This is a genomic window from Pseudomonas sp. B414 (genome assembly GCF_055408445.1).
The window spans coordinates 113,774-170,474 of record NZ_JBUZTQ010000001.1 but is presented as its reverse complement, the minus strand read 5'-3'; the positions used below and the strand labels follow the sequence as shown (position 1 = coordinate 170,474).

Below are 56,701 nucleotides of genomic sequence, written 5' to 3'. Positions count from 1 at the left end.
GGTGGCAAACGGACGCGAAGTACGAGGTCATTGACCACACAGTTGCACTGAGGTTGCATGGCGGGGCCTGGCAGTGATCGCAGGTTGATAACAACAAGGAGTCTGCGGTGCTGGCAACGGCGTTGGTGTTGGTCGCGGCTGTGTTGCACGCGATCTGGAATACCCTGATCAAGTTCAGCGGTGAGCGTTTGCTGGTCATCGCCTGCATGGACACGGTGGCGCTGGTGGTAGTGGCCGGGCTGGTGGGCTTTGTGTCGTGGCCACCGCCTGAAATCTGGCCGTGGATACTGGCTTCTGTGCTCTTCGAGCTGGTCTATCGGGTGCTATTGATCCGCGCTTATCGGGTGGGGGACCTGGGCCTGGTGTATCCGCTGATGCGCGGGCTCTCGCCGCTGGTGGTGCTGGCGCTGACCCTGACCTTTGCTGGCGAAGTGCTGACGGGCCAGCAGATCATCGGCATTTTGCTGATCCCCTGCGGCATGGCCTGCCTGCTGTGGCAGGGCGGCGGCGGTGATCGTCTGCCCTGGTCAATGCTGCCAGTGGTGGCGCTGATCGGCTTGTGTATCGGTTGCTATACCTTCATCGATGGTCAGGCTATCCGGCGCTGGTCACACCCGCTGGATTATCTGGTGTGGGTCACGTTGCTCAGTGCCTGGCCGTTCCCGTTGCTGGCGATTACCCGCAAGCGGGCCGCGTTTACGCTGTTCTGGCGTACGCAATGGCGGTTGGGGGTAGCGGTGGGGGTTTGCGTGCTGGCCAGTTATGCATTGGTGCTGTGGGCCATGCAGTTGGGCTCGATTGCCGAGGCGGCGGCGCTGCGCGAAGTCAGTGTGATCCTGGTGGTGCTGTTTGGTATGCGTTACCTCAAAGAACCTTTTGGCGGGCCGAGGCTCTTAGCCTGTGGGCTGGTGCTGATCGGCATGCTCGTGATGAAACTCTAAAAAGGAAATTCCAATGACGGTTGCCTTCTGGTGTGTACTGATTGCCTTCTGCCTGACCTACGTATGTACCGCCTTTGCCAAGTTCAGCGACGGCAAGTTCGGGCCTAAACAGAACCATGATCCGCGTACGTTTCTCGACGGCCTGCAAGGGTTTGCCAAGCGTGCCCACAGTGCCCAGCTCAACAGCTTTGAAGTGACGCCGATGTTTGCTGCGGCAGTGATTATTGCCGATATCGTGGGCAACGCCCAGTCGGTGACCATCGATGTGCTGGCGGTGCTGTTTGTTACCAGCCGCATGCTCTACATCATCTGCTACCTGGCCGACTGGGCGCTGCTGCGTTCCATCGTGTGGTTTATCGGCTTGGGATTGGTGGTGAGTTTCTTTTTTGTGTCGATGTAACGCACAAACCTTGTAGTCGCTGCCGAAGGCTGCGAAGGGAGTTGCAGAGGTTTCGAGAAAACGAGGGGCTCCGCCCCTCTTCGCAGCCTGCGGCAGCGACTACAGAGTGTTCTACTGCGGCAACGTCGCCCCTTTAGGCCACAGCAGCCAGATATTGCCCTTCTGTTTCATATCGCCCGCAATAGCCCCTGCTTCAGGGCCGGTGCCGACAAAGAAGTCTGCCCGCACTTCACCTGCAATGGCGCCGCCGGTGTCCTGGGCCGCTACCGGGCGCACGATGGGTTGGCCATCGGCCTGGGTGGTCGACAGCCACAACAGGCTGCCCAGCGGAATCACCTTGCGGTCCACCGCCACGCTGTAACCGGCCGTTAGCGGCACGTTCAGCGAGCCACGCGGGCCTTCGTTGCTGTCAGGGTTCTGGGTGAAGAACACGTAGCTCGGGTTGCTGGCCAGCATCTCGTGGACGCGCTGCGGGTTGGCCATCGCCCAGGCGTGAATGGTGCCCATGGTCACATCCTGTTTTTTCAGCTCGCCCTGCTCGACCAGCCAGCGGCCAATCGGTTTGTACGGGTGGCCGTTCTGGTCGGCGTAGCCAATGCGCAACTGGCGGCCATTGTCGAGCTGGACCCGGCCCGAGCCCTGGATTTGCAGGAATTGCAGGTCCATCGGATCGGTCAGCCACGCCAGTACCGGTGCATTCAGGCCTTTACTGTTGATGGTTTCTGCAGTGTCGTAAGGCTTGAGTACGCGGCCTTCAAGGCGTCCGCGCAGGCGCTTGCCCTTGAGCTCGGGGTAGATGCTGTCCAGGTTGACCACGATCAGATCGGACGGCACACCGTAGATCGGCACATTGGCGGCCTGGGTCGGCTTGAGACTGCCCGGGTACACCGGCTCGTAGTAACCGGTGATCAGGCCGTCACTGCTGCCTTCGGCCGAACGCAGGCTGTACACGTCGAGGTGGCTTTGCAGGAAGTTGCTGATCTCGGCCACGCTCGGGCCGGCAGGCAAGGCGGCGGCATCGCTGCAGACGCTGCCCCAGTTGGGGTCGGTCTTGAGCCGGGTGCAGGCGCTGCGCCATGAGGCAAAACCGCTTTGCAGGTCGTTGCCGGTGACCTCAGGCAACGCACTCCACTCGGCCTTGCTGTAGGTAGTGTGGGGCTCGGGCTTGGTGCTGTCCTTGTCGGTGCCGTTGCATCCGGCCAGCAACATGACAACGGGCAAGGCCCAGGCCAGAGGCTTGAAAAATGTACTCATCAGCGAGGTTCCTTCGAGGTTTGCCGAGGTCGGATGACCGCCAGGCAATCCTTATATTCAATAGGGGTATTGGTCTTTGCAGGTGACGCGAGGATACTGGCGACCGATTTCCGTGACCTGAAGCCACCATGACTCTTAAACGATTGACTGTTGTACTGCTGGCCTGCCTGACGCTGACGGCGTGTGGCGGGGTTGATCCCGATTCGCCGTTGGGCCAGCGTAAAGCGATTTTCAAACAAATGCTAAAGACCAGCGAAGACCTGGGCGGCATGCTGCGTGGCCGCATTCCTTTCGATGGCCCGCGTTTTACCGAGGGTGCAATCAAGCTTGATGCTTTGGCTCACGAGCCTTGGAAGCATTTCCCTCAAGTTAAAGAGAGCGATCAAACCAGCGCTACTGATGATGTCTGGCAGAAGCAGGCACGTTTTCAGGAGCTGGCGCGCCAGTTGGAAGCCGCTACCGGTGAGCTGGTTATCGCCAGCCAGGTGCAGCCCTACAAAGCCAGCAACCTGACGCCTGCGGTGCAGAAAGTCGAAGACACCTGCAGTGCTTGCCACAAGGAATTCAGGAATCACTGATTAAGGTGGGGCGGTGCCCGCCTTCTGTGGGAGCGTGCTTGCTCGCGATAAATACAACTCGGTACTTCTGAGTCACCGAGGTGCTGCCATCGCGAGCAAGCCCGCTCCCACACAGGGTGCTGTTACTTGTCCAGCTGATTCAGTGCTTCCTGCAGCTCTTTGCGCGATTCCGCCAGCTTGTTTTTGCGCTTGTCGATTTTTTCCGGGTCGCCTTTCTTCATCGCCTTGTCCAGATCTGCCTGGCGCTTGCTGACTTCGTGCTTGGCTTCCAGCACCTTGTTTTCGCGTTCCTTGCGCAAGCCGGCGTCGGTGCAGTGGGCTGTCACTTCGCTCAGGGCTTTTTCCAGGCCAGCAACCTGGTTGCTGTTGCCGTGGGCACGGGCCTGCTCAAGTTGCAGGGTGATGGCTTGCTTCTTGGCAGCGCAACCGGTCAGTTCCGGCGCGGCATCAGCGGCCATCAGCGGGGCAGCCAGCAGGCCGCAAACAGTAAACAGGGCGAGCGGTGAAAGTAATTTCATAAATGGCTCCATGACAAAAGATGACAATTAAATAAGGTTGAAAAAACGCTACGCAAGCGCGTTTCGGCGGATCGAAACCGTGGATGTTAGCAGCATCCGTACCCAAGCAATCCGCCGAGCGTTGCCCGCCAACAGCAAAAAGCCCCGAACAGTCGCCTGTCCGGGGCTTTTGGTGCAGCAGGTTTTACTTACAAACCGGCAGCAGCGCGCAGCTCTTCAGCGCGGTCGGTACGCTCCCACGTGAACGTGGTGAAGGTATCGTCGCCAACTGTCTTGGTCTGCGGCGTGCGGCCGAAGTGGCCGTAGGCTGCAGTTTCCTGGTACATCGGGTGCAGCAGGTCCAGCATGGTGGTGATGGCATATGGACGCAGGTCGAATATGTCACGTACCAGCTTGATGATTTTGTCGTCGGAGATCTTGCCGGTGCCGAAGGTGTTCAACGAAATCGAAGTCGGTTGAGCGACGCCGATAGCGTAGGAAACCTGGATCTCGCAACGATCAGCCAAACCAGCAGCCACGATATTCTTGGCTACATAACGGCCAGCGTAGGCCGCCGAACGGTCAACCTTGGATGGATCTTTACCCGAGAACGCGCCGCCGCCGTGACGGGCCATGCCGCCGTAGGTGTCAACGATGATCTTGCGACCGGTCAGGCCGCAGTCGCCCACCGGGCCACCGATGATGAACTGACCAGTAGGGTTGATGTGGAACTGGGTGTCTTTGTGCAGCAGCTCGGCTGGCAGCACGTGCTTGACGATCAGCTCCATCACGCCTTCGCGCAGGTCTTTGTACGAGACTTCAGGGTTGTGCTGGGTCGACAGCACGATGGCGTCGATGGCTACCACCTTGCCGCCTTCATAACGGCAAGTCACCTGGGACTTGGCGTCCGGGCGCAGCCAAGGCAACAGGCCGGATTTGCGGGCTTCGGCCTGGCGCTGTACCAACTGGTGCGAGAAGGTGATCGGTGCTGGCATCAGCACGTCGGTTTCGTTGCTGGCGTAGCCGAACATCAGGCCCTGGTCGCCGGCGCCCTGATCTTCAGGCTTGGCACGGTCTACACCCTGGTTGATGTCAGGGGACTGCTTGCCGATGATGTTCATCACGCCGCAGGTAGCGCCGTCGAAGCCAACGTCGGAGCTGGTGTAGCCGATGTCGGTGATCACGTCACGAACGATCTGCTCCAGGTCAACCCAGGCCGAAGTGGTGACTTCGCCTGCGATGATTGCTACGCCGGTTTTCACCAGAGTCTCGCACGCCACACGGGCGAACTTGTCTTCAGCAATGATGGCGTCCAGCACCGCGTCAGAAATCTGGTCGGCGATTTTGTCCGGATGCCCTTCAGACACGGACTCGGAGGTGAAAAGGGAGTATTCGCTCATCTCGACGGTTTCCTAATATTTACCGATGGTGAGTGTCGCCAGCTGGCCGCTGAAAGTGGCGGACCTGAAGCTGGAAACCATTACGTAAGCCTACATAGAGGCTTTCCCCGGGAACGAGTCCCGCAGCGGTGGCCCAATGGGCCAGATCATCTTGTTCAAAACCCAGCCACAAATCACCGCAGGCCTCACGGGCCCACGCCTGATTATGGCTGCACAACTCTGTTACCAGCAGGCTACCGCCTGGTTGCAGCAAGGTTGCCAATTGCTTTAGCGCTTCGGCCGGTGCAGCGAAATGGTGCAGGACCATGTTCACCACCACGCAATCGACCTGGATCGGTGTTTCGTGCAGCGCGTCGGCCAGGATCAGGCTGACGTTGTTCAGTGACTCGCGTTCACACAGCTGGCGGGCCAGCTCAAGCATTACCGGGCTGTTGTCCACGGCCGTGACCTGATGGAAGCGGCGGGCCAGGTCGGGCAAAAAGCTGCCATCGCCGGGGCCAACTTCCAGGGCCGTGGCCGCCGGATTGAAGCTCAGTTTGTCGAGCAGCGTTAAAACACTGTCCCGGTATTGCGGCAAGCCGGCGATCAAATCCTGTTGAGCGCGAAACTTCTCGGCTATGCGTGAGAAAAAGTCCTGACTGGCGGCTGCACGTTGGGCGTGTACGGCGCTGATCCGCGCTTGTACATCGGCGGGCAAGGTCAGGTTATCGACCTCTTCCAGCAACGCAGCATGCAATTTGCCGCCCAGTTGTTCGGTGTGGGGCAGGGCGCGGCGATAAAAGATCGCGTTGCCTTCGCGCCGTGTTGCGACCAGCCGCGCCTGGGACAGCACCTTGAGGTGGTGGCTCATCCCGGACTGGCCGGTGGCAAAGATCTGCGTCAGCTCCAGTACACCAAACGAATCGTTGGCCAACGCGCGCAGCACATTGAGTCGCAGCGGATCGCCTCCAGCCTTGCACAGGGCGGAGAGCTCGTCGCAATCGTCATGGCGGATTGAAGGCACACGTAAGTTCATGGGGCCGCAGTCTAGTTACACGCTCAAGCCCCCGCAAGTTCAATATCAAAACTTTTTGATATTGGTCGATAAATGGTTCGTTTGTCGGGTGAGATGTGCTTATTAACGAAATGAAATGTCCGATCCTTAACAGATTGGCGGCCTGAATAAAGGAAAAACGTTTCAGCTGACTATCTGTCATTGCCCCGAGGGCGGTGGGTGAGGGAAAATGCTCGCCTTTTTTCCGTTTCGATTTATCTATCAATACCCAGGAGAACAGCGATGCCCAGCCGTCGTGAGCGTGCCAACGCCATTCGTGCACTCAGCATGGATGCCGTGCAAAAAGCCAACAGCGGCCATCCAGGTGCCCCTATGGGTATGGCGGATATCGCCGAAGTACTGTGGCGCGATTATCTGAAGCACAACCCGAGCAACCCGTCGTTCGCTGACCGTGACCGCTTCGTGCTGTCCAACGGTCATGGTTCGATGCTGATCTACTCGTTGCTGCACCTGACCGGCTATGACCTGTCGATCGAAGACCTGAAAAACTTCCGCCAGCTGCACAGCCGCACTCCGGGCCACCCGGAGCTGGGCTACACGCCGGGCGTTGAAACCACCACTGGCCCGTTGGGTCAGGGCCTGGCCAATGCTGTGGGCTTTGCCCTGGCCGAAAAAGTCATGGGCGCGCAGTTCAACCGTCCTGGCCATAACGTTGTCGATCACCACACCTACGTGTTCCTGGGTGATGGCTGCATGATGGAAGGCATTTCCCACGAAGTTGGTTCGTTGGCCGGTACTCTGGGCCTGAGTAAACTGATCGCTTTCTATGATGACAACGGCATCTCCATCGATGGCGAAGTTGAAGGCTGGTTCACCGACGACACACCAAAGCGTTTCGAAGCCTACAACTGGCAAGTGATCCGCAACGTTGACGGTCACGACCCGGAAGAAATCAAGACCGCGATCGAAACCGCACGTAAAAGCGACCAGCCAACGCTGATCTGCTGCAAGACCACCATCGGTTTCGGTTCGCCGAACAAGCAGGGCAAGGAAGACTGCCACGGTGCTCCACTGGGCAACGACGAAATCGCCCTGACCCGCAAGGCGCTGAACTGGAACCACGGCCCATTTGAAATCCCGGCTGATATCTACGCCGAATGGGATGCCAAGGAAGTCGGTGCTGCGGTTGAGTCCGAGTGGGACAAGCGCTTCGCTGCCTACGCTGCCGAGTTCCCGGAACTGGCTGCTGAACTGTCCCGTCGCCTGAACGGCAAACTGCCAGCTGACTTCGATGCCAAGGCCAACGCCTACATCGCTGAAGTTGCAGCCAAAGGCGAAACCATCGCCAGCCGTAAAGCCAGCCAGAACACCCTGAACGCCTTTGGCCCGCTGTTGCCTGAACTGCTGGGCGGCTCCGCTGACCTGGCCGGTTCCAACCTGACCATCTGGAAAGGCTGCAAAGGTGTTTCGGCTGAGGACGCCAGCGGCAACTACATGTACTACGGCGTACGCGAGTTCGGCATGAGCGCCATTATGAACGGCGTCGCTGTGCATGGCGGCCTGGTGCCTTACGGCGCGACCTTCCTGATGTTTATGGAATACGCCCGCAACGCCATCCGCATGTCGGCCCTGATGAAGCAGCGTGTGATCTATGTGTTCACCCACGACTCCATCGGTCTGGGCGAAGACGGCCCGACGCACCAGCCAATCGAGCAATTGACCAGCCTGCGTACCACGCCGAACCTGGACACCTGGCGCCCGGCCGATGCGGTTGAATCCGCAGCTGCCTGGAAATTCGCCCTGGAGCGCAACGACGGCCCGTCCGCGTTGATCTTCTCGCGTCAGAACCTCAACCACCAGACCCGTGATGCCGGCCAGATTGCCGATATCAACCGTGGTGGCTACGTGCTCAAGGACTGCGCAGGCGAGCCTGAGCTGATCCTGATCTCGGCGGGTTCCGAAGTGGGTCTGGCGGTTCAGGCCTGGGAAAAGCTGACCGAGCAGGGCCGCAAGGTTCGTGTGGTGTCGATGCCATGCACCAGCGTGTACGAAGCTCAAGATGCAGGCTACAAGCAGTCGGTTCTGCCGCTGCAGGTTAGCGCCCGTATCGCGATCGAAGCGTCCCACGCTGACTACTGGTACAAGTACGTGGGCCTGGAAGGCCGCGTGATCGGCATGACCACCTACGGCGAGTCGGCGCCTGCGCCTGCCTTGTTCGAGGAGTTCGGCTTTACCCTGGAAAATATCCTGGGTCAGGCTGACGAGCTGCTGGAAGACTAAGTAACAAAGTGGCTGCCCTCTTCGCGAGCAGGCTCGCTCTCACAGGGATCTACATAGTCCCTGTGGGAGCGAGCCTGCTCGCGAAAGTGTGAAGGATTCACCTTGGTAATCGAGAACCCCATGCCTCAACCGCGTCCTTACAAAGTTGCACTCAACGGCTACGGCCGGATTGGTCGTTGTGTCTTGCGTGCGTTGTTTGAGCGAGGGGCAGAAGCCGGGTTTGAAATTGTTGCACTCAATGATTTGGCCGATATGGCCAGTCTCGAATATTTGACGCGCTTCGACTCCACTCATGGCCGGTTCCCCGGTGAGATACGGATCGAAGGCGACTGCCTGCATATCAATGGCGACTGCGTGAAAGTGTTCCGCAGTGCCACCCCCGAAGGGATTGACTGGGCTGCGTTGGGCGTTGACCTGGTGCTCGAATGCTCCGGCGTCTACAACACCCGCGCCGACGGCCAGCGTTTTCTGGATGCCGGGGCTCCCCGCGTGTTGTTTTCGCAACCGATGGCCAGCGACGCCGATGTCGACGCCACCATCGTCTACGGCGTCAACCAGCACAGCCTGACCGGCGCAGAACGCCTGGTGTCCAACGCGTCCTGCACCACCAACTGTGGCGTACCGCTGTTGCGTTTGCTGGATCAGGCGCTTGGCCTTGAGTATGTGTCGATCACTACCATTCACTCGGCAATGAATGATCAGCCGGTGATTGATGCCTACCATCACGAAGATCTGCGTCGTACACGCTCGGCATTCCAGTCAGTGATTCCGGTATCTACTGGTCTGGCCAAAGGTATTGAACGCCTGTTGCCGGAACTTGCCGGCCGGATTCAGGCCAAAGCGGTGCGGGTACCGACCCTGAACGTGTCGTGCCTGGACATCACTCTGACCACGGCGCGCGACACAGATGCCGCAGAAGTGAACCGCATACTGCGCGGGGCTGCCACAAGCGGCCCGCTCAAAGGCTTGCTGGCCTATACCGAGTTGCCGCACGCCAGCTGTGATTTCAACCATGACCCGCATTCGGCCATTGTCGATGCCAGCCAGACCCGCGTTTCCGGCCCCCGGCTGGTGAACCTGCTGGCCTGGTTCGACAACGAATGGGGTTTTGCCAATCGAATGATCGATGTGGCAGAGCACTACTTGCACGTTACCCACCCAAAACCCGCTCTCTAACATTAGAAACTCAGGAATTGCGACCCATGACCGTGTTGAAGATGACCGACCTCGATCTGCAAGGTAAACGCGTACTGATCCGCGAAGACCTCAACGTCCCAGTCAAGGACGGTGTAGTCACCAGCGATGCGCGCATCCTCGCTTCGCTGCCGACCATCAAGCTGGCTCTGGAAAAAGGCGCGGCGGTTATGGTCTGCTCGCACCTGGGGCGTCCGACGGAAGGCGAGTTCTCGGCAGAGAACAGCCTCAAGCCTGTAGCCGACTACCTGAGCAAGGCCCTGGGCCGTGAAGTGCCACTGGTCAGCGACTACCTCAATGGCGTCGACGTCAAAGCTGGTGACATCGTGCTGTTCGAAAACGTGCGCTTCAACAAGGGCGAAAAGAAAAACGCCGACGAATTGGCCCAGCAATATGCCGCCCTGTGCGACGTGTTTGTGATGGACGCTTTTGGTACCGCTCACCGCGCTGAAGGCTCGACCCACGGCGTGGCCAAGTTTGCCAAGGTTGCGGCTGCTGGTCCGTTGCTGGCTGCCGAGCTGGACGCGCTGGGCAAGGCGCTGGGCGCTCCGGCCAAGCCGATGGCAGCGATTGTTGCCGGCTCCAAGGTATCGACCAAACTGGAAGTGCTTAACAGCCTGAGCCAGATCTGCGACCTGCTGATCGTGGGTGGCGGTATCGCCAACACCTTCCTGGCCGCTGCCGGTCACCCGGTAGGTAAATCGCTGTACGAACCTGATCTGCTGGAAACTGCCCGCGCTATCGCCGCCAAGGTCAACGTGCCTTTGCCGACTGATGTGGTAGTGGCCAAGGAATTCGCTGAAAGCGCTGCTGCCACCGTCAAGCTGATTGCTGATGTGGCTGCCGACGACATGATTCTGGATATTGGTCCGCAAACCGCTGCGCATTTCGCCGAGCTGCTGAAGTCTTCAAAGACTATTCTGTGGAATGGTCCGGTGGGTGTATTCGAGTTCGACCAGTTCGGCAACGGCACCAAGGTGCTGGCCCAGGCAATTGCTGACAGCTCGGCGTTCTCGATTGCTGGCGGTGGCGACACCCTGGCTGCGATCGACAAGTACGGCATTGCTGATCAAATTTCGTACATCTCCACCGGTGGTGGCGCATTCCTTGAGTTCGTTGAAGGCAAGGTACTGCCTGCCGTTGAAATCCTGGAAAGCCGCGCCAAAGCCTGAAGGTGTTTCAGGCCCTGAAAGGAAGCATGGACATGGTCAAGTTGTTACCGCTGTTGATGATCGCGGGCTTTTTGGCCGGTTGCGCCAGCTCGAACAAGCCGACGCCCGAGTCAGCAACCCCTGAAGAAAGTGGTTGCTACCAGGCGGACTGGCAGGCGCAAAGCGTACCGCTGGTCAATAAACGCTCAGGGCCTGAGGCGCTGGAGAAATACGAGTCGCCCAAGGCTTCACAGGAGCGTGGGTGCCCGTAGGTCTTTTGTGGGAGCTGGCTTGCCAGCGATGCAGGCAACAAATTTCCCAAGATACACCGCATTGATGCCATCGCTGGCAAGCCAGCTCCCACAGGAGTGTGGGCTGCCAGCGCTGAGGCTGTAACGTTTCAGCTAAATCGAATTGGCAGAATGGGGCACAACCCCCGATCTGCAATAACTTGAATAGCAGCCGCCGCTACGGCAGGCTTGCACGATTAACGACCCTTGTCCGGGAGAGACACTCACAATGGCACTTATCAGCATGCGCCAGATGTTGGACCACGCCGCCGAATTCGGCTACGGCGTTCCAGCCTTCAACGTAAACAACCTTGAGCAGATGCGCGCCATTATGGAAGCCGCTGACAAGACCGACTCCCCGGTGATCGTTCAGGCTTCGGCCGGTGCGCGCAAGTACGCAGGTGCTCCATTCCTGCGTCACCTGATCCTGGCTGCAATCGAAGAATTCCCGCATATCCCGGTGTGCATGCACCAGGACCACGGCACCAGCCCTGACGTGTGCCAACGCTCCATCCAGCTGGGCTTCAGCTCGGTAATGATGGACGGCTCGCTGGGTGAAGACGGCAAGACTCCGACCGACTACGACTACAACGTTCGCGTGACTCAGCAAACTGTTGCCCTGGCGCACGCTTGCGGTGTTTCGGTTGAAGGCGAGCTGGGTTGCCTGGGTTCGCTGGAAACCGGCATGGCTGGTGAAGAAGACGGCATCGGCGCAGAAGGCGTTCTGGACCACAGCCAGATGCTGACCGACCCGGAAGAAGCTGCTGACTTCGTCAAGCGCACGCAAGTGGATGCCCTGGCCATTGCCATCGGTACTTCCCACGGTGCTTACAAGTTCACCAAGCCACCTACCGGTGACGTGCTGGCTATCGACCGGATCAAAGAGATCCACAAGCGCATTCCTAACACTCACCTGGTGATGCACGGCTCGTCGTCTGTTCCACAAGAGTGGCTGGCGATCATCAACGAGTACGGCGGCGACATCAAAGAAACCTACGGTGTGCCGGTAGAAGAAATCGTTGAAGGCATCAAGCACGGCGTGCGCAAGGTCAATATCGACACCGACCTGCGTCTGGCATCGACTGGCGCCATGCGTCGCCTGATGGCTACCAACCCGAGCGAGTTCGACCCGCGCAAGTTCTTCGGCGCAACCGTAACGGCCATGCGTGACGTGTGTATCGCTCGTTACGAAGCCTTCGGTACTGCCGGTAATGCTTCGAAGATCAAGCCGATCTCTCTGGAAGCCATGTACCAGCGTTACCTCAAAGGTGAGCTGAACGCCAAGGTCAACTAAGACCGGGTGGGAGCGGGCTTGCTCGCGATGGTCGTTAACGATGACGCGTATTTACTGAGTAAATGCGGCGCTCTGAAGGCCATCGCGAGCAAGCCCGCTCCCACAGAGGCAGAAATCGCTTAGGTGGGCAACATTGCGCAGCGATGCGGGCTTTTTTGTGCGCGTCAGGTTGAGGGCTGTGCCTTTATGTGTTCCGGGTCTACGCCATTGGCCCTGAGCAGCACCTCTACCAGCGAGCGGGACATCTCGACCGGATGCACCAGCGACCACACCAGCCCGCGCTCTATGCCACTGGCAAGGACGGTGATTTCATCCGACACCTCTTCTGCGCTCTTGAGCATCAGCCAGGCATGGGACAAAGCCTCTATTGCGCGAATATCGGGCAACACGGCAAAAGGTGATTTGGCACTTATCTTGTGTGCCTGGGTGGGCTTGAGGCTGTCGAGGGAAACCGGCGGAGCCTGGAGCAGGGTGTCGAGAATACGGCGGGTGGCCTCATCGTGCTGATGATCATCACGGGGCGTGCGGCTTGCTTTTGGATCGTCGGGCGTCGTCTTTTTCATGTCTCTTCCACGGGGATCATCGGCGACTGGTGAAGATAGCCTTGAGACTTTCCAGCCTGCAAGCAACGCTTGTGGGCATCGCGCTTTCTCAGAAACGTCTGCCTTTTGACGGCGTAAAAGTCTGACATGGGCGCCTGAGGATCGAATTCGCTACACTGGCGCACTTTTACGCTGTGCGTTGGCACCCCATGACTGTTCTCAAATACCTCCAGGCTTACCCCCAGACCTTGCAAGAGCAGGTGCGCCAATTGATTGAGCGCGACCAACTGGGCAGTTACCTGAGCGAGCGTTATCCACAGCGTCACGCAGTGCAAAGCGACAAGGCCCTGTATGCCTATGCTCAGGAGCTCAAACAGGAATACCTGCGCAATGCCCCGTCTTTTGACAAGGTGCTGTTTGATAACAAGCTCGACCTGACCCACCGTGCGCTGGGTTTGCACACCGCCATTTCGCGGGTCCAGGGTGGCAAGCTCAAAGCCAAGAAGGAACTGCGTGTGGCCTCGTTGTTCAAGGAGGCGGCGCCCGAGTTTCTGAAGATGATCGTGGTCCATGAACTGGCTCATCTGAAGGAGTCAGACCACAACAAGGCGTTCTACAAACTGTGCGAGCATATGTTGCCGGGTTATCACCAGCTGGAATTTGACCTGCGGGTGTACCTCACCTTGCGTGACTTGTAGTCGCTGTCGAGGTACGAGGCTGCGATGGGGTGCGTAGCGCCCCTCGTGTTTTGGAATAACAATCGAAGGTCCTGCGGCCCTTATCGCAGCCTGCGGCAGCGACTACAGGTTTCTCGCAGCACCTGAATGGAGTTCTGTATGGAAGTCAGCAAAACCAAAAGCAGCTTTTACCGGCGTTTGTATGTGGCCTGGTTGATTGATAGCCAGACCGCCAGCAGCGTGCCTGCCTTGACCGAAGTCACCGGCATGCCGCGTCGTACCGCTCAGGACACCATCGCGGCCTTGGCCGATCTGGATATCGTCTGTGAGTTCGAACAGCAGGATGGCGCCCGTAACCATGCCGGGCGCTATCTGATTCGCAGCTGGGGCCCGGTCGACCAGAACTGGGTCAGTGAGCATCTGGTGCAGATCAAGCAGGTGCTGGGTTACCCCTGAGACGCCAGGCGCATGCCGATATGCGGGATATTGTCTTCAAGGTAGATCTCGCCCTGGGCGCTGAACCCGTGCTGCTCATAGAAGGGTTGCAGGTGCGCCTGGGCTGAGAGAAATACGGGCTGCCCCGACCAGTACTCTTCGATGTTTTCCAGGGCTTTTTCCAGCAGGGTATGCCCAAGCTTTTGTCCGCGGCCCTCGACGGCAACGATCACGCGGCCAATCACTACATCACCGCCCTGGGATTCAGGATCGAGGATGCGGGCGTAGGCTACCAATTGGTCGTCCTGCCAGCCCATCACGTGCAGGGTGTCGCCCGTCAGGTCTTGCCCGTCGACGTCCTGATAGGCGCATTTCTGCTCGGCGACGAAGACCTTTGAACGCAGTTCGAGAATGGCGTAGAGCTGTTCCTTGCCCAGGTCGTTGTGGTGTTTGCACAGCCAGTCGGTGGTCACGGTCTTGTCCTTGTGGGGGAGTCTATGACCCGATAGTAGGCGTGATAGGCGCCGTAGCCAAGGCCTAAGGTGCCTTGACCAAATGCGCGGCGAGGGTGCGCAACGGCCCGAGCTGACGGCAAATCAGTGCCAGCTGGGTTTGTACCAGACGCTGGTTTTCATCGATCTCGTCCGGCATTTGCTCAAGCTCGTTGGCCAGGGTTTCTTCCTCGTCACTCTGCACCGCTACCGCCTGCTTGGCAGCCAGGCCTTGGGCGATCTGGTCGATGCTGTCGGCAATCCTGCTCCCGGCCCCTTCAATCAACTGCTCGCGCACTTGCGCAGGCAATTCGGTATCACGGTGCGCGCCCAGGCCTGACAGATAGCTGAGCAAGGTGTGGGACATCACCAGAAAGCGGAAGCCCATGTCGGCATCCTTACGGAAGTGCCCCGGCTCCATCAGCATATTGGCCAGTGTGGTCGACAGCGCCGCATCGGCGTTGTGGGCGTTACGCCGTGCCAGCCGATAAGCCAGGCTGTCGCTTTTGCCTTGGGCGTATTGCTGCATGATCTGGCGCAAGTACTGGCTGTTGCAGCTCAGGGTATTGGCCAACACCTGATTGAGGCGACGGCCCTGCCAGTCCGGCAAGAACAGGAATACCGCCGCAGCGGCAATCACGCTGCCCACCAGGGTATCGAACAGGCGCGGCAGGAACAGCCCGTAACCGTCGCCCACCTGGTTGAAGCAAAACAGGATCATCAGAGTGATGGCTGCGGTGCTCAAGGTGTAGCGGGTGGTGCGGTTGATAAAGAACACCACTCCGGCGACCACGGCAAACATCGACTGCACCAGCGGATTGGGGAACAGGTCGAACAGCGCCCAGCCCACGGCCAGGCCGAAGGCTGTGCCGATAATGCGCTGGCTGAATTTGCGCCGCGTGGCGCCGTAGCTCGGCTGGCACACGAACAGCGTGGTGAGGATGATCCAGTAGCCCTGGCTTGGGTGAATCCAGTGCACCATCGCAAAACCGATGCTCAGGGCCAGCGGCAGACGCAGGGCGTGGCGAAAGATCAGCGAGGTTGGCGTGAGGTGCTGACGCAGGCGTGACCAGACATCCTTGAGATTGCGCGGCGAACGGTCCAGCAAGCTGCTGTCGGTGGCATCGGCCAGAGTGTCGGGGTTGCTCGCGTCGCTGAGCAAGCGGTCGAGGGTACCGAGGTTGGCAGCCAGTGCCCGCAATGAGCGCAACAGCCCGCGCCAGGCCGGGTTGCTCTGGATGCGCAGGTGTTCAAGTGAGGCGTGCAGGTCGCCCAGTGCTTCGGCAAAGCTGTCGTCGTAGACAAACGGCTGGCGCAGCTTGATCGACTCCGACAGGCGTTGGCAGGCCACGCCTTGCTGGCGCAGCAGGCGTTGGCAGCGGAACATTACGTCACTGTGAAAAAAGGCATCGGCCAGGGCGTTGTACGGGTAGTGTGATGAGCTGGCGCGTTCGTGAATATCTTGGGCGAGAAAGTACAGCTTCAGGTAGCGGCTGAGCTTGGAGCCCGGTCGGGTATTGCCGACCCGGTGCAGGATGATCTCTTTGGCAGTGTTCAGTGCAGCCACCACCCGGCCGTTTTGCCGCGCCAGTTCCAGTCGGCCTGCTTCCACATCCAGCTTGCGCACGGGTTCAAACAGCGCCGATTTGATTTTCAGGTACAGGCCCAGTTCCCAGAACAACCGCGCCAGGCTTTGTTGCACCGGTTGGTTGGAGAACAGCGCCTGCCACAGTACCGACAGTATTCCGTACCAGGCTGCGCCAGCCACCAGCAGCAAGGGTTCATGCCAGAAATTGGTCACTTCGCCGCCGCGCTGGTCGACGCCGATCATGGTGTACACGGCCAGAATCAGTGTGGCGGAAGCAATAGCCCCGTAGCGTTCGCCGAGTGCACCGAGCATGGTCAGGCCGAAGCTGGCCAGCGCCAGTGCGCAGACCATCAACCAGGGGTAGGGGAAGAGCAACTCGACACTCAATGCCGAGGCGGTAAAACACACCAGGGTCACCAGCAAGGCGTTCAGGCGGCCTTGCCAGCTGTCATCGGTCTCGGACAGTGCGCTGGCGATAATCCCCAGGAACAGCGGGATCAGCAGTGACATCTCATCCTGATACCAGCAAAAAGCCATGCTGCCGGTCAGGGCGACAAACACCCGGACGCTGTAACTGAACTTGTCCAGCGCCCACAAGCGGCGCAGGGAATGCTGAAAGCTTTTCGATGACATGGAGTGGCGGTGCCTGGCTCGTGATTCGCTAACTTGAGCCAGTTAAGACGACAGCGCAATGGCACTGTCACATCGAATACAAAATATTTTTACGATCCCTATCGCGAGCAAGCCCGCTCCCACAGGTAGTGCACTGTTCTTGTGGGAGCGGGCTTGCTCGCGATTGCAGCGACGCGGTTCTGGACTAGACGTACTGCGCCGCCGCATACCCCGAAGCCCAGGCCCACTGGAAGTTGAAGCCGCCCAGATGGCCGCTCACATCCAGCACTTCGCCGACAAAGTACAGGCCGGGGCTTTTCAGCGATTCCATGGTCTTGGATGACACTTCACGGGTATCGACCCCACCCAGTGTCACTTCAGCGGTGCGATAGCCTTCAGTACCGGCCGGGACCACTTTCCAGCTCGCCAGTTTGTCTGCCACTTGAGCCAGTTCCGCCGGGGTGTATTGCTTCATTGGCTTGGACTCGAACCAGTGCTCGGCCAGCAGATTGGCCATCTTCTTGGTGAAAATCTCACCAAGCAGTGTTTTCAACTCGCTGTTGGGGCGTTCGGCCTGCTGGGTTTGCAGCCACTGCAGCGCGTCCAGGTCGGGCAACAGGTTGATTTCCACCGTGTCACCGCTGTTCCAGAACGATGAAATCTGCAGGATCGCCGGGCCGCTCAAACCGCGGTGGGTGAACAGGATGTTCTCGCGGAAGCTTTGATCGTTGCAGCTCACCAGGCAATCCACCGAGGTGCCCGAGAGTTCGCTGCAGATCTCTTTAAGCTGGTCGGTGATGGTAAACGGCACCAGCCCTGCGCGTGTGGGCAGCAGGGTGTGGCCGAATTGTTTGGCTATCTGATAACCAAAGCCGGTAGCCCCCAGCGTCGGAATCGACAGCCCGCCGGTGGCGACCACCAGCGACTGGCAGTCAATTGGCCCCAGAGTGGTATTGAGGCTGTAGCCGTTGTCGGTCTTTTCGATCTGCTCGACCGAGGTGTCCAGGTGCAGGCTCACGCCCGCTTTGTGGCACTCATCGAGGAGCATTTCGAGGATGTCGCTGGATTTGTTATCGCAGAACAGTTGGCCGAGTTTCTTCTCGTGGTAGGGCACGCCGTGCTTGCTCACCAGTTCGATGAAATCCCACTGGGTGTAGCGGGCCAGGGCCGACTTGCAGAAGTGCGGGTTCTGCGAGAGGAAATTGTTGGGTTCGGTGTACATGTTGGTGAAGTTGCAGCGGCCACCGCCCGACATCAGGATCTTTTTACCTGCCTTGTTGGCGTGGTCGATCAGCATGACCTTGCGCCCACGGCCGGCAGCGGTCAGCGCGCACATCAAACCTGCGGCGCCAGCGCCAATAATCACAACGTCGGTAGAGCGCAAAGCGGTGTCCTCACAAAAAAATGTCGGGTTTAAAACCACTGTGGGAGCTGGCTTGCCAGCGATGCAGACAGCTCGATAAATCTGAATCATCGAGGTGCTGCTATCGCTGGCGAGCCAGCTCCCACAGGTGTTGCTGTGCCTGGGCTATTACAAAACCCGCACGCGCAATACGCGGCCTTTGATTTTGCCTTCGCTCAAGCGCTGTGCAGCTTGCTTGGCGATGGTGCGATCAACAGCAACATAGGCCTGGAAGTCAAAGATCGCGATCTTGCCAACCTGAGCGCCGGGGATGCCGGCGTCGCCCGTCAGTGCGCCAAGGATGTCGCCCGGGCGAACCTTGTCTTTACGACCGGCACCGATCACCAGCGTGCTCATGGCCGGGAGCAAAGGTGCGCCGCCTTGAGAGGTGAGGGTGTCCAGGGTTTCCCAGTTCAGCGGGGCTTTTTGCAGCTGCTCGATGGCCTGGGCGCGGTGCGCTTCGGACGGTGCAACCAGGCTGATCGCCACGCCTTTTTCGCCAGCGCGACCGGTACGGCCTACACGGTGAATATGGATTTCCGAATCACGGGCCAGCTCAACGTTAAGCACCATGTCCAGGGCGTCGATGTCCAGACCACGGGCAGCAACGTCGGTGGCAACCAGAACCGAAGTCGAACGGTTGGCAAACATCGCCAGTACCTGGTCACGGTCGCGCTGTTCCAGATCGCCATGCAGGCCGACAGCCGAAATGCCTTTGGAGGTCAGGTGATCAACGGTTTCCTGAACCTGCTGCTTGGTGAAGCAGAACGCTACGCAAGATTGCGGGCGGAAATGGCCCAGTACCTTGGTCACGGCGCTCATGCGCTCTTCAGGCGAGATCTCATAGAAACGCTGTTCGATCTGGCTGTCGGTGTGCAGTGCCTCGGCTTTTACTTGCTGAGGGTTGCGCATGAACTTGGACGACAGCTGCTTGATACCGGCCGGGTAAGTGGCCGAGAACAGCAGGGTCTGACGACGCTCCGGGGTTTTGACGATGATGTCTTCGATGGCGTCGTAGAAGCCCATGTCCAGCATGCGGTCAGCTTCGTCGAGTACCAGGGTGTTGAGACCGTCGAGTACCAGCGAGCCTTTGCGCAAGTGCTGCTGGATACGCCCCGGGGTACCGACGATGATGTGTGCGCCGTGCTCCAGGGAGCCGATCTGCGGGCCGAACGAGACGCCGCCACACAGGGTCAACACCTTGATGTTGTCTTCGGCGCGGGCCAGACGACGGATTTCCTTGGCAACCTGGTCAGCCAGTTCGCGGGTCGGGCAGATCACAAGGGCCTGGCAGCCGAAGAAGCGCGGGTTGATCGGGTTCAGCAGGCCGATGCCGAAGGCGGCAGTTTTGCCACTACCGGTCTTGGCCTGAGCGATCAGGTCCATGCCTTTGAGGATCACCGGCAAGCTCTGCGCCTGAATCGGCGTCATCTGGGCATAACCGAGGGAGTCGAGGTTAGCCAGCATGGCGGCGGACAGAGGCAGAGTGTTAAAAGCGGTGGCAATGGTGGTCACGGGACTGGCCTGCAAAACAAAATGTCGCGCAGTGTACCAGTCCCATGCCCTTTGCCTGAACATTCTGGACGAGATGTCATCCAGTTCTGTTTAAAGAGTCACTTAATGTTCCAACTCATGTTCCGAGTTGGCCTTGGGTTTACGCCCGTCCTGGGGTGACAGTTGCAGGAAAATCGCCGCTGCCAGCATGGCCATGATTCCCACTGTGAGGAAGGTCAGTTGGAACGCGCCGAGGACCGTGTCCACCCCGTCGGTGCCGCCATCCCCAGTAAAACCGCCGAGCAGGGCACCGGCGCAGGCCACGCCCAGGCTCAAGGATAATTGCGCCACTACCGAGAGCAAACTGTTGCCGCTGCTGGCGCTGGCGTCGTCGAGGTCGATCAGGGTCACGGTGTTCATGGCGGTGAACTGCAATGAGTTGATCGCCCCCAACACGGCCAGCATCCCCAGCAACAACGGGTAAGGCGTGTGTTCGGTGACCAGGCCCATGCTGGCCAGCATCAGGCCCAGGGCAAAGGTGTTGGCAGTGAGCACGGTGCGATAACCCGCACGCTCGATCAGCGGCCGGGCAACCCACTTGGCCAGCATGGCGGCGGCGGCCAGCGGCAGCATGCTCATCCCCGCTTGTGACGGCGAGTAGCCTAGCGCCACTTGCAGCAGCAAGGGCACCAGAAACGGCAGGGCGCCGCTGCCCAGGCGAGCAAACAGGTTGCCCAGAATGCCCACGGCAAAGGTCTTGGTTTTAAACAACACCGGGGAAAACAGCGGGTTGCTGATATTACCTGCGCGCAGCCAGTACGCTGCGAGGCAAGCCATTCCGGCGAACAGCAGCAACATCACCCGCAGATGCGGCATATGCAGTTCACCCAGGCCTTCCATGGCAATGGTGATAAACACCATGGCCGCGCCAAACAACACAAAGCCCAGCCCATCGAAACGGGTGCGTTCGCTGCCGCGCAAGTCCGGAATAAAGTGCCACACCGCCCAGCAACCAAGGACGCCCACGGGCAGGTTGATCAGGAAGATCCAGTGCCAGCTCAGGTACTGCACCATCCAGCCGCCCATGGTGGGGCCGATCAGCGGGCCAAGCAGGCCGGGGATGGTGATAAAGCCCATGATCCGTACCAGTTCCGAGCGCGGATAGGCCTTGAGCACCACCAGCCGCCCGATGGGCAACATCAAGGCACCGCCCAGGCCCTGGATGATCCGTGCGCCGATCAACTGGTTGAGGGTGCCGGACAGGGCACAGAGCAGCGAGCCAAAGCTGAACAGCAGGATCGCGCCGAAGAAGATTTTTTTGGTGCCGAAGCGGTCGGCGATCCAGCCCGAGGCGGGGATCAGCAGGGCCACGGTGAGCATATAGGCAACGATGACACCTTGCATGCGCAGCGGGTTTTCGTCGAGGTCGCGGGCCATGTCGGGCAGGGCGGTGTTGAGGATGGTGCCGTCGAGCGACTGCATGAAAAACGCGATGGCCACCACCCACGGCAGCCAACGCAGGGTTTCAGGGCTTAGAACCGGGCGTACGGGCATAGGACCTCTTTTTATAAACTATCGAAAATCCCCCTGTGGGAGCGGGCTTGCTCGCGATGCAGGCGCCTGGTTTTTTCAGGAAAACCGCGTCGATTTTATCGCGAGCAAGCCCGCTCCCACAGTTGTTCAGTGGCGATGCCTACAGCGTCAATGTGAGCTTTTTGACCAGCGCCCCCGGCAGCAGATTCGACGCCGTCTGGCGCTGGTCGTAGGTACTGGCCGACAGCAACAATTCACGCTCCACCGTTAGCGCTTCGAGTTGTGAACCCAGCAGACTATAGACGCTGTCATCAAACCGCATGGTGTTGACCGGGGCCTTTATCTCGCCGTTCTCGACCCAGAAGGTGGCAAATCGGGTCATGCCGGTCAGGCGCGCCGCCGGTTGGTCCGAGTAGTTCAGGTACCACAGGTTGCTGATATACAGCCCGGTGCCCAACTGCTTGAGGATATCGGCCTGTTCCAGCGTGCCCGCCGCCATCGCCAGTGCGCTCGGCGCCTCGCCCCACGGCGCGCCATTAACCTCAAGGCCATACTCGGCAGCGCTGCGCGAGCCCACCAGTTGCTGGTTGGCCTTGCCGTGTTTGACCAACGCCAAGTCCTGGCGTTGGTAACCTTCGTCGGAAAACGCCGGGCTCAGGGACTGGCTGACCTGCTCGTCCAAAGACACCAGCGGGCTCAGTTGCGCATCACCACCATACAGCTTCTGCAAGGGGCTGGATTTGCTCGCCAGCGCCTGCGCCGAGAACCCGCCCCAGCAGAGCATGCTCATCACTTCTTCCAGCGCTGCCGGGGCCAGGTAGGCGCGGTATTCGCCGGGGGCCAGGGCATGCAGCGGACGATCGAGAAAACTCAACTGTTCGCGGGCCAGTTGCATCCGCTGGGCGAAACGTTCGCTGTCCCAGTCAGCCCCGGCATAGCTGGCTTTGACCGCCTGACCGTTGCTGTGGAACAGGCTCCAGTCGAAGTTGAAGCTATTGGCCTGATGCCAGCCAAACGCGCCTTCGGAGCTGGCATAGCCGTAGCTGATCGGGCCGCTGGCATAAAAACCGACCAGATCGACGCCCTTGGACGCGCTGCGGATTTCTTCCAGTACTCGGGCGGTGTCCGGCAGCGGCTGGTCCTGCACGTTATGGCTGTGCCACGGCTGCGGGTTGAGCAGCAGATACGGGTCAGCGGGCAGCAATGGCAGGGTGTCGCGCAGTTGTTGCAAGGCATCGGCCAGGCGTTGCCTGTCGACATCCGGCTCACCGGCCAGGGTGATACTGACATCAGCGTGGCGGCCGTCGTTGATCAGTTTCAGGTTCAGGCTGGCCTGCTGCACAAGCCCGGCCTGACGCACCTTGCCCTTGTTGAAACGGATAAATTCCGAGGCTTCGGCGTTATAGCCCAGTGTAAATTGCTCGGGCGTGCGGATCGCCTTGCCCAACCACCCCACCAACGCCTTGAACTGTTCGGCCTGACTCAATGGGGTACTCATCAGGCATCACCTCCAAACACGTCAATATTACTGAATACACAGGCAGGCGATGCATGGCCTACGCGGATCACCTGGTTGGGCTCGCCCTTGCCGCAGTTGGGCGTGCCCAGCACCTTAAAGGTACTGGCGTCGCCCACGGCGCTGAGGTTGCGCCAGAACTGGTCGGATATGCCCCGGTAGTTGGGGTTTTTCACCACGCCCTTGAGTTCGCCATTCTCGATCAACTGGCCCCACTCGCAACCGAACTGGAACTTGTTGCGTGCATCGTCAATCGACCAGGAACGGTTAGTGGCCATCAGGATGCCGTTTTCGATGCCGCCGACCAGTTGTGCCATCGACTGGTCGCCCGGTTCGATATTGAGGTTGGCCATGCGGTCAATCGGCGGCCGGTTCCAGCCGCAGGCGCGGCTGTTGGCCACACCGTCGAGGCCCGAGCGGAACTGCGACAGCGCGCCGCCCAAAGGCTTCAGCAGCAAGCCTTCACGGATCAGGAATTCCTTGCGCGCCGGGGTGCCATCATCGTCAAAGCTGTAGCTGGCCAACTGCTCCGGGATATCGGGGTCAAAGGTTACGTTCAGTAGTTTGGAGCCGTACTGCAGGCTGCCAAAGTCGCTGGCCTTGACGAAGCTGGTGCCCGCGTAATTACGTTCGTCGCCGAGGATGCGGTCCAGTTCCAGCGGGTGACCGATGGATTCATGGATTTGCAGGATCATCTGGTCGGGCATCAGCAGCAAGTCGCGCTTGCCAGCCGGTGCATTGGCTGCCAGCAGCAATTGCAGGGCCTGATCGGCGACCTTGGGGGCGGCACCGATCAGCCCGCAGCGGCTGATCACATCGGCGCCGCCTTGCTGGCCGAAGTTCTCGCGGCCCAGGCTGCGGCTCTGGCTGTCGTTGCCGTCATAGGCGGTGACGCTCATGCCCGGGTAGACAAAACGCTGTGCCCGGCGCAACTCGGCGCCTGCGCTGTTGAGATAGATTTGCTCGACGTGATTGAGGCCAAGGGACACGTCCCAGCTCACCAGCCGCGGGTCTTTTGGTACGGCCGCTGATTCGGCGCCGAGCAGCTCAAAGCACTCGTTGAGTGACGGGAAGGCCTGATCAAGATTGGGTGAAAAGTAGTCGGCGTGGCCCTGGGCCACCGGCTCCTGGCTCAGATCGAGCAGGGCGTGGGCGGCAATCAGTTGCGCCTGGGTTTCGGCACGTTCCAGGGCAGCCTGCAGGCCGGTTTGCGACAGGTCATTGGTGGCAGCGTAGGCTTCGACACCCTTGAGCCGCACCGTGAGCATGGCGCCCTGGTCGTGACTGAATGAAGGAGGTTCTGCGACGTTTTTGCGTACCGACAGGTATTGCCCGGACTCGCGTACATAGCGCAGCGAAAAGAACTCGGCCCGGGTGCGCAGCGCGGCAAAGCGCTCCTTGAGCTGAGGGTAGAAATCGAACATGCACAGAACTCCGAATAACGTGTGGGCCTGTGGGAGCGGGCTTGCTCGCGATAGCATCACTGCGGTAACACCTGCGGATAGCAGCGCCTGCATCGCTGGCAAGCCAGCTCCCACAGAGGGAGTGCAGCGTGTTAAACCGGGCAACCCTTGGCGCGCAGGATGGCGTCAAAGCGATCCGGGTCCAGGGTGCCTTCTTCGATTGCCTTGAGCGTTGCCTGTTCACGCGCCAGCAGGTCGTGGCAGCGGATCAGCAATTCCGGCAGCTCACTGCGCGAAGCGGCAACCACACCGTCGCCGTCACCGATCATCAGGTCGCCGGGCATTACCAGCATGCCGGCACAGGAGATCGGCACGTTGATTTCGCCGCCGCCGTCAGTGCTCGGGCCACGGTGTACGCCGCCGATGGCGTAGGCCGGCAGTTCACCGGTTTGCCATTCGTCGAGGTCGCGCAGGGCGCCGTTGATCACCACACCGACGATGCCGGCCTTGAGGGCCATGGCACGCATGATGCCGCCGAACACGGCGCGGGTCAGGTCGGCGCTGCCGTCGATCACCAGTACGTCGCCAGGGCGGGCCATTTGCATGGCTTTAAGGATCATCAGGTTGTCGCCCGGGCGCACACGCACGGTCAGGGCGCTGCCCAGCATAGGGCGATTGCCGTGGAACGACTTCAGGCCCAGACCGCCAACGTTGCGGCCCAGACAGTCACTGACGGCGGCGGCGGGGATCTTGCTGAATTCGGTGAGCCATTTTGGATCGAGAGGTTCTGCGTTTGGATTAATCAGAAAGCCGGTCGGCCATTTGCTCGAAGAGACAACATCAAACATAGAAAACCTCTTGGCCAGGCAAGGCTGGCGTGTCGGGTGGGGCGGGGGGGTGAGGCGCGAAACGAGGCACTAGAGTAGGCCTGCGTTGAGGCCGGGGCAAGCGGGGCAAGATGAAACAAGGCAATGCAAAGCCTGTAGTCGCTGCCGAAGGCTGCGATGGGTTGCGAAGTAACCCTGCTTTTGAAAAACAGAGCGAAGGTCCTTCGGCCCTTATCGCAGCCTGCGGCAGCGACTACAGATTAGTGCTGTACTTCACGCAGTGGCTTGCCACGTACCGGGGCGTCGCCTGCTACGTAGTAGTCGGCGGTGCTGCGCGGCAATGGCTGGCGGCCACGGATCTTGTCGGCGATTTTCTCGGCGATCATGATCGTTGGCGCGTTCAGGTTGCCGGTGGTGATCAGCGGCATGATCGAGGCATCCACCACACGCAGACCCTGCATGCCATGTACGCGGCCTTCGCCATCGACTACAGCCATCTCGTCGGTGCCCATTTTGCATGAGCAGGACGGGTGGAACGCGGTCTCGGCGTGTTCGCGGATAAAGGTATCCAGCTCTTCGTCGGTCTGCTTGTCGATGCCGGGGCTGATTTCTCGGCCACGGAACGCATCCAGGGCAGGCTGTTGCATGATTTCACGGGTCAGGCGGATGCCGTCACGGAATTCCTGCCAGTCCTGCTCGCTGGCCATGTAGTTGAACAGGATGCTCGGATACTCGCGCGGGTCCTTGGACTTCACGTTGATCCGGCCACGGCTCGGCGAACGCATGGAGCCCATGTGTGCCTGGAAACCGTGCTCTTTCACCCCGTTGCTGCCGTTGTAGTTAATCGCGACCGGCAGGAAGTGGTACTGGATGTTCGGCCATTCGAATTCTTCGCGGGTGCGGATAAAACCACCGGCTTCGAACTGGTTGCTGGCGCCGATACCTTTGCCCAGGAACAGCCACTCGGCACCGATGGCCGGCTGGTTGTACCAGAGCAGCGACGGGTACAGCGAAACCGGCTGGGTGCAGGCGTATTGCAGGTACAGCTCAAGGTGATCCTGCAGGTTCTGGCCAACACCTGGCAGGTCGTGAACCACTGGAATATCGAGGCTGTTGAGCAGTTCGGCCGGGCCGACGCCGGAGCGTTGCAGTACGGTCGGTGAACCAATGGCGCCGCTGCACAGCAGCACTTCTTTACGCGCTTTGGCGAGGATGCGGGTGTCGCTGTCGCCAACCATGTAAGACACGCCAACGGCACGTTTGCCTTCAAACTCGATCTTGTCGGTCAGGGCGTGGGTCACGATGGTCAGGGTCGAGCGCTGCTTGGCCGTGTCCAGGTAGCCGCGGGCGGTGCTGGCGCGACGGCCGTTAGGCGTCACGGTACGGTCCATCGGGCCGAAACCTTCCTGCTGGTAGCCGTTCAGGTCTTCGGTACGCGGGTAACCGGCCTGTACGCCAGCTTCAACCATGGCGTGGAACAGCACGTTGTTGCCGGCTTTTGGCGTGGTCACGCTGACCGGGCCATCGCCACCGTGGTAGTCGTTGGGGCCGATGTCGCGGGTTTCGGCTTTGCGGAAGTACGGCAGGCAGTCCAGGTACGACCAGTCTTCGAGGCCCGGGTATTTTGCCCAGCCGTCGTAGTCCATCGCGTTGCCGCGGATGTAGCACATGCCGTTGATCAGGGAAGAGCCGCCCAGGCCCTTGCCGCGGCCACATTCCATGCGACGGTTATCCATGTGTGGCTCTGGATCGGTCTCGAAGGCCCAGTTGTAGCGACGGCCTTGCAGCGGGAATGCCAGTGCCGCAGGCATTTGCGTGCGGAAGTCGAAACGGTAATCCGGGCCGCCTGCTTCAAGCAGCAGCACGGTGACGCCCTGGTCTTCAGTCAGACGGGTCGCCAGGGTGTTCCCGGCAGAGCCGGCACCAATGATGATGTAATCGAATTCTTGGGACATAAATGCACCCTCTTTGAAGTTGTGGCGGATCTAGCTGGCCCTGTGGGAGGCGGGCTTGCCCGCGATGCAGGCGACGCGGTGTGTCAGGAACACCATCGCGGGCAAGCCCGCTCCCACACAAGCCCGCCCCCACAGGGGGATGTATTTCGGGTTTAGAACACCGAAACGTAGTCGCCCAGTTCTACCTGTACCGATTTGATCTGGGTGTACTGGGCCAGCGAGCTGATGCCGTTTTCACGGCCGATACCCGACTGCTTGTAACCGCCCACCGGCATTTTTGCGTCGGACTCGCCCCAGGCATTGATCCAGCAAATGCCCGCTTCCAGTTGATGAATCACGCGGTGAGCGCGGTTCAGATCCTTGGTCACGACGCCCGCAGCCAGGCCGAACTCAGTGTCGTTGGCGCGGCGGATCACTTCTTCTTCGCTGTCGTAGGTGAGGATGCTCATCACCGGGCCGAAGATTTCTTCTTTGACGATGGTCATGTCGTCGGTGCAATCGGTGAACACGGTCGGGGCCACGAATGCGCCCTTGGCCAGATCGCCTTCGGTCAGACGTTCGCCGCCGCACAGCAGGCGGGCGCCTTGTTCTTTGCCCTTGGCAATGTAGCCCAGCACGCTTTCCATGTGAGCAAAGCTGACCAGCGGGCCGAAGTTGGTGTTTTCGTCTTCCGGGTTGCCGATGCGGATGCGCGCAACGCGCTCCAGGATCTTGGCTTCGAATGCGGCTTTCATTGCCGTCGGGATAAATACGCGGGTGCCGTTGGTGCACACCTGGCCCGAGCTGTAGAAGTTGGCCATCATCGCGGTATCAGCCGCGCGATCCAGGTCGGCGTCGTCGAAAATGATCAGTGGCGACTTGCCGCCCAGTTCCATGGTCACGTCCTTGAGGGACGATTGGGTGGCGCTGGCGGTTACTTTCTTGCCGGTGTCGGTGCCACCGGTGAACGAGATTTTCGCGATGCGCGGGTGCTCGGTCAGCCAGGTGCCGACTTCACGGCCGCTGCCGGTCAGTACGTTGAACACTCCGTCCGGCAGGCCGGCGGCGGTAAAGACCTCGGCCAGCTTCAGGGTAGTCAGGGAGGTGACTTCGCTTGGTTTGAAGATCATCGCGTTACCGGCAGCCAGGGCCGGTGCAGATTTCCACAGGGCGATCTGGATCGGGTAGTTCCACGCGCCGATACCGGCCACAACGCCCAGCGGCTCGCGACGGGTGTAAACGAATGATGTGTCGCGCAGCGGGATTTGCTCGCCTTCGATGGCGGGCGCCAGGCCTGCGTAGTATTCCAGTACGTCGGCGCCGGTAACGATGTCGACATAACGGGTTTCGGAGTACGACTTGCCGGTGTCCAGGGTTTCCAGGGCGGCCAGTTCATCGTTGCGTTCGCGCAGGATTTCCACGGCGCGACGCAGGATGCGTGAGCGCTCCATCGAGGTCATCGCAGCCCAGATTTTCTGGCCTTTTTCAGCGCTGACAACCGCGCGCTCGACGTCTTCTTTGGTGGCGCGTTGCACTTGAGCGAGGACTTCGCCGTTAGCCGGGTTGATGGCATCGAAAGTAGCGTCGCTACCGGCGTCGGTGTAGCCGCCGTCGATGTAGAGTTTTTGCAGTTCGAAACGGGCCATAAAATCCTCGCAAGTGCATAAGTGGTTGGCGGTCATCGTGAGTCGGGTGCCATCTGATTGGGGCAACTCAAACTCACGACAGTTCAGGGGTTAAGCATTGATTGAGGCCTAACTCGCCTGTTTCGCCAGTTGTAGATCCATATATTCGTAGCAGATGCGTTTTGCCTGCTCGGTGTCGAAGCCGTCACCGGAGAGGGCACCCCGCAACCATAGACCATCGATCAGGGCTGCCAGGCCGCGTGCTGCATTGCGGGCCTGAGCCTGCGGCAGTACTCGGCGAAACTGGCAGCACAGATTGGAGTACAAACGGTGGTCGTTGATGCGCTGCAATCTGTGCAACGACGGTTGGTGCATGCTGGCGGCCCAAAAGGCCAGCCAGGTTTTCATTGCCGGGCCATTGACCTGGCTGGCGTCGAAGTTGCCCTCAACGATGACCTGCAAATGTGCCCGTGGGCTGTCGTCGTCCAACGCCTGGCGGCGTTCGGTGACGTTGTCGATCAAGACGTTCATCAAGTACCGCATGGTGGCGGCAATCAGACCGTTCTTGTCTTTGAAGTAGTGACTGATGATGCCATTCGACACACCGGCCAGACGGGCAATCAGCGCAATGCTGGCATCTGCCATCCCGACCTGATCGACAGCCGTCAACGTGGCTTCGATCAACTGCTGGCGGCGTATGGGTTGCATACCGACCTTGGGCATTTCGCAAATCTCCTTGGGCCGGCGAGCAGTGCAAAAACATCACTGAACGGCAGCCAGTCTATTTTGTTTTGATTGAACGTTCAATCAACAAAGAATAAGCTCTGCGACAAATCGTCGCGATTTATGTCGTTTTCCTACGCATGAATGGCGCAAATCGACAGGGTAAAAGTACTGGAACCCCTGTGGGAGCGGGCTTGCTCGCGAAGGTCTTCAACGTACGCACACTAACGGATTAGATGCGGTGCCCTTGAGGCCTTCGCGAGCAAGCCCGCTCCCACAGACAGCATTGGTCTGGGCGGGTCCGGTTTTTTAGCGGTGTCTTTATATCACTCGACCGTTGGTCGCTATCTAAGCGAATGGTCGTGTGGTGCGTTGCCTTAAGTCCTTGTCTCGCACTCCCTGGAGCACCCGTGCAATGAGTTCTGCCTCTCTTATAAAGACCCCACCGCAAAAGGTGACGGTCAACGGTTGGGTGTTTTACACCTCCACTGCCTTGATACTGTTGTTGACTGCCATTTTGATCATTGCCCCCGAAGAAGCGGGCCGTATCCTCGGTGTTGCCCAGGAATGGCTGTCGCGCAGCTTCGGCTGGTACTACATGGTGGTAATCGCCGCTTACCTGATCTTTGTGGTCGGCCTGGCGTTTTCGTCCTACGGCAAATTGAAACTGGGGACCAAGCAAGACACCCCGGACTTCAGCTATGGCGCCTGGGCCGGGATGTTGTTCTCGTCCGGTATCGGTATTTCGCTGTTGTACTTTGGCGCATCCGAGCCGCTGGACCACTACTTCAATCCGCCGGAAGGTGTATCGGGCAGCCATGAAGCGGCGCGTCAGGCGTTGCAGCTGACCTTCCTGCACTGGGGCCTGCACGGCTGGGCGATCTACGCACTGGTCGGTCTGGCCGTGGCCTACTTTGCCTATCGTCACAATCAGCCGCTGGCGTTGCGTTCGGCGCTGTACCCGTTGATGGGCGAGCGCTGGGTCAAAGGCGCTGCGGGCCATGCGGTGGACGGTTTCGGTATGTTCGTGACCCTGCTCGGCCTGGTTACCAACCTGGGCATTGGCTCGATGCAGGTGTCGTCGGGGCTGGAGAATCTGTTTGGCATGGAGCACAGCAATACCAACTTGCTGATTGTGATCATCGTGATGAGCACCGTGGCCACCATTGCCGCAGTGTCGGGCGTTGAGAACGGCATCCGTCGCCTGTCCAACCTGAACATCGTGCTGTTCAGTGGCTTGCTGATTTTCGTGCTGTTGTTTGGTCCTACCCTGCACCTGCTTAACGGCTTTGTGCAAAACACCGGCGATTACCTCAACGGCATCGTCATGAAAACCTTCGACCTGTACGTGTACGAAGGCGACAGCAAGAAAACCGAAGGCTGGCTGGGCCTGTGGACCCTGTTCTACTGGGCCTGGTGGATTTCCTGGGCGCCATTCGTTGGTATGTTTATCGCGCGTATTTCCCGCGGTCGTACTGTACGTGAGCTGGTGGCGGGCGTATTGCTGATTCCGTTGGGCTTCACCCTGGCGTGGTTGTCGATCTTCGGTAACTCGGCATTGGACCTGGTGGTTAACCACGGTGCGGTGGAGCTGGGGAAAACGGCGCTTGAACAGCCGTCCATGGCGATTTACCAACTGCTTGAGCATTACCCTGCATCGAAAATCGTTATCGGTGTGTCGATCTTTGTTGGCTTTGTGCTGTTCCTGACCCCGGCGGACTCGGGCGCGGTGATGATGGCCAACCTGTCGTGCAAAGGCGGTGACGTGGACGAAGATGCGCCGCACTGGCTGCGGATCTTCTGGTCGGCGGTGATCACCCTGGTGACTATCGGCCTGTTGTTTGCCGGTAACTTTGCCGCCATGCAAACCATGGTGGTGCTGGCCGGTCTGCCGTTCTCGGTGGTGTTGGTGCTGTTTATGTTCGGCCTGCACAAGGCAATGCGTCAGGACACTCTGGTCGAACAGGAGCAAGCAGAACTGGCTGCCCGTGGCCGTCGTGGTTTCAGCGAGCGTTTGACTGCGCAGGATTTGCAACCGACCCAGGCGGTGGTGCAGCGCTTTATGGACAAGCGCGTGACCCCGGCACTGGAAGACGCGGCAGTGCAACTGCGCAGCCAGGGCCTGGACGTGCAAACCCTGTTGGGTAGCGCCAAGCGTTGCATGGGCCTGCGAGTGGAGATGGAAGAAGGCAACCCGTTTGTCTACGAAGTCAGCCTGGACGGTTACCTGGCCGCGCCGAGCGAGTCGGAACAGGACGCCAGCAACGCTGATGAAGTGCGCAGTCGTTATTACCGGGCCGAGGTGTACTTGCACAACGGTAACCAGGATTACGACCTGATGGGCTTCACCCAGGAGCAAATCAGCCGTGATGTGCTCGATCAGTTTGAAAGCCATCGCCAGCTCCTTGGCAGGGTCTATAGCTAAGTACACGGGTCTGATGTGGGAGCGGGCTTGCTCGCGATAGCATCGGCGCGGTGTCTCTGATACACCGCGTCGCCTGCATCGCGAGCAAGCCCGCTCCCACAGGTTTTGGGGTTAGCCCAAATTCTTACCCAATAGTGCGTGGTACAACTCGGTGTCGCCCAAGATCCCCACCACTTTCTGATTGTCGTGCAGCACCAGCTTGTTGCCGGTCTGGTAGCGGATTTGCAGCGCGTCACGCATGCCGATATTCGAATCCACCAAGGTCGGCCTACGGCCCAGGGTTTCAACCGCTTGCCCGTGCTGCCACTGCTGCAAATCAACCACGCCCGCGCCATTACGCACGCCCTTGATGGTGTTGCCCTCCGCCAGATCAATCCACGAGTCATCCCCCGGATCGATGCACACCGAGCCATTGATGCGTTTGCACTTGTCCAGCGTGCGCATCAGGCTGCGACCGCACAGGACGTTGAGCGGGTTGGTGTGGGCGACGAAGGTGCGCACATAGTCGTCGGCCGGGTTGAGCACGATTTCTTCCGGCTTGCTGTACTGGACGATCTTGCCGTCTTTCATGATCGCAATCCGGCTGCCCAGCTTGAGCGCTTCGTCGAGGTCATGGCTGACAAATACGATGGTCTTGTTCAGTTTGTGTTGCAGCTCCAGCAGCTCGTCCTGCAAACCCTGGCGGATCAGCGGGTCGAGGGCCGAGAAGGGTTCGTCCATCAGCAGAATGTCGGCGTCCATCGCCAGCGCACGGGCCAGGCCCACCCGCTGCTGCATGCCGCCGCTCAACTCGTCGGGTTTTTTATTGCGCCATTGGGTCAGGCCTACCAACTCGAGTTTTTCATCCACCAGCTTGCGCCGCTCCTTCTCGGGGCGGCCCTGCATTTCCAGGCCAAAGCTGATGTTCTCGCGCACCGTCAGCCAGGGCATCAGGGCGAACTTTTGAAAGACCATGGCGATGCGTTTGGTGCGCATCATCTTCAGTTCGGCGGGGGTACATGAAGCGATATCGATCTGCCGGCCTTCGTGTTCCACATACAACTGGCCACGGCTGACCGTGTTGAGCCCGTTGATGCAGCGCAGCAGGCTGGACTTGCCCGAGCCGGACAAGCCCATCAGCACGCAGATTTCGCCTTTGTCGATGTCCAGGCTGGCTTTTTCGACGCCTACAATCTGGCCGGTTTTTTTCAGGATCTGATCCCGCGACAGGCCTTGATCCAATAGGCTGAGCGCCTCTCGCGGGTCTTTGGTGAAGATAACGTCAACGTTATCGAATCGAATAATACTCATGCGTCGGCTCCTGTCTTGGCGTCCGGCTGCTTGCAGATCCGGTCGAGCATGATCGCCAGCAATACAATCGCCAGCCCGGCTTCAAAGCCGAGGGCAATGTCGGCGGTATTGAGTGCGTTGACCACCGGTTTGCCCAGGCCATCGGCACCCACCAGGGCGGCGATTACCACCATCGACAGCGACAGCATGATGCATTGGGTAATCCCCGCTGCGATGCTCGGCATGGCGTGGGGCAGTTCGATACGGGTGAGCAGTTGGCGCCGTGAGCAGCCAAAGGCCTTGCCGGCATCGAGCAGTTCATGGGGTACGTCGCGAATGCCCAGGTAGGTCAGGCGGATCGGCGCGGCAATCGCAAACACCACGGTGGAGATCAGCCCCGGCACCACACCCAGGCCAAACAGGGTCAGGGTCGGGATCAGGTAAACAAAGGTAGGTACGGTCTGCATCAAGTCGAGGACCGGACGCATAAATGTGTAAAAAACCGGTTTGTGCGCCGCGAGAATCCCCAGTGGCACGCCGATGATCACGCACACAAAGGTGGCGAACAGCACCTGGGCCAGGGTTTCCATCGTTTCTTGCCAATAGCCCAGATTGAGAATCAGCAGAAACGACAGCGCCACAAATACGGTCAGCCCCCACTTGCGTTGAATAAAGTGGGCGAACAGGGCAATCAGACCGATAAACACAAAAGGGTTGAACCAGGTCAGCGCAAACGTCACGCCGTGAATCATGGCTTCCAGCGTGCTGGCGATGGCATCGAAGGTGCTGGCGCCGTGTTTGGTTAGCCAGTCGACGAAACTGGCGATGTACTCGCCCAGAGGTATTTTTTGATCAATCAGCATGGTAGTGAACGTCCGCATGCAGGGAAATTGAAACGGAGCCAGACGGGGATGCCGTCTGGCGCCCGCGATTACTTCGCGAGGCTGGCTTTAACGGCCTCAAGGCCCGGTTTGCCATCGATCGTGGTAACGCCCGCGAGCCAGGTTTCGAGCACTTGCGGGTTCTGTTTAAGCCAGGCTTTTGCAGCCATGTCGGGTTTGATCTTGTCGTCCAGCACCTTGCCCATCAGGGTGCTTTCCATGTCGAGGGTGAACACCAGGTTTTTCAGCAATTGGCCGACGTTGCTGCATTCCTCGCTGTAGCCCTTGCGGGTGTTGGTGTAGATGGTCGCCTGGCCGTAGTTGGGGCCGAAGAAATCATCGCCGCCGGTGAGGTATTTCATTTTGAAACGGGTGTTCATCGGGTGCGGCTCCCAGCCCAGGAACACCACATCGGTGCCACGGCGCTGGGCGCGATCCACTTGCGACAACATTCCCGCCTCGCTGGACTCCACCACCTTGAAGCCCGCGTCCTTCAAACCGAAGGCGTTCTTGTCGATCATGGTCTGGATCATGCGGTTGCCGTCATTGCCCGGCTCGATGCCGTAGATCTTGCCGTCCAGTTCTTTTTTGAATTTGGGCAGGTCGGAGAAGTCCTTGAGGCCCTTGTTATAGAGCGCTTCGGGTACGGCGAGGGTGTATTTGGCGTTCTCCAGGTTGGCGCGTACGGTCTCGACAGTGCCTGCGTCGCGGTAGGCCTTGATGTCGTTTTCCATGGTTGGCATCCAGTTGCCCAGGAACACGTCCATGTTCTTGCCATCGGCCAGCGACTTATAGGTGACCGGCACGGAAATCATGGTGGTCTTGGTTTTGTAACCGAGGCCCTTGAGTACCTCGCTGGTGACTGCCGTGGTGACGGTGATGTCGGTCCAGCCGACATCCGAGAAATTGACGGTGCTGCATTGCTCCGGTTCTGCTGCCTGGGTGATGACGGGCAGACTCAGCAATGCAGCCAACAACAACGATGAGGAATGTTTCATGGAACGACTCCTGTGTGTCCGGGTTGCGGTTTTCGATCGAAAAGCCGCAGGTATCAGTTGCGGTTGGGCGATGCCCGGCGGGCGTGTTGCCAGCGCATCTTGCAATCGAGTCAGGGCTGATCATGTAACAGTGAAAATCAAACGCCTACAGGGGGCGTCGCATCCAGTACAGGGGGGGTCGTATCTGATACCTGCGAGGTCGTATCCAGACGAATGAGGCCTGAAAACTACCTTTTTAATGCATCTGCACCCTATAAAACGCCTAGGGCGCTGGCAGGCAAAGGCGGGTCGTAGCTGGACGTTTTTGCCGAACGTAAACACCCCATGATGCAAGCATTCACCCCCGAGGTTCGTGCTCATGGCTATCAGCGTGTTTGACCTGTTCAAGATCGGTATCGGCCCTTCAAGCTCCCATACCGTGGGCCCGATGCGGGCGGCGGCGCTGTTTGTGCAGGGCTTGCGCGAACGCGATCAGCTGCAACAGGTACGCCGCATTGAAGTGCAGCTCTATGGCTCGCTGTCGGCCACCGGCATTGGTCATGGCAGTGACAACGCGGTGATCATGGGCCTGATGGGGGAATGGCCGGATGCTATTGACCCATCCTGCATTGGTTCGCATATTGCGCAACTGCGCGAAACTGGAACCCTGTTACTCGACGGCCATCTGCCGGTTCCGTTTGAGTGGTCGCAGGACATGCGCCTGATTGACGAAAACCTGCCTTTTCATCCTAACGCCATGACCTTGGTGGCTAAAGGCCAAAACGACGAGCTGCACCGCGACACTTACTACTCGGTGGGTGGCGGTTTTGTGGTGGACGCGGCGCAAGCGGCTAGCGGCGTGCTGGACCTGGATCGCACGGAGCTGCCCTACGATTTCAATAGTGCTGTCGAGTTGCTCGACCTGTGCGGCAAGCACCACTTGAGCGTGGCGGCACTGATGATGGCCAATGAGCGCACCTGGCGCAGCGAAGATGAAATCCGCTGCGGCCTGATCAAGCTTTGGCGCGCCATGCAGGACTGCGTGGAGCAAGGTTTGAAGCACGAGGGCATCCTGCCTGGCGGCCTGAATGTGCGGCGTCGCGCAGCTCGCTTGCACCGCAGTTTGCAGGAGCTGGGTAAACCCAATGTAATCGGTTCAACCCTCAGTGCGATGGAGTGGGTCAACCTGTTTGCGCTGGCCGTTAACGAAGAAAACGCCGCAGGCGGACGCATGGTCACGGCGCCCACCAATGGTGCGGCGGGGATCATCCCGGCGGTGCTGCACTACTTTATGAAATTCAGCGATGAAGTAAGCGAAGCCCATGTGGTCGACTATCTGTTGAGCGCGGCGGCGATTGGCATCCTGTGCAAGAAGAATGCGTCGATTTCGGGCGCGGAGGTGGGCTGCCAGGGGGAGGTCGGCTCGGCCTGTGCCATGGCAGCTGCGGGGCTGGCGCAGATCCTTGGGGCCACCCCGGAGCAGTTATGCAACGCTGCCGAAATCGGGCTGGAGCACAACCTGGGTCTGACCTGCGATCCGGTGGGCGGGCTGGTACAAGTGCCGTGCATCGAGCGCAATGCCATTGCTGCGGTCAAAGCCATTAACGCTGCACAAATGGCCTTGCGGGGCGATGGTCAGCACTTTATTTCCCTGGATCGGGTGATCCGCACCATGCGCGATACCGGTGCCGATATGCACGATAAATACAAGGAAACCTCGCGAGGTGGTCTGGCGGTGAGTGCGGTGGAGTGCTGAAACATCAACACCTATACACCTAACCTGTGGGAGCGGGCTTGCTCGCGATGCAGGCAGTGAGGTTTGCCTGAAGCACCGCAGTGATGCCATCGCAGGCAAGCCTGCTCCCACAGGTTTTGTGGCAACCCACAAAATTCAAACTTGGCAGGGAACATTGTGGGAGCGGGCTTGAGCCAAATACAAGGCGCTGTTTAAGCGCACGCTGACCACTTTTGGCGCACTCGTACTTTTCGTGACATTCCAATACGGACCTTTCCTGCCTCCTTCCCACAAGTGATACCAATGTGCTCAACGGCGCAGGGGGACGCTTGTGTATCCCTGTTTAATCGCGGTTTTGCCATAAGCCTGCCAGACACTTTGCGACGTCGTTTTCAGGCTTTGTTGAATAGCCATTCAAGTTTAGGCATGGCATTTGCGTTGTCATCACAAAGCCCCGTTAAACGAGGGTAAAAACAAGAGCCTGCGCCTGGGGCCATCACCCGCTTTGTGTGAGGAGATACCGCGATGACGTCGTTCAACTCCGGGGTCCAACCCCAGAACCGTACGCCTCAATCCATCGGCTTTCTGCTGCTGGACAATTTCACGCTCATTTCCCTGGCCTCCGCGATAGAACCCTTGCGCATGGCCAACCAGTTGTCGGGCCGTGAGTTGTATCGCTGGAGCACCCTCAGCGCTGATGGCAGCCAGGTATGGGCCAGCGACGGTCTGCAAGTAACCCCTGATGCCAGTATGCACAAGGCCCCGGCGCTGGATATGGTCATCGTCTGTGGCGGTATCGGCATTCAGCGCACGGTTACCCGTGAGCACGTGTCATGGTTGCAAAGCCAGGCGCGCCAGTCACGCCGTTTGGGCGCTGTGTGTACCGGCAGTTGGGCCCTGGCCTATGCCGGTTTGCTCGACGGTTTTGATTGCAGCGTGCACTGGGAATGTCTGGCCTCGATGCAGGAAGCCTTTCCGCGGGTGGCCATGAGTACACGCCTGTTTACCCTCGACCGCAGCCGTTTTACCAGCTCGGGCGGCACTGCGCCGCTGGACATGATGCTGCACCTGATTAGCCGCGATCATGGCCGCGAACTGTCTGCGGCCATTTCGGAAATGTTTGTGTATGAACGTATCCGCAACGAACAGGATCATCAGCGCGTTCCGCTCAAGCATATGCTTGGCACCAATCAGCCCAAGTTGCAGGAAATCGTTGCGCTGATGGAAGCCAACCTCGAAGAGCCCATCGACCTTGATGAGCTGGCGGTTTACGTCACCGTGTCGCGGCGTCAGCTGGAGCGGTTGTTCCAGAAGTATCTGCACTGCTCGCCGTCGCGTTACTACCTCAAGCTGCGGCTGGTGCGGGCACGGCAGTTGCTCAAGCAAACGCCGATGTCGATTATCGAAGTGGCGGCGGTGTGCGGCTTTGTATCGACGCCGCATTTTTCCAAGTGCTACCGCGAATACTTCGGCATTCCGCCACGGGATGAGCGCGTGGGTTCCAATACCGCGCAGCAGACCACGCTGGTGCAGATCCCGCAGTCATTGCTGCTGGCTCCGCTGGCAGGGCCGATGTCGGCCTTGAATCAGGCGCGTAATGAGTCGACGTTTGCCAGTGTGAGGGTTTAACAATCAAAAGCGCCCTCACCCTAGCCCTCTCCCGGAGGGAGAGGGGACTAGAAGCAAAAGCAGCTTTGCGTTCCGCCGCAGATGAGCTCCCTCTCCCTCCGGGAGAGGCGCGGTGAGGGGCTTTTGCTTTGGTTTTTGCCTTACCCGGCCTTGCTCTGCTTGAACTGCGCCAGCCCCGGCAGCAACTGCCGGTCAATGGCCTCGCGCACCGCGGGCAAGATGGTTGCGCTGCCGGTATAGAGTTTTTCGACCAGCCCTTTGAGTGCGCGGGCATTGGTCTCGTTCAGCCCACAGACTGCCGCTGTGCAGGCCTGCTCCGCTGTGCCTGACACTTCAAAGCCCAGCGACCGCAGTTGGCCAACCAGATCCTGCTCATCAATCAAATCCGCGTGCATCATGATTTTTGTCCTTTGTATGAGGCGCGATCGAAATCTGATTCTGGTAGGGCTTTGGTCAGTGGGCAAGGGCGGTTTGGCGATATGTCTGATATGCCTAAGAACAGGTCGTTTTAAGGCAAGGGCAAGGCAATCACCCGACTCACATACTCGGGTCTCGGGAGATCACGCTGCTGTTGCTCGAGGGTCTGCAACACGCCCAGCGTGTGTTCGCCAAACGGCGCGGAATGCGGTCCTGCCAAGTCAACGTGCAGCAGCATTTGCTCATTGCCTGCCAGAGTTCGCTCATCACCGACCAGATGCAGGCTGTGATAGACATGCAGGCGTTTTTTGTCATGGCCGATGAGTTGGGTGCGCACTTCAACGTGGGCGCCGAGCTTCACCTCGTGCAGGTAGTTGAGGTGCACCTCCAGGGTGAACAGTGAATGACCGCTGGCTTCGCGGTTCTGGCTGTCGAGCCCAAGGCGGTCCATCAGTGCATCGGTGGCGTAGCTGAAAATCAGCAGGTAAAAAGCGTCGCGCAAGTGGCCGTTGTAGTCGACCCATTCTTCAACAATGGAAGTGGTGTAGGTGGTGAGGGTGGGCATGCGAAACCTCGGTCAATCGTTGATGGCGATGCCATGTTTGAGTTTGGTTGCGTTCACCGCTTCCATCACCGCCAGCAGGCAATCATCACGGTAACTTTCCAGTGCGGCAATGCTGTGCTGACCCAGTTGTTCAGTGGTGCCTTCAACCACATCGTCGATCAGTTTTTCGCTGAGTTCGGGCGCAGGCAAGTAGGTCCACGGCAGTTGCAGGGCCGGGCCGAACTGGTTCATGAAGTGACGCATCCCGGCGTCGCCGCCGGCCAGGGTGTAGGTCAAGAAGGTACCCATGAACGACCAGCGCAAACCTGCGCCAAAGCGTATCGCGTCGTCAATTTCACCCGTAGTGGCTACCCCGTCATTGACCAGGTGCAAGGCCTCGCGCCACAAGGCTTCGAGCAGGCGGTCGGCAATAAATCCAGGTACTTCCTTGCGTACATGCAGAGGGCGCATACCCAGGGATCGGTAGACTGTGATTGCTGCTTGAATGGCCTCGGGGGCGGTTTTTTGCCCGCCGACCACTTCGACCAATGGCAGTAGATAAACCGGGTTGAACGGATGCCCGACGATGCAGCGCTCCGGGTGCGTGGAGGCTTCATAGAATTCGCTGGGTAGCAGGCCCGAGGTGCTGGAGCTGATCAATGCATCGGGTTTGGCGGCGGCGCTGATTTTACTGTGCAGTTCAAGCTTCAGGTCGAGTCGCTCGGGGGCGCTTTCCTGAATAAAATCGGCATCGCGCACGCATTCTTCAATGGTGCTGACAAACCGCAGCCGGTCTTGTGATGCGCCTTCCACAAGGCCGTTTTTTTCCAGTGCTGGCCAGGCTTTGGCGATGCGTTTGCGCAGGGCCGCTTCGGCGCCAGGGGCAGGGTCCCAGGCCACCACGTCCAGCCCGTGGGCGAGGGCACGGGCAACCCAGCCGCTGCCAATGACACCGCTGCCCAGGGCGGCGAAGGTTTTGATTTCGGTGATAAAGGTCATGGTGTGTTCCTGATTGATAAACAGCAAAAGCCCCTCACCCTGGCCCTCTCCCGGAGGGAGAGGGTTGGGGTGAGGGCAAGGGATATCAGTGGCGTTCTTTAAGCCCCATCTTCACCCGGCCTTCTGCCGGGCTCAGTACCCGGGCGCCAAGGCGGCTGAGGATCTCGGTGGCACGCTCGACCAGTTGGCCGTTGGTCGCCAGCACCCCGCGATCCAGCCACAAGTTGTCCTCGAGCCCGACCCGCACGTTGCCGCCCAGCAGCACCGCTTGCGCAGCCATCGGCATTTGCATGCGACCAATGCCGAACCCGGCCCACACTGCGTTGGCGGGCAAGTTGTCGACCATGGCTTTCATGCTGGTGGTGTCCGCCGGCGCGCCCCAGGGGATGCCCAGGCACAGTTGAAACAACGGGTCATCGAGCAAACCTTCCTTGATCATCTGCTTGGCGAACCACAGATGGCCGGTATCAAAAATCTCCAGTTCGGCTTTAACGCCCAGTTCCTGGATACGCTTGGCGCCCGCCCGCAGTTGCGCCGGGGTGGAGACGTAAATCGTGTCGCCGTCACCAAAGTTCAGGGTGCCGCAGTCCAGAGTGCAGATCTCCGGCAGCAGCTCCTCGACGTGAGCAAGGCGGGTCAGCGGCCCGACCAGATCGGTATTGGGGCCAAACTCCATCGGGTTCTCGCCGGGGCCAATATGCAAGTCACCGCCCATCCCTGCGGTGAGGTTGACGATGATGTCGATATCCGCCTCGCGGATGCGCTCCATCAGTTCGCGGTACAGCGCCACATCGCGGCTGAACTGCCCGGTTTCTGGATCGCGCACATGGCAATGAACCACAGTGGCTCCGGCCTTCGCCGCTTCCACAGCCGCGTCGGCAATTTGTTTGGGCGTGACCGGCACTAAAGGGCTGCGGCCGCTGGTGTCGCCGGCACCGGTAAGTGCGCAGGTGATAATGACGTCGTGGTTCATGGGGCATTCCTTAAGGCGTAGAGCGCCACAACGCAGCCTTTGCGGGCTGTGCGGGCAGGCTCAGTGTTAAATTATTTGGCGCTGAGTTTCAGGTGTTCGGCAGCGGGTTTGCCATCCACGGTAGTGACACCTTCAAGCCAGCGCTGCAGGTCTTGAGGGTGCTCCTTGAGCCACTGTCGGGCTGAGGCTTGAGCATCCTTGTGGTCCAGCAGCGGTTGCATCATGCGGCTCTCGTCTTGCGCGCTGAAGGTCAGGTTGCTGAGTAAGCGGCTGACGTTGGGGCAGCGGCTGGCGTAGTCCGGGGTGGTGACTGTCCATACCGTGGCCAGGCCTTCATCTGGGCCCAGTGCATCTTCGCTGCCGGTCAGGTAGGTCATTTTTTGGTTGATGTTCATCGGGTGCGGTGTCCAGCCAAAAAACACAATCGGCTCGTTGCGATTAACCGCACGGGTTACCGCCGAGAGCATCCCGGCTTCACTGGACTCCACTAGCTGGAACTTGCCCAGGCCAAACTGGTTTTTCTCGATCATGGCCTTGATCTGGGTATTGGCGCCGGAGCCCGGTTCGATGCCGTAAATCTTGCCGCCCAGTTCTTTCTCGAATTTGGCAATGTCAGCAAAACTCTTGAGCCCCTGGTCAGCCAGATAGGTCGGTACGGCGAGCATGGCCTTGGCGTCTTTAAGGCTCGGCTCGGCCAGTACCGTGACCTGTTTGGCGTCCACAAACGGGGTGATGCTTTGGTTCATGATCGGGTTCCAGTAACCCAGAAACATGTCCAGTCGCTTGTCACGTATGCCGGCGAAGATGATTTGCTGTGAGGCACTGGTTTGTTTGGTTTTATAGCCGAGACCGTCGAGCAGAGTTTGCGCCATGGCGCTGGTGGCGATTACATCGGTCCAATTGACCACGCCCATACGTACGTTCTTGCACGATGCATCTTCGGCAGCCAGTACATAGGGGCTCAGTACCAACAGGCAACAGCTGATCAGTCGTTTCATGGGGAGGGGCCTCGGCAGGTTGTTATTGGGGGATCGGCGTCTTTGCGCACCGTGATACCAAGGTACGCAGGCTGCGGGCTGTGCAACCGCACTGGGGCGACGTGGATTTGCACTGCAGCGACCTGACTGTGTTTCAATCCGTTGCACCGACTTGCGAGCTCCCCCTATGGCCCAGGATTTTTACTTCCTTCTGCTCCCCGGCTTTTCCTCAATGGGTTTTATTTCGGCCATCGAGCCGCTGCGGGTGGCCAACCGTTTTCGCGGCGAGCTGTACCGCTGGCATGTGCTCAGCTGCGGGGGTGGCGCCGTGTTGGCGAGCAACGGCATGTCGGTCAATGCCGAAGGCGGGTTCGAGGCACTTGAAGCCGGGGCGACGCTATTGGTGGTGGCCGGTTTTGATCCGCTGGCCCATGTGACCCCGGCACTCATTCAGTGGCTGCGACGCCTGGACCACGAGGGCGTCACCTTGGGCGGTATCGACACGGGTAGCGTGGTACTGGCACAGGCGGGCCTGCTCGACGGCTATCGCCTTACCCTGCACTGGGAGGCGCTGGAAGCGTTCAAGGAGTCATACCCCAAGCTGCAGGTGACCCAGGAACTGTTTGAAATTGACCGCCAGCGCATCACCTGTGCGGGCGGCACGGCCTCCATCGACCTGATGCTGGACCTGATTGCCCAGGCCTATGGGCCGGAATTGGCGATCCAGGTTTCCGAGCAGTTTGTGCTTGGCCGTATCCGTCAGCGCAAAGATCACCAGCGCATGCAGGTTGCCAGCCGTTATGGCATCCACAACAAAAAACTGGTGCACGTGATTGGCGAGATGGAACAACACAGCGAGCCGCCGCTGAGCACCTCGCAACTGGCGCTTGGTATCAACGTTACGCGGCGTCAGCTGGAGCGCCTGTTCCGTTTGCACCTGAACGACACCCCGCGCAACTTCTACCTGGGCCTGCGCCTGGAAAAAGCCCGGCAACTGCTGCGCCAGACCGACATGAGCGTGCTGGACATCAGCATTGCGTGCGGTTTTGAATCACCGTCGTATTTCACCCGAAGCTATCGGGCACGGTTTACCTGTGCGCCGAGGCAGGACCGGGTGACGGGAGGGTAATGCAAGGGCGGGGTGCCGCAAAATACAGTGCCTTGAGGCGCTTGAGCAGAAGTAGGCATTAGAAGATTGAGTTTCTAGGCAATGTCTGACGCGATGTGTGTGCTTTTTCCCAGGTGGTGTCGCTTGCTCGGCGATCTTCAAGTTACTTATAGTTTGCGCGTTCATTGAAAAATCAATGATTGGACGTCGCGGTCCAAACATATAACCTCACAGGTGCCATCTTCAACGATGGCATTTTGCTGCTCTGTATTCGTGTTATGGCAGCTGTGTGAGGGACACCTTCGGGTGTGCCGGTTTGTTATGTGTCCGGTCCGCGAACCCTTGCACAGCTGTCACCCGTCAGCATCGCGGCTGAGGGGTGGCAGTTACTCATGAAGGTATTACACATGACTGACTGTATATCCCTGCAATCCGAACCCCCCATCCTCCAGATCAACCCGCTCGCCACGCCAGCCCAATTGTGCGCGTTTGTGAGCCGCCGAATTCATGCAACCAAGGATTTAGCCCGCCTGCTGACGTGTGTGGGCATCGACAGCCCTATCGGTCAAGACCTCACGAGCTGCTCAGAAGTATTTGATCTATTGCTCAGCGACAGTGCTGAGGTGCTGCAAGCGCTGGAGTGGCAGCTTAACCCTTAAGCAACGCCGCACACGCGGCCTTGAACGCCTCATGCTGATACTTGTTGAGCGAGGCGGGCAGGTCGAAGGCGTGCTTCTTGAATTGCGCATTGAGGGTTTGCGGGGACAGCAGCTGCACCTCGCAATCGTCTAGCAACTGGATGATGCCCTCAATCTTGAAGGTGGTCGGGCCACCGGCAAACTCACCTTTTTTGCTGCGCTTTTTGATCGCAATCCGGGTGATGGCGTTGGCTTTCACAAACGCCGCAATCTGCACGGCGAAGGCCTTGACGTTGGCGGCCTGGTCGTCGTCCAGGGCGATTTTTTTGGTGGCACTGGCCACATGTTCAAGGCCATTGGCGCCTTGGGTCGCCATTGCAAAAATGGCTTCGCTGCCTTTGATCTCGATACCGCAAATAGTCATAAAAACCCTGGTTTATTGAATTTGAACATCAGTCCTGCCCAATCGACTCCAGAAACTCCGAACGGTCGTCGCTGATGCGCGCCATGCAGTCGTTCAGGGCGATGTTGAAGGCTTCAGTACCGGCGGTGGCGGGGAACACGGCAATCGCGCAGTCGGCGTCGCGCTGGTGCAGCCACAGCGCCTGAGCGGTCTTGATTTTGCTGAGGATGTTATTGAGTTGGGTCGCGTTACTGCCGTACAGCGAAGTCATGCGTTCCTGCAGGGCTTCATAGTTTTCGCTCAGCAACTGCTCGGCAGCATTTTTGCTGAACACCGAACACGCCAGGGTTTGTTGGTCGTTTTCTACCGCGTCGCACGGGTTGTAGTCGGCAACTTCGGCTGCATGAGCGCCGCTGGTGACCAACGCCAAGGCCAGGAGAATCGATTTCATTGCGGCTTCCTAATCCATAGTTGGGGCCGATTCTGGCTTAAGCGTGAGGCAAAGAACAGAGAGCTCATGACATTGCTGTCACCGGCTTTGTCGCGCATTGACGCTTTCGGCAATTGCGCTGTCGCTTTTGCACCCGGCTGCTTTTGACCCCGGGCCTATGCTGGCCCCAAAGCGCCGGCAGACGATTCGGCGCAGCAAACGCCAATAAGGGGACGCCTGATGAGCCCAGCCGAGTTGCACGCAGACAGCATCGTTATCGACGGGCTGATCATTGCCAAATGGAACCGCGAACTGTTTGAAGACATGCGCAAAGGCGGCCTCACTGCGGCCAACTGCACCGTGTCGGTTTGGGAAGGTTTCCAGGCCACGATCAATAACATCGTCGCCAGCCAGACCCTGATTCGCGACAACAGCGACCTGGTGATCCCGGTCAAGACCACCGCCGATATCCGCCGGGCCAAAGAGCAGGGCAAAACCGGGATCATCTTCGGCTTCCAGAATGCCCATGCATTTGAAGACCAGCTGGGCTATATCGAGATCTTCAAGCAGCTCGGCGTTGGCGTGGTACAGATGTGCTACAACACCCAGAACCTGGTGGGTACCGGCTGTTACGAACGTGATGGCGGGCTCTCGGGCTTTGGCCGCGAAGTGGTGGCTGAAATGAACCGCGTCGGGATCATGTGCGACCTGTCCCATGTGGGTTCGAAAACCTCGGAAGAGGTGATCCTGGAGTCGAAAAAACCGGTCTGCTACTCCCACTGCCTGCCGTCCGGGCTCAAAGAGCACCCGCGCAACAAATCCGACGCCGAGCTCAAGTTCATTGCCGACCACGGCGGCTTTGTCGGCGTGACCATGTTCGCGCCGTTTCTGGCCAAGGGCATCGACTCCACCATCGACGACTACGCCGAAGCGATCGAGTACACGATGAATATCGTCGGCGAAGACTCGATAGGCATTGGCACCGATTTCACCCAGGGCCATGGCCAGGATTTCTTTGAAATGCTGACCCACGACAAGGGTTACGCCCGCCGTCTGACCAGCTTCGGCAAGATCATCAACCCGCTGGGCATCCGCACCGTGGGCGAGTTCCCCAACCTCACCGAAACCCTGCTCAAGCGCGGCCACAGCGAGCGCGTGGTGCGCAAGATCATGGGCGAGAACTGGGTCAACGTGCTCAAGGACGTCTGGGGCGAATAAGCCGCCAACGAACGGTGTTCCGTAGTCGCTGCCGAAGGTTGCGAAGAGTTGCGCAGCAACCCGTTTCCCCAAAGACCCCACATACCTGATCGCAGCCTTCGGCAGCGACTACAGAGATCGGGTCACAAACCGAATTTTGGAGCTGTACCTCATGGCTAAAATCGCCCCGCAATTGCCTATCGAAGTCGACAGCGAAACCGGCGTCTGGACCTCCGACGCCCTGCCCATGCTCTACGTGCCGCGGCATTTTTTCGTCAACAACCATATGGGCATCGAAGAAGTCCTGGGCGCCGATGCCTACGCCGAAATCCTCTACAAGGCTGGCTACAAGTCCGCCTGGCACTGGTGTGAAAAAGAAGCCGAATGCCACGGCATCGAAGGTGTTGCTGTGTTCGAACACTATATGAAGCGCTTGTCCCAGCGTGGTTGGGGCCTGTTTACGATCCAGGACATCGACCTCGACAAAGGCACCGCCACCATCAAGCTCGAACACTCTTGCTTCGTCTATGTGTACGGCAAGGTCGGGCGCAAGGTCGACTATATGTTCACCGGCTGGTTTGCCGGCGCGATGGATCAGATTCTGCAAGCGCGCGGCAGTGATATCCGCACGGTGGCCGAGCAGGTCTACAGCGGATCGGAAGAAGGCCACGACCACGGCCTGTTTATCGTCAAGCCGTTGTAAGTCGAGGATCGGGATATGGCGTTCGAAGCAATGTTTGAGCCGATTCAAATCGGCAAACTGACTATCCGCAACCGTGTGCTCAGCACCGCCCACGCCGAGGTGTATGCCACTGATGGCGGCATGACCACCGAGCGTTATGTGCAGTACTACGAAGAAAAGGCCAAGGGCGGTATCGGCCTGGCGATTTGCGGCGGCTCATCGGTGGTGGCCATCGACAGCCCGCAGGAGTGGTGGAGTTCGGTCAACCTGAGCACCGATCGCATTATCCCGCACTTCCAGAACCTGGCCGATGCCATGCACAAGCATGGCGCCAAGATCATGATCCAGATAACCCATATGGGCCGTCGCTCGCGTTGGGACGGTTTCAACTGGCCGACCCTGATGTCGCCCTCCGGCGTGCGTGAGCCGGTACACCGTGCCACCTGCAAGACTATCGAGCCCGAGGAAATCTGGCGGGTGATCGGTAACTATGCCAGCGCTGCCGGTCGCGCCAAAAAAGGCGGGCTGGACGGTGTTGAACTGTCGGCAGTGCATCAGCATATGATTGACCAGTTCTGGAGCCCGCGGGTCAACAAACGCACCGATGAATGGGGCGGCAGCTTCGAAAATCGCATGCGCTTTGGCCTCGAAGTACTCAAGGCCGTGCGTGCCGAAGTCGGCCCGGATTTTTGCGTTGGCATCCGCCTGTGCGGCGACGAGTTTCACCCCGATGGCCTGAGCCACGAGGACATGAAACAGATCGCCAAGTACTACGACGACACCGGCATGCTCGACTTTATCGGAGTGGTCGGCTCGGGCTGCGATACCCACAACACCCTGGCCAACGTTATCCCCAACATGAGTTTTCCGCCGGAGCCGTTTTTGCATCTGGCCGCCGGTATCAAGGAAGTGGTCAAGGCTCCAGTGCTGCACGCGCAGAACATCAAGGACCCGAATCAGGCCACGCGCATTCTTGAGGGAGGATACGTGGATATGGTGGGCATGACCCGTGCCCATATCGCCGACCCGCACCTGATTGCCAAGATCAAGATGGGCCAGGTCGATCAGATCAAGCAATGCGTGGGCGCCAACTACTGCATCGACCGTCAGTACCAGGGGCTGGACGTGCTGTGTATTCAAAACGCCGCCACTTCCCGCGAATATATGGGCGTGCCGCATATCATCGAAAAATCCACCGGGGTCAAACGCAAGGTGGTGATCGTGGGGGCCGGCCCTGCGGGGATGGAGGCGGCGCGGGTGGCCGCCGAGCGCGGACATGACGTGACCCTGTTCGAGAAAAAAGACTCGATTGGCGGGCAAATCACCACTGCCTCCAAAGCCCCACAGCGTGACCAGATGGCCGGGATTACGCGCTGGTTCCAGCTGGAACTGGCACGCCTGAAGGTCGATCTGCGCCTGGGCACGGCGGCGGATGCGGCGACCATTCTCGACCTGCGCCCTGACATTGTAGTGCTGGCTGTGGGCGGGCACCCTTTTGTGGAACAGAACGAACACTGGGGCGCCGCCGAAGGGTTGGTGGTCAGCAGCTGGGACGTGCTCGACGGCAAGGTCGCGCCGGGCAAGAACGTATTGGTGTACGACACCATTTGCGAATTCACCGGCATGTCGGTGGCCGACTTTATGGCGGACAAGGGCGCGCAGGTCGAGATTGTCACTGACGACACCAAGCCCGGCGTGGCGATTGGCGGGACCTCTTTCCCCACCTACTACCGCAGCCTGTATCCCAAGGAAGTGATCATGACCGGCGACATGATGCTGGAGAAGGTCTACCGCGAGGGTGACAAGCTGATTGCGGTGCTGGAGAACGAGTACACCGGCACCAAGGAAGAGCGGGTAGTGGACCAAGTGGTGATTGAAAACGGCGTGCGTCCGGATGAAGAGCTGTATTACGGGCTTAAGCCGGATTCGCGCAACAAGGGTCAGATTGATGTCGAGGCGCTGTTTGCGATCAAACCGCAGCCATGCCTGAGCGAAGCGGGGGACGGCTACTTGCTGTTCCGCATCGGCGACTGCGTGGCCCAGCGCAACGTGCATGCGGCGATCTATGACGCGCTCAGGTTGTGCAAAGACTTCTAAACCTTTGCGGTTAACCCTGTGGGAGCTGGCTTGCCAGCGATGCTGTTAGCCATTTCAAAGGCCTCATCGCTGGCAAGCCAGCTCCCACAGGATTTGCGGAGCCTCATCATGCTGAATGTTCTTCTGCCCATACTCCTATTTGCCGCCCTCGCCCTCGCCGCCCTGGGCGCCGTGCGCCGCATGAACATGTGGCGCCGTGGCCGCGCAGCCAAGGTTGACTGGCTCGGCGGCCTGCTGGCCATGCCCAGGCGTTATATGGTTGACCTGCACCATGTGGTTGCGCGCGACAAATACATGGCCAACACCCACGTCGCCACCGCCGGGGGCTTTGTACTGGCGGCGCTGTTGGCGATTCTGGTCCACGGCCTTGGCCTGCATAACCGCATCCTCGGCTATGCCTTGCTGTTTGCCACGGCGCTGATGTTTGTCGGCGCGATGTTTGTCTTCAAGCGTCGTCTCAACCCGCCGTCGCGCCTCTCCAAAGGCCCGTGGATGCGCCTGCCGAAAAGCCTGCTGGCATTTGCCGCAAGCTTTTTTATCCTCACCTTGCCGGTGGCTGGCTTGCTGCCCGAAGGCTTTGGCGGCTGGGTGCTGGCGGCGATTCTGGCGGTGGGAGTGCTGTGGGGTGTATCGGAGCTGTTTTTCGGTATGACCTGGGGCGGGCCGATGAAACACGCCTTTGCCGGTGCCTTGCATCTGGCCTGGCACCGCCGTGCCGAACGCTTTGGCGGTGGCCGCTCCACAGGTTTGAAACCACTGGATCTGGACGATCGCACAGCCCCGCTGGGGGTGGAAAAACCCAAGGATTTCACCTGGAACCAGTTACTTGGTTTTGACGCCTGCGTGCAATGCGGCAAATGCGAAGCTGCATGCCCGGCATTTGCAGCCGGGCAGCCGCTCAACCCCAAGAAGCTGATTCAGGACATGGTGGTGGGGCTTGCGGGCGGCACCGATGCGCACTTCGCCGGTAGCCCCTATCCGGGCAAACCGCTCGGTGAACACAGCGGCAATCCGCACCTGCCCATCGTCAACGGTCTGGTCGATGCCGACACGCTGTGGTCCTGCACCACCTGCCGCGCCTGCGTCGAAGAGTGCCCGATGATGATCGAGCACGTGGATGCCATCGTCGATATGCGCCGCTTTCTGACCCTGGAAAAAGGCGCAACGCCGAACAACGGCGCCCTGGTGCTGGAGAACCTGATCGCCACCGACAACCCCGGCGGTTTTGCCCCTGGCGGGCGGATGAATTGGGCGGCGGATTTGAACCTCGACCTGATGCGCGACAAGCCTGCGGCAGAGGTGCTGTTCTGGGTCGGTGATGGCGCTTTCGACATGCGCAACCAACGCACCTTGCGCGCTTTCGTCAAAGTCCTGAAAGCGGCCAGGGTCAACTTCGCCGTGCTCGGGCTGGAAGAACGCGACAGTGGTGATGTGGCCCGGCGCCTGGGTGATGAAGCGACTTTTCAGGCTCTGGCCAAACGCAATATCCAGACTCTGGCGCAGTACCGGTTCCAGCGCATTGTCACCTGCGATCCCCACAGTTTTCATGTGCTGAAAAACGAATACGGCGCCTTTGGCGGTGACTACCTTGTGCAGCACCACAGTACCTATATGGCTGAGCTGATCGGTGCCGGTCTGCTCAATCTGGCTGCGGATGCGGGCGGCAGTGTCACCTACCACGACCCCTGTTACCTGGGCCGTTACAACGGTGAATACGAGGCGCCGCGTGCGGTCCTGCGTGCGCTGGGCATTGAGGTCAAAGAGATGCAGCGCTCGGGCTTTCGCTCCCGTTGCTGCGGGGGTGGTGGTGGCGCGCCGATTACTGACATCCCCGGCAAGCAGCGGATTCCCGATATGCGCATGGACGATATCCGTGAAACCGGCGCCGAGCGCGTGGCCGTGGGCTGCCCGCAATGCACCGCCATGCTCGAAGGCGTGGTCGAGCCACGCCCGCTGATCAAGGACATTGCCGAACTGGTGGCCGATGCCCTGATTGAAGGTGCAGCGCCCGCCCAGTCGGCCAAGCGTGCAGCCCCGGAGGTGATCGCATGAGTGACATTATTCGCCGCGACCCACGCGCCGAGTGGATCGCCCGCAACCGTCTGCACCCGCTGCATGCGGCCATGCAGCCCCAGCAGCAGAGCTGGATGGGGCCTAACGGCGTACTGCGCAAAAACGTGCATGGCGTGGGCTTTATCGGCCCCAACGGCATCAAGCGCATCGACCGCAGCGGTGCGCAACAAGGTGGCGTGAGCAAACGCACGGCCACTGTTGCCGTGCAATTGCCGCTGTATCAAGTGCCTGCCCCGGCGTTTTATATCGCCGTGGTGCCGGATATGGTCGGCGGACGTTTAAGCAGCCATGACCGCGACCTGCTGGGCCTGGCCCGGCAACTGGCAGGCAGCGATGGCGCTGTGCTGGCGGTGGTATTTGGCGAGTCCAAAGAAACTGCCTTTGCCACAGCCGGGGTTGATCGGCTGTTGCTGCTCGACAGCCAAGGTTATGCACCGGAACAGCAGGTGCTTGGCTTGCGGGCTGTGGATAACCAGTTTTCGCCCAGGCACTGGCTGTTGCCGGACAGCCGCAGCGGTGGTGCCGAACTGGGCCGCCGCTTTGCCGCAAGCCTGGGCGAACGCCCGGCCACGCGGGTATGGCAGGTCAAGGATGGTGCCTGCATCGGTCGTGCCGGGGCAGGCTTGCAAGATGTGGCGCAGCCGTTGCGGCGGTTGATTCTGGCAGCGGCCGAGTGCGCCGAGCCGGTCAGCGAAACCCGGCATGAGGCGTTGGAAGTGCAGTTATCCACAGCCGTTGCCAGTTGTTTGCCGCGTATTGAGGATCTGGGCGCGGTTGAAGTTGATCCTTCGGCGATTCCCATGGCCGAGGCTGAATTTATCCTCAGCGGTGGCAACGGGATCAAGGACTGGGGGCTTTTCCACAGGGCCGCCACCGCCCTTGGCGCCACTGAAGGCGCCTCACGGGTGGCGGTAGACGATGGTTTTATGGGCCGTGAGCGTCAGGTCGGTGCCAGCGGGGTATGGGTCACGGCGCGGGTTTATGTGGCAGTCGGGATCAGCGGGGCGATTCAGCATCTGCAAGGGATTGGCGCCTGCGACAAGGTGGTGGCAATCAACTTGGACCCTGGTTGCGACATGATCAAACGCGCGGATTTGTCGGTGATTGGCGACAGTGCGGCGGTGCTTGAGGCGTTGATTGTGGCTGTGGATAACTGGCGTAACGCATCTTCTGTGGGAGCGGGCTTGCTCGCGAATCAGGCGACTCGTTCTGCCTGATACACCGCGGCGACCCTATCGCGAGCAAGCCCGCTCCCACATTGTTCTGGAGATTTATGTATGACCATCGCCACCGTTGCACTGGTTTCAATCGGCGCCCACCCCGCATCGGGCCGCGCCCGCCGCGCCGAGCAGGACGCCCGCGCAGTCGAGCTGGGTCTGGAACTGGCTGGGGATAACCTGCATGTGCTGCACGCGGGCAACCCCCATGAACCTGCGCTGCGCGCTTATCTGGGCATGGGCCTTGAAGAGTTGCATGTGCTCGAACAACCGGACGGTGCCGATGCCGTACCCGCACTGCGTGATTACATCCGTGAATGCGGGGTGCAACTGGTGCTGACCGGCAGCCAGGCCGAAACCGGCGAAGGTTCTGGAATGCTGCCCTACCTGCTGGCCGAGCAACTGGGCTGGCCGCTGCTGGTGGGCGTGGCGCAGATCGAATCTATCCACAACGGCGTGGCCCAGGTGCTGCAAGCCTTGCCTCGCGGCCAGCGGCGCAGGCTGCAAGTACGGCTGCCCTTCCTGGTGACTGTGGATAACGCTGCTCCCAAGGCCCGACAAAGCGCCTATGGCCCGGCCACACGTGGCCTGGTCAATGGCGAAGTGGTTGAAATCATTGCCGATGAGTTATCCACAACAGGCGTGCTGCAACCCGCCCGACCACGGCCCAAGCGTTTGAAGGTGATCAAGGCCAAAAGCGGCGCTGATCGTATGAAAGCGGCCACAGCCAAGGCGGCTGGCGGTTCCGGGCAGGTGCTCAAGGGCGTCAGCGCAGAAGAGGGCGCGCAGGCCATTTTGAAGCTGCTGATTGAAGAAGGTGTGGTGCGCTGACACTTGCCCACAAAGTCTGTTAGCGCTTATGTGGATAAGTTGTTTGCTGTCGGCTAAGACCCGTACAAACCGTGGCTTGCAGGCTTCTGATCAAAAAACACTCAAATCAGTGCTTTATCCACTGCCCGTCAGTGAAACCCCTGAGTAATCGGTACTTTAAAGGGTTTTCCACAGCGAATGAGGGCAGTGCATAAGTTGCGCACATTCTCTGTTGGTGGATATGTGGATAAGGTGTTCGCGGTTGGCTACGAGCCATGTAATACGTGGCTTTCAGTGGTTTGTACAAAAAACGACCAATCGCGTTTTTAGGGATAACTTGTCCACTTCCCCACAATTACTGTGGGTGTGCCTGTGGACAAGTTGTTGGTGAAGGGCTGTGGGCCTTTGAACTCGGGGGGTGTGGTGCGTTGGTCAAAAAACGATCAGGTGTGTATCAGACCCTCACCCCAACCCACTCTCTCCGGGAGAGGGGCAGGGCGAGGGCAGTTTTACTGAGCAACCACACCTTTGAGGTACGCCGCTGGCGCTGCCCCCAGATTGTTCAGCAGCCGCTCGCTGTACCAGTCGATAAAGTTGACCACGCCAAACTCGTAGGTCTGCGAGTATGGCCCCGGCTGGTAAGCCACCGAGTTGATGCCGCGCTGGTTCTCTTCGGCCAGGCGACGATCCTGATCGTTGGTGGCGTCCCATACCTTGCGCATGCGCTCCACGTCATAGTCCACCCCTTCGACCGCGTCTTTGTGCACCAGCCATTTGGTGGACACCACGGTTTCTTGCGCGCTGATCGGCCACACCGTAAACACGATGATATGGTCGCCCATGCAGTGGTTCCACGAATGGGGCAAGTGCAGGATGCGCATCGAGCCCAGGTCAGGGTTTTTGATCCGTCCCATGAGTTTTGCACAGCCCTGTTTGCCATCCAGGGTCATCGACACCGTGCCCTTGAGCAGCGGCATACGCACGATGCGGTTGCGCAGGCCGAAACTGGCGTGGGCGTACGGGATTTTTTCGGCGTCCCAGGCAGCGGCCGAGGCTGCAACGTGGTCCTTGAATGCCTGATCGGCGCGGGGGTCAGTCACGTCGTCCCACTCCAGCAAGGTCTTGAGCAACTCGGGGTGCGATGCGTTGCAGTGGTAGCACTCGCGGTTGTTTTCCAGCACCAGCTTCCAGTTGGCTTTTTCAACCAGGGTGGTTTGAATCGCCACCTTGGTGTTTTCCATATCGTAGGGTTCCATATAGTGGTTCAGCGTGGCCAGGAACTCGTCAATAGCAGGCGGGTTCTCGGCCAGGCTGATAAAGATATAGCCACCGGCAGTTTTCACGTTGACCGGCTTGAGGCCGTATTGCTTCATGTCGAAGTCGGCGCCCATCTCGGTGCCGGCAAACAGCAGGCGTCCGTCCAGCTCGTAGGTCCACTGGTGGTAATGGCACACCAGCTTGGCAACCTTGCCCTTTTCGCTGGTGCACAACCGCGATCCGCGATGGCGGCACACGTTATGGAAGGCATGCACCTGGCCTTCGGCGCCGCGAATCACGATGATCGGGTTCTTGCCCACTTGCAGGGTCAGGAAGTTGCCCTTGGCCGGGATCTCGCAGGTCATGCCTGCAATCAGCCATTCCTTCTGGAAGATCTCCTGCATATCGATTTCAAACAGGCGCTCATCGTTATAAAACGGCTGCGGCAGCGAAAACGTGCGTTCTCGGGTCTGCAACATCTCGGCGGTGGCCTTGCGTGCGGGTTCCAGTGGATCGCCCAGGCTCAGGTTTGCGGTGACGTCCATCGTTGTAATCCTCATGGCCATCGGATGTGGCCTAAAAGTGGCTGATCAAGGGTGCGACGCAAGGCATAGCTATAAACGTAATGTGTGGCGCTGAGTGTGCGTTTGAAGTGCCGACATGCCATATCTGCGGGCGACATGGCCCAATCTGTTCCCGACGCTGGAGGTACTGTTTTCAGGGGCTGGTCGCGATAAGTATGTGAATGTCGCGAATGGATAAATGACCGCCAGCGGGCATGCGCAGAATCGCCAGCAAGAGGCCGGTTGTCGGCCGTGGAGAAACGCATGTCCAACAGCTTTCTGAACCCGGTAACTACCCAGACCTGGGCCAATGGCCGGCACATCGTGCGATGCGTCAAAGTGATTCAGGAAACCTGGGACGTGCGCACCTTCTGTTTTATGGCCGACCAGCCGATCCTGTTCTTTTTCAAGCCGGGGCAGTTCGTCACCCTGGAGCTGGAAATCGACGGCGACCCGGTGATGCGCTCGTACACCATTTCCAGTTCACCGTCGGTGCCCTACAGCTTTTCGGTAACCATCAAGCGCGTGCCCGGCGGGCGGGTGTCCAACTGGCTGCACGACAACCTGCAGGAAGGCCAGGAGCTGGCGGTGCACGGGCCTGTCGGGCTGTTCAACGCCATCGACGCGCCTAGCCCCAAGGTGCTGTACCTGAGCGGCGGTGTGGGGATTACCCCGGTGATGTCGATGGCGCGCTGGTTTTACGACACCAACGCCAATGTCGACATGGTGTTTATCCACAGCGCCCGCTCGCCCAAAGACATCATTTACCACCGCGAGCTGGAGCATATGGCTTCGCGCATCGATAACTTCAGCCTGCACCTGATCTGCGAGAAACACGGGCTGGGCGAGCCTTGGGCCGGCTATCGCGGTTACCTGAACCACAAGATGCTCGACCTGATGGCCCCCGACTTTATGGAGCGCGAGGTGTTTTGCTGCGGGCCCACGCCTTATATGAATGCGGTGAAGCGTTTGCTCGAAGCCAATGGCTTCGATATGAGCCGTTACCATGAGGAGTCTTTCGGTGCGACGCCGCCCGAAGCGCGGGCTGATGCGGTGGAGCAAGCCGAGCAGGCGGCCGAGGCGCCGGAGCTGGACGTGGCGGATTTGAATCAGGTGGAATTCACTGCATCGGGCAAGAGCATCCGCGTGGGCCCGGCCGAAACCGTGCATGCGGCGGCGGCCAAGCTCGGGCTGCTGATCCCCAAGGCCTGCGGTATGGGCATCTGCGGGACGTGCAAGGTGCTGAAACTGGGCGGCGAAGTGGAGATGGAGCACAACGGCGGCATCACCGACGAGGACGTGGCCGAGGGTTATATCCTGTCGTGCTGCAGCGTGCCGAAGGGGGATGTGAGAATTGAGTTTTGAGGTTTGCAGCGCTCTTGTGGGAGCGGCCTTGCTCGCGATGGCATCAGCGCAGACGGTCAGTTAAACCGCGTTGCCTGAATCGCGAGCAAGCCCGCTCCCACAGGGTATTCGGTGATCTCGGGAACAAAGGCTCTAAAGCAGAGTCATTAGGGGTCTGATAAGGCCGGTTGGCGCTAGCTTAGCCGCCGACTTTTCTTTATCGTACGCGCCCTCTGAAACTGCTTGAGAACTTCATCATGATCGAATCATCCCTTAGCAAACTGGAACAACTGGTCAGCGACCTGGTTCAGCAAAAGCAAGAACTGCTGGACACCAACGAGCAACTGAGCGCTGAGCTGGCTCTGGCCAAAGACGAAAACGAAAGCCTGCAACTGACTCTGATGGAACAGGAAGAGAAGCAAGGCGCAACTGCAGCACGCATCCAGGCACTGGTTGAGCGCGCGAGCCCTGTCAGCGCATGAGCCTTGACAGAGACGGAGTAAATGTCGTCTCGATTCTGGGTAACGACTACACGATCAAAGCGCCGGAGGGGGAGCAAAAAACCCTGATGGCGGCCACGGTCATGTTGAAAGCCGCCCTGGCCGAAACGAAAAGAAAGTACCCGAGCCTGATCGGGGACAAACTGCTGGTGCTGGCAGCACTGAATCTGTGTTCCCAACAGATTGAGCTGCAACTGAGCCACAAACAGGAACTCGACCGTTATCAAGAGCAAGTCAGCGCCACGGTCGATGTGATTGAGCGAACTCTGGGGCAATCCTGATAGTTCGTAAACCAATCACCCTCTGTGGGAGCGGGCTTGCTCGCGATGGCATCAGCGCAGTCGTTCAGACAAACCGCGTTGCCTGAATCGCGAGCTAGCCCGCTCCCACAGTACTATTGATGTAGCGTTCGCATTACGCCGACATCACTTCGCGAATATCCGCCGCCAGTTCCCGTACCCGTGCTTCCTCGGTATCCCAC

General features: G+C 59.4%; 52 protein-coding genes (1 of these 52 only partly in view). 24 read left to right on the top strand and 28 right to left on the bottom strand.

Features of this window, described 5'->3' with window-relative positions:
* Positions 1-107: 107 nt before the first annotated feature.
* Together ACZRMH_RS00760 and ACZRMH_RS00755 are read left to right on the top strand one after the other, a co-directional pair.
* Positions 108-941, top strand: coding sequence for an EamA family transporter (locus tag ACZRMH_RS00760; RefSeq protein WP_464011715.1), 834 nt, complete (start codon positions 108-110; stop codon positions 939-941).
* Positions 942-954: 13 nt separating this feature from the next.
* Positions 955-1,341, top strand: coding sequence for an MAPEG family protein (locus ACZRMH_RS00755; RefSeq protein WP_464011714.1), 387 nt, complete (start codon positions 955-957; stop codon positions 1,339-1,341).
* A gap of 111 nt (positions 1,342-1,452) precedes the next feature.
* Here the strand turns inward: ACZRMH_RS00755 and mltA are convergent, their stop codons facing one another.
* Positions 1,453-2,595, bottom strand: coding sequence for a murein transglycosylase A (mltA, locus tag ACZRMH_RS00750; protein ID WP_464011713.1), 1,143 nt, complete (start codon positions 2,593-2,595; stop codon positions 1,453-1,455).
* 128 nt (positions 2,596-2,723) lie between these two features.
* Between mltA and ACZRMH_RS00745 the strand changes: the two genes are divergently transcribed.
* Positions 2,724-3,173 (top strand): c-type cytochrome, encoded by a 450-nt coding sequence (locus ACZRMH_RS00745; protein WP_464011712.1) that lies wholly within the window; start codon positions 2,724-2,726, stop codon positions 3,171-3,173.
* A gap of 122 nt (positions 3,174-3,295) precedes the next feature.
* Here the strand turns inward: ACZRMH_RS00745 and ACZRMH_RS00740 are convergent, their stop codons facing one another.
* From ACZRMH_RS00740 to ACZRMH_RS00730, 3 genes are all read right to left on the bottom strand, one after another.
* Positions 3,296-3,691 carry a DUF1090 domain-containing protein gene (locus tag ACZRMH_RS00740; protein WP_464011711.1) on the bottom strand — a complete coding sequence of 132 codons (396 nt, stop codon included), beginning with the start codon at positions 3,689-3,691 and terminating at the stop codon, positions 3,296-3,298.
* A 188-nt stretch (positions 3,692-3,879) separates the two neighbouring features.
* Positions 3,880-5,070, bottom strand: coding sequence for a methionine adenosyltransferase (gene metK, locus ACZRMH_RS00735; protein ID WP_095037191.1), 1,191 nt, complete (start codon positions 5,068-5,070; stop codon positions 3,880-3,882).
* A 19-nt stretch (positions 5,071-5,089) separates the two neighbouring features.
* Positions 5,090-6,085, bottom strand: a complete 996-nt coding sequence (locus ACZRMH_RS00730; protein ID WP_464011710.1) for an ArsR/SmtB family transcription factor — start codon at positions 6,083-6,085, stop codon at positions 5,090-5,092.
* A gap of 261 nt (positions 6,086-6,346) precedes the next feature.
* Here ACZRMH_RS00730 and tkt point away from each other — a divergent pair, with 261 nt between their 5' ends.
* From tkt to fba, 5 genes are all read left to right on the top strand, one after another.
* Positions 6,347-8,344 (top strand): transketolase, encoded by a 1,998-nt coding sequence (tkt, locus tag ACZRMH_RS00725; RefSeq protein WP_464011709.1) that lies wholly within the window; start codon positions 6,347-6,349, stop codon positions 8,342-8,344.
* 120 nt (positions 8,345-8,464) lie between these two features.
* The gene (gene epd / locus ACZRMH_RS00720; RefSeq protein WP_464011708.1) at positions 8,465-9,520 is read left to right on the top strand and encodes an erythrose-4-phosphate dehydrogenase; all 1,056 of its coding nucleotides are present in this window, start codon (positions 8,465-8,467) and stop codon (positions 9,518-9,520) included.
* 26 nt (positions 9,521-9,546) lie between these two features.
* Positions 9,547-10,710: a phosphoglycerate kinase gene (locus tag ACZRMH_RS00715; protein ID WP_464011707.1), complete on the top strand. Its 1,164-nt coding sequence runs from the start codon at positions 9,547-9,549 to the stop codon at positions 10,708-10,710.
* A gap of 32 nt (positions 10,711-10,742) precedes the next feature.
* Positions 10,743-10,961: a hypothetical protein gene (locus ACZRMH_RS00710; RefSeq protein WP_464011706.1), complete on the top strand. Its 219-nt coding sequence runs from the start codon at positions 10,743-10,745 to the stop codon at positions 10,959-10,961.
* 247 nt (positions 10,962-11,208) lie between these two features.
* Positions 11,209-12,273, top strand: a complete 1,065-nt coding sequence (gene fba, locus ACZRMH_RS00705; RefSeq protein WP_016782491.1) for a class II fructose-bisphosphate aldolase — start codon at positions 11,209-11,211, stop codon at positions 12,271-12,273.
* Between the two features lie 164 nt (positions 12,274-12,437).
* Here the strand turns inward: fba and ACZRMH_RS00700 are convergent, their stop codons facing one another.
* Positions 12,438-12,836: a hypothetical protein gene (locus tag ACZRMH_RS00700; RefSeq protein WP_464011705.1), complete on the bottom strand. Its 399-nt coding sequence runs from the start codon at positions 12,834-12,836 to the stop codon at positions 12,438-12,440.
* A gap of 188 nt (positions 12,837-13,024) precedes the next feature.
* Here ACZRMH_RS00700 and ACZRMH_RS00695 point away from each other — a divergent pair, with 188 nt between their 5' ends.
* A complete protein-coding gene (locus tag ACZRMH_RS00695) occupies positions 13,025-13,513 on the top strand; it encodes a YgjP-like metallopeptidase domain-containing protein (RefSeq protein WP_464011704.1) in 489 nt (162 codons plus the stop codon).
* Between the two features lie 138 nt (positions 13,514-13,651).
* Positions 13,652-13,948: a winged helix-turn-helix domain-containing protein gene (locus ACZRMH_RS00690; RefSeq protein ID WP_464011703.1), complete on the top strand. Its 297-nt coding sequence runs from the start codon at positions 13,652-13,654 to the stop codon at positions 13,946-13,948.
* On the opposite strand, the gene ACZRMH_RS00685 is transcribed toward ACZRMH_RS00690, so the two are convergent.
* The 11 genes from ACZRMH_RS00685 to betI form a co-directional block, all read right to left on the bottom strand.
* Positions 13,939-14,400 (bottom strand): GNAT family N-acetyltransferase, encoded by a 462-nt coding sequence (locus ACZRMH_RS00685; RefSeq protein ID WP_464011702.1) that lies wholly within the window; start codon positions 14,398-14,400, stop codon positions 13,939-13,941. The genes ACZRMH_RS00690 and ACZRMH_RS00685 overlap by 10 nt on opposite strands.
* 64 nt (positions 14,401-14,464) lie before the next feature.
* Positions 14,465-16,639, bottom strand: coding sequence for a YccS family putative transporter (gene yccS, locus ACZRMH_RS00680; RefSeq protein WP_464011701.1), 2,175 nt, complete (start codon positions 16,637-16,639; stop codon positions 14,465-14,467).
* Between the two features lie 184 nt (positions 16,640-16,823).
* On the bottom strand, positions 16,824-18,002 hold the full coding sequence (locus tag ACZRMH_RS00675; RefSeq protein ID WP_464011700.1) for a BaiN/RdsA family NAD(P)/FAD-dependent oxidoreductase: 1,179 nt from the start codon (positions 18,000-18,002) through the stop codon (positions 16,824-16,826).
* A gap of 147 nt (positions 18,003-18,149) precedes the next feature.
* Positions 18,150-19,487 (bottom strand): ATP-dependent RNA helicase DbpA, encoded by a 1,338-nt coding sequence (gene dbpA, locus ACZRMH_RS00670; protein WP_228795946.1) that lies wholly within the window; start codon positions 19,485-19,487, stop codon positions 18,150-18,152.
* Positions 19,488-19,637: 150 nt separating this feature from the next.
* Positions 19,638-21,068, bottom strand: coding sequence for a multidrug transporter subunit MdtD (gene mdtD, locus ACZRMH_RS00665; RefSeq protein WP_464011699.1), 1,431 nt, complete (start codon positions 21,066-21,068; stop codon positions 19,638-19,640).
* Between the two features lie 139 nt (positions 21,069-21,207).
* The gene (locus ACZRMH_RS00660) at positions 21,208-22,545 is read right to left on the bottom strand and encodes a TldD/PmbA family protein (protein ID WP_464011698.1); all 1,338 of its coding nucleotides are present in this window, start codon (positions 22,543-22,545) and stop codon (positions 21,208-21,210) included.
* Positions 22,545-23,987, bottom strand: a complete 1,443-nt coding sequence (locus tag ACZRMH_RS00655) for a TldD/PmbA family protein (protein ID WP_464011697.1) — start codon at positions 23,985-23,987, stop codon at positions 22,545-22,547. Before ACZRMH_RS00655 ends, ACZRMH_RS00660 begins: the two co-directional genes overlap by 1 nt.
* A gap of 131 nt (positions 23,988-24,118) precedes the next feature.
* The gene (locus ACZRMH_RS00650) at positions 24,119-24,814 is read right to left on the bottom strand and encodes an RraA family protein (protein WP_047278180.1); all 696 of its coding nucleotides are present in this window, start codon (positions 24,812-24,814) and stop codon (positions 24,119-24,121) included.
* 239 nt (positions 24,815-25,053) lie between these two features.
* On the bottom strand, positions 25,054-26,748 hold the full coding sequence (betA, locus tag ACZRMH_RS00645; RefSeq protein WP_464011696.1) for a choline dehydrogenase: 1,695 nt from the start codon (positions 26,746-26,748) through the stop codon (positions 25,054-25,056).
* Positions 26,749-26,900: 152 nt separating this feature from the next.
* On the bottom strand, positions 26,901-28,373 hold the full coding sequence (gene betB, locus ACZRMH_RS00640; protein ID WP_464011695.1) for a betaine-aldehyde dehydrogenase: 1,473 nt from the start codon (positions 28,371-28,373) through the stop codon (positions 26,901-26,903).
* A 108-nt stretch (positions 28,374-28,481) separates the two neighbouring features.
* Positions 28,482-29,075 (bottom strand): transcriptional regulator BetI, encoded by a 594-nt coding sequence (betI, locus tag ACZRMH_RS00635; protein WP_464011694.1) that lies wholly within the window; start codon positions 29,073-29,075, stop codon positions 28,482-28,484.
* 472 nt (positions 29,076-29,547) lie between these two features.
* On the opposite strand from betI, the gene ACZRMH_RS00630 reads away from it, so the two are divergent.
* Complete coding sequence (locus tag ACZRMH_RS00630) at positions 29,548-31,500, top strand: BCCT family transporter (RefSeq protein ID WP_464011951.1); 1,953 nt, start codon at positions 29,548-29,550, stop codon at positions 31,498-31,500.
* A gap of 111 nt (positions 31,501-31,611) precedes the next feature.
* On the opposite strand, the gene choV is transcribed toward ACZRMH_RS00630, so the two are convergent.
* The 3 genes from choV to ACZRMH_RS00615 all read right to left on the bottom strand — a co-directional run bounded on the left by choV (position 31,612) and on the right by ACZRMH_RS00615 (position 34,648).
* On the bottom strand, positions 31,612-32,790 hold the full coding sequence (gene choV / locus ACZRMH_RS00625; protein ID WP_464011693.1) for a choline ABC transporter ATP-binding protein: 1,179 nt from the start codon (positions 32,788-32,790) through the stop codon (positions 31,612-31,614).
* Positions 32,787-33,632, bottom strand: a complete 846-nt coding sequence (gene choW, locus ACZRMH_RS00620; RefSeq protein ID WP_464011692.1) for a choline ABC transporter permease subunit — start codon at positions 33,630-33,632, stop codon at positions 32,787-32,789. The genes choV and choW overlap by 4 nt, the downstream gene beginning before the upstream one ends.
* 68 nt (positions 33,633-33,700) lie before the next feature.
* On the bottom strand, positions 33,701-34,648 hold the full coding sequence (locus ACZRMH_RS00615; RefSeq protein ID WP_464011691.1) for a choline ABC transporter substrate-binding protein: 948 nt from the start codon (positions 34,646-34,648) through the stop codon (positions 33,701-33,703).
* A gap of 358 nt (positions 34,649-35,006) precedes the next feature.
* On the opposite strand from ACZRMH_RS00615, the gene ACZRMH_RS00610 reads away from it, so the two are divergent.
* Both ACZRMH_RS00610 and gbdR read left to right on the top strand, forming a co-directional pair.
* A complete protein-coding gene (locus ACZRMH_RS00610; protein WP_464011690.1) occupies positions 35,007-36,383 on the top strand; it encodes an L-serine ammonia-lyase in 1,377 nt (458 codons plus the stop codon).
* A 504-nt stretch (positions 36,384-36,887) separates the two neighbouring features.
* Positions 36,888-37,991, top strand: coding sequence for a choline metabolism transcriptional regulator GbdR (gene gbdR, locus ACZRMH_RS00605; protein ID WP_464011689.1), 1,104 nt, complete (start codon positions 36,888-36,890; stop codon positions 37,989-37,991).
* 140 nt (positions 37,992-38,131) lie between these two features.
* Here gbdR and ACZRMH_RS00600 read toward each other — a convergent pair whose 3' ends face one another.
* The 5 genes from ACZRMH_RS00600 to ACZRMH_RS00580 form a co-directional block, all read right to left on the bottom strand.
* A complete protein-coding gene (locus tag ACZRMH_RS00600) occupies positions 38,132-38,389 on the bottom strand; it encodes a hypothetical protein (protein ID WP_088378749.1) in 258 nt (85 codons plus the stop codon).
* A 110-nt stretch (positions 38,390-38,499) separates the two neighbouring features.
* On the bottom strand, positions 38,500-38,973 hold the full coding sequence (locus tag ACZRMH_RS00595; protein ID WP_464011688.1) for a thioesterase family protein: 474 nt from the start codon (positions 38,971-38,973) through the stop codon (positions 38,500-38,502).
* Between the two features lie 12 nt (positions 38,974-38,985).
* A complete protein-coding gene (locus ACZRMH_RS00590; RefSeq protein ID WP_464011687.1) occupies positions 38,986-39,951 on the bottom strand; it encodes an L-carnitine dehydrogenase in 966 nt (321 codons plus the stop codon).
* An 85-nt stretch (positions 39,952-40,036) separates the two neighbouring features.
* Complete coding sequence (cdhC, locus tag ACZRMH_RS00585; RefSeq protein ID WP_464011686.1) at positions 40,037-40,924, bottom strand: 3-dehydrocarnitine:acetyl-CoA trimethylamine transferase CdhC; 888 nt, start codon at positions 40,922-40,924, stop codon at positions 40,037-40,039.
* A gap of 71 nt (positions 40,925-40,995) precedes the next feature.
* Positions 40,996-41,922 carry a choline ABC transporter substrate-binding protein gene (locus ACZRMH_RS00580; RefSeq protein WP_464011685.1) on the bottom strand — a complete coding sequence of 309 codons (927 nt, stop codon included), beginning with the start codon at positions 41,920-41,922 and terminating at the stop codon, positions 40,996-40,998.
* A 166-nt stretch (positions 41,923-42,088) separates the two neighbouring features.
* Between ACZRMH_RS00580 and ACZRMH_RS00575 the strand changes: the two genes are divergently transcribed.
* Together ACZRMH_RS00575 and ACZRMH_RS00570 are read left to right on the top strand one after the other, a co-directional pair.
* Positions 42,089-43,030, top strand: coding sequence for a GlxA family transcriptional regulator (locus ACZRMH_RS00575; protein ID WP_464011684.1), 942 nt, complete (start codon positions 42,089-42,091; stop codon positions 43,028-43,030).
* Between the two features lie 386 nt (positions 43,031-43,416).
* Positions 43,417-43,668, top strand: a complete 252-nt coding sequence (locus ACZRMH_RS00570; protein ID WP_464011683.1) for a hypothetical protein — start codon at positions 43,417-43,419, stop codon at positions 43,666-43,668.
* Here ACZRMH_RS00570 and ACZRMH_RS00565 read toward each other — a convergent pair.
* Positions 43,658-44,071, bottom strand: coding sequence for a DUF3010 family protein (locus ACZRMH_RS00565; protein ID WP_464011682.1), 414 nt, complete (start codon positions 44,069-44,071; stop codon positions 43,658-43,660). The genes ACZRMH_RS00570 and ACZRMH_RS00565 overlap by 11 nt on opposite strands.
* Positions 44,072-44,099: 28 nt before the next feature.
* Positions 44,100-44,501 (bottom strand): lysozyme inhibitor LprI family protein, encoded by a 402-nt coding sequence (locus ACZRMH_RS00560; protein ID WP_464011681.1) that lies wholly within the window; start codon positions 44,499-44,501, stop codon positions 44,100-44,102.
* 219 nt (positions 44,502-44,720) lie between these two features.
* Between ACZRMH_RS00560 and ACZRMH_RS00555 the strand changes: the two genes are divergently transcribed.
* The 6 genes from ACZRMH_RS00555 (at position 44,721) to etfB (ending at position 52,577) form a co-directional block, all read left to right on the top strand.
* Entirely contained in the window at positions 44,721-45,698 is a 978-nt protein-coding gene (locus ACZRMH_RS00555; RefSeq protein ID WP_095036151.1) for a dipeptidase, read from the top strand.
* 151 nt (positions 45,699-45,849) lie between these two features.
* Positions 45,850-46,380: a 4-vinyl reductase gene (locus tag ACZRMH_RS00550; protein WP_048352309.1), complete on the top strand. Its 531-nt coding sequence runs from the start codon at positions 45,850-45,852 to the stop codon at positions 46,378-46,380.
* A gap of 15 nt (positions 46,381-46,395) precedes the next feature.
* Entirely contained in the window at positions 46,396-48,456 is a 2,061-nt protein-coding gene (gene dgcA, locus ACZRMH_RS00545; protein ID WP_464011680.1) for a dimethylglycine demethylation protein DgcA, read from the top strand.
* A 108-nt stretch (positions 48,457-48,564) separates the two neighbouring features.
* Complete coding sequence (dgcB, locus tag ACZRMH_RS00540; RefSeq protein ID WP_464011679.1) at positions 48,565-50,508, top strand: dimethylglycine demethylation protein DgcB; 1,944 nt, start codon at positions 48,565-48,567, stop codon at positions 50,506-50,508.
* Positions 50,505-51,746, top strand: a complete 1,242-nt coding sequence (gene etfA / locus ACZRMH_RS00535; protein WP_464011678.1) for an electron transfer flavoprotein subunit alpha — start codon at positions 50,505-50,507, stop codon at positions 51,744-51,746. The genes dgcB and etfA overlap by 4 nt, the downstream gene beginning before the upstream one ends.
* 60 nt (positions 51,747-51,806) lie before the next feature.
* On the top strand, positions 51,807-52,577 hold the full coding sequence (gene etfB / locus ACZRMH_RS00530) for an electron transfer flavoprotein subunit beta (protein WP_464011677.1): 771 nt from the start codon (positions 51,807-51,809) through the stop codon (positions 52,575-52,577).
* 488 nt (positions 52,578-53,065) lie between these two features.
* Here etfB and gbcA read toward each other — a convergent pair whose 3' ends face one another.
* Complete coding sequence (gene gbcA / locus ACZRMH_RS00525) at positions 53,066-54,358, bottom strand: glycine-betaine demethylase subunit GbcA (RefSeq protein WP_464011676.1); 1,293 nt, start codon at positions 54,356-54,358, stop codon at positions 53,066-53,068.
* A gap of 282 nt (positions 54,359-54,640) precedes the next feature.
* On the opposite strand from gbcA, the gene gbcB reads away from it, so the two are divergent.
* The 3 genes from gbcB to ACZRMH_RS00510 all read left to right on the top strand — a co-directional run bounded on the left by gbcB (position 54,641) and on the right by ACZRMH_RS00510 (position 56,501).
* A complete protein-coding gene (gbcB, locus tag ACZRMH_RS00520; protein WP_464011675.1) occupies positions 54,641-55,741 on the top strand; it encodes a glycine-betaine demethylase subunit GbcB in 1,101 nt (366 codons plus the stop codon).
* A 236-nt stretch (positions 55,742-55,977) separates the two neighbouring features.
* A complete protein-coding gene (locus tag ACZRMH_RS00515) occupies positions 55,978-56,202 on the top strand; it encodes a hypothetical protein (protein ID WP_464011674.1) in 225 nt (74 codons plus the stop codon).
* Positions 56,199-56,501: a cell division protein ZapA gene (locus ACZRMH_RS00510; protein WP_016782567.1), complete on the top strand. Its 303-nt coding sequence runs from the start codon at positions 56,199-56,201 to the stop codon at positions 56,499-56,501. Before ACZRMH_RS00515 ends, ACZRMH_RS00510 begins: the two co-directional genes overlap by 4 nt.
* 133 nt (positions 56,502-56,634) lie before the next feature.
* Here ACZRMH_RS00510 and ACZRMH_RS00505 read toward each other — a convergent pair whose 3' ends face one another.
* Positions 56,635-56,701 carry the final stretch of a threonine aldolase family protein gene (locus ACZRMH_RS00505; protein ID WP_464011673.1) on the bottom strand. The gene runs 974 nt beyond the window's last position, so 67 of the gene's 1,041 nt are visible here — the last part of the coding sequence; its start codon lies beyond the right edge, outside the window; the stop codon is at positions 56,635-56,637.

Bases quoted from the DNA above. Each gene is read 5' to 3' on its own strand.
- ACZRMH_RS00755 (WP_464011714.1), top strand. From the start codon at position 955: ATGACGGTTGCCTTCTGGTGTGTACTGATTGCCTTCTGCCTGACCTAC.
- mltA (WP_464011713.1), bottom strand. From the start codon at position 2,595: ATGAGTACATTTTTCAAGCCTCTGGCCTGGGCCTTGCCCGTTGTCATG.
- ACZRMH_RS00745 (WP_464011712.1), top strand. From the start codon at position 2,724: ATGACTCTTAAACGATTGACTGTTGTACTGCTGGCCTGCCTGACGCTG.
- ACZRMH_RS00740 (WP_464011711.1), bottom strand. From the start codon at position 3,691: ATGAAATTACTTTCACCGCTCGCCCTGTTTACTGTTTGCGGCCTGCTG.
- metK (WP_095037191.1), bottom strand. From the start codon at position 5,070: ATGAGCGAATACTCCCTTTTCACCTCCGAGTCCGTGTCTGAAGGGCAT.
- ACZRMH_RS00730 (WP_464011710.1), bottom strand. From the start codon at position 6,085: ATGAACTTACGTGTGCCTTCAATCCGCCATGACGATTGCGACGAGCTC.
- tkt (WP_464011709.1), top strand. From the start codon at position 6,347: ATGCCCAGCCGTCGTGAGCGTGCCAACGCCATTCGTGCACTCAGCATG.
- epd (WP_464011708.1), top strand. From the start codon at position 8,465: ATGCCTCAACCGCGTCCTTACAAAGTTGCACTCAACGGCTACGGCCGG.
- ACZRMH_RS00715 (WP_464011707.1), top strand. From the start codon at position 9,547: ATGACCGTGTTGAAGATGACCGACCTCGATCTGCAAGGTAAACGCGTA.
- ACZRMH_RS00710 (WP_464011706.1), top strand. From the start codon at position 10,743: ATGGTCAAGTTGTTACCGCTGTTGATGATCGCGGGCTTTTTGGCCGGT.
- fba (WP_016782491.1), top strand. From the start codon at position 11,209: ATGGCACTTATCAGCATGCGCCAGATGTTGGACCACGCCGCCGAATTC.
- ACZRMH_RS00700 (WP_464011705.1), bottom strand. From the start codon at position 12,836: ATGAAAAAGACGACGCCCGACGATCCAAAAGCAAGCCGCACGCCCCGT.
- ACZRMH_RS00695 (WP_464011704.1), top strand. From the start codon at position 13,025: ATGACTGTTCTCAAATACCTCCAGGCTTACCCCCAGACCTTGCAAGAG.
- ACZRMH_RS00690 (WP_464011703.1), top strand. From the start codon at position 13,652: ATGGAAGTCAGCAAAACCAAAAGCAGCTTTTACCGGCGTTTGTATGTG.
- yccS (WP_464011701.1), bottom strand. From the start codon at position 16,639: ATGTCATCGAAAAGCTTTCAGCATTCCCTGCGCCGCTTGTGGGCGCTG.
- dbpA (WP_228795946.1), bottom strand. From the start codon at position 19,487: ATGCTGGCTAACCTCGACTCCCTCGGTTATGCCCAGATGACGCCGATT.
- mdtD (WP_464011699.1), bottom strand. From the start codon at position 21,068: ATGCCCGTACGCCCGGTTCTAAGCCCTGAAACCCTGCGTTGGCTGCCG.
- ACZRMH_RS00660 (WP_464011698.1), bottom strand. From the start codon at position 22,545: ATGAGTACCCCATTGAGTCAGGCCGAACAGTTCAAGGCGTTGGTGGGG.
- ACZRMH_RS00655 (WP_464011697.1), bottom strand. From the start codon at position 23,987: ATGTTCGATTTCTACCCTCAGCTCAAGGAGCGCTTTGCCGCGCTGCGC.
- ACZRMH_RS00650 (WP_047278180.1), bottom strand. From the start codon at position 24,814: ATGTTTGATGTTGTCTCTTCGAGCAAATGGCCGACCGGCTTTCTGATT.
- betA (WP_464011696.1), bottom strand. From the start codon at position 26,748: ATGTCCCAAGAATTCGATTACATCATCATTGGTGCCGGCTCTGCCGGG.
- betB (WP_464011695.1), bottom strand. From the start codon at position 28,373: ATGGCCCGTTTCGAACTGCAAAAACTCTACATCGACGGCGGCTACACC.
- betI (WP_464011694.1), bottom strand. From the start codon at position 29,075: ATGCCCAAGGTCGGTATGCAACCCATACGCCGCCAGCAGTTGATCGAA.
- choV (WP_464011693.1), bottom strand. From the start codon at position 32,790: ATGAGTATTATTCGATTCGATAACGTTGACGTTATCTTCACCAAAGAC.
- choW (WP_464011692.1), bottom strand. From the start codon at position 33,632: ATGCTGATTGATCAAAAAATACCTCTGGGCGAGTACATCGCCAGTTTC.
- ACZRMH_RS00615 (WP_464011691.1), bottom strand. From the start codon at position 34,648: ATGAAACATTCCTCATCGTTGTTGTTGGCTGCATTGCTGAGTCTGCCC.
- ACZRMH_RS00610 (WP_464011690.1), top strand. From the start codon at position 35,007: ATGGCTATCAGCGTGTTTGACCTGTTCAAGATCGGTATCGGCCCTTCA.
- gbdR (WP_464011689.1), top strand. From the start codon at position 36,888: ATGACGTCGTTCAACTCCGGGGTCCAACCCCAGAACCGTACGCCTCAA.
- ACZRMH_RS00600 (WP_088378749.1), bottom strand. From the start codon at position 38,389: ATGATGCACGCGGATTTGATTGATGAGCAGGATCTGGTTGGCCAACTG.
- ACZRMH_RS00595 (WP_464011688.1), bottom strand. From the start codon at position 38,973: ATGCCCACCCTCACCACCTACACCACTTCCATTGTTGAAGAATGGGTC.
- ACZRMH_RS00590 (WP_464011687.1), bottom strand. From the start codon at position 39,951: ATGACCTTTATCACCGAAATCAAAACCTTCGCCGCCCTGGGCAGCGGT.
- cdhC (WP_464011686.1), bottom strand. From the start codon at position 40,924: ATGAACCACGACGTCATTATCACCTGCGCACTTACCGGTGCCGGCGAC.
- ACZRMH_RS00580 (WP_464011685.1), bottom strand. From the start codon at position 41,922: ATGAAACGACTGATCAGCTGTTGCCTGTTGGTACTGAGCCCCTATGTA.
- ACZRMH_RS00575 (WP_464011684.1), top strand. From the start codon at position 42,089: ATGGCCCAGGATTTTTACTTCCTTCTGCTCCCCGGCTTTTCCTCAATG.
- ACZRMH_RS00570 (WP_464011683.1), top strand. From the start codon at position 43,417: ATGACTGACTGTATATCCCTGCAATCCGAACCCCCCATCCTCCAGATC.
- ACZRMH_RS00565 (WP_464011682.1), bottom strand. From the start codon at position 44,071: ATGACTATTTGCGGTATCGAGATCAAAGGCAGCGAAGCCATTTTTGCA.
- ACZRMH_RS00560 (WP_464011681.1), bottom strand. From the start codon at position 44,501: ATGAAATCGATTCTCCTGGCCTTGGCGTTGGTCACCAGCGGCGCTCAT.
- ACZRMH_RS00555 (WP_095036151.1), top strand. From the start codon at position 44,721: ATGAGCCCAGCCGAGTTGCACGCAGACAGCATCGTTATCGACGGGCTG.
- ACZRMH_RS00550 (WP_048352309.1), top strand. From the start codon at position 45,850: ATGGCTAAAATCGCCCCGCAATTGCCTATCGAAGTCGACAGCGAAACC.
- dgcA (WP_464011680.1), top strand. From the start codon at position 46,396: ATGGCGTTCGAAGCAATGTTTGAGCCGATTCAAATCGGCAAACTGACT.
- dgcB (WP_464011679.1), top strand. From the start codon at position 48,565: ATGCTGAATGTTCTTCTGCCCATACTCCTATTTGCCGCCCTCGCCCTC.
- etfA (WP_464011678.1), top strand. From the start codon at position 50,505: ATGAGTGACATTATTCGCCGCGACCCACGCGCCGAGTGGATCGCCCGC.
- etfB (WP_464011677.1), top strand. From the start codon at position 51,807: ATGACCATCGCCACCGTTGCACTGGTTTCAATCGGCGCCCACCCCGCA.
- gbcA (WP_464011676.1), bottom strand. From the start codon at position 54,358: ATGGACGTCACCGCAAACCTGAGCCTGGGCGATCCACTGGAACCCGCA.
- gbcB (WP_464011675.1), top strand. From the start codon at position 54,641: ATGTCCAACAGCTTTCTGAACCCGGTAACTACCCAGACCTGGGCCAAT.
- ACZRMH_RS00515 (WP_464011674.1), top strand. From the start codon at position 55,978: ATGATCGAATCATCCCTTAGCAAACTGGAACAACTGGTCAGCGACCTG.
- ACZRMH_RS00510 (WP_016782567.1), top strand. From the start codon at position 56,199: ATGAGCCTTGACAGAGACGGAGTAAATGTCGTCTCGATTCTGGGTAAC.